The organism is Pseudomonas sp. PS01297 (genome assembly GCF_029959305.1).
GTDB lineage: Bacteria > Pseudomonadota > Gammaproteobacteria > Pseudomonadales > Pseudomonadaceae > Aquipseudomonas > Aquipseudomonas helleri.
In genome coordinates, this window is the sequence record NZ_JASCPQ010000007.1 from 53904 (window position 1) to 100728 (window position 46825).

General features: G+C 57.4%; 40 protein-coding genes (1 of these 40 running past the window's edge). 17 read left to right on the plus strand and 23 right to left on the minus strand.

Going from position 1 to position 46825, the window contains the following annotated elements:
- Positions 1 to 83 carry the end of a LuxR family transcriptional regulator gene (locus QMX84_RS04505; protein ID WP_282363287.1) on the plus strand. It extends 619 nt beyond the left edge of the window, so 83 of the gene's 702 nt are visible here — the last part of the coding sequence; its start codon lies beyond the left edge, outside the window; the stop codon is at positions 81 to 83.
- Positions 84 to 115: 32 nt separating this feature from the next.
- Here QMX84_RS04505 and QMX84_RS04510 read toward each other — a convergent pair whose 3' ends face one another.
- From QMX84_RS04510 to QMX84_RS04525, 4 genes are all read right to left on the minus strand, one after another.
- Complete coding sequence (locus QMX84_RS04510; RefSeq protein WP_262126528.1) at positions 116 to 322, minus strand: hypothetical protein; 207 nt, start codon at positions 320 to 322, stop codon at positions 116 to 118.
- Between the two features lie 308 nt (positions 323 to 630).
- Positions 631 to 1029, minus strand: coding sequence for a DUF3757 domain-containing protein (locus QMX84_RS04515; RefSeq protein WP_282363289.1), 399 nt, complete (start codon positions 1027 to 1029; stop codon positions 631 to 633).
- Between the two features lie 480 nt (positions 1030 to 1509).
- The gene (locus QMX84_RS04520) at positions 1510 to 2346 is read right to left on the minus strand and encodes a nitrilase family protein (protein ID WP_282363290.1); all 837 of its coding nucleotides are present in this window, start codon (positions 2344 to 2346) and stop codon (positions 1510 to 1512) included.
- Positions 2347 to 2365: 19 nt separating this feature from the next.
- Complete coding sequence (locus QMX84_RS04525; protein ID WP_273220567.1) at positions 2366 to 3868, minus strand: cytosine permease; 1503 nt, start codon at positions 3866 to 3868, stop codon at positions 2366 to 2368.
- A gap of 298 nt (positions 3869 to 4166) precedes the next feature.
- Between QMX84_RS04525 and QMX84_RS04530 the strand changes: the two genes are divergently transcribed.
- A complete protein-coding gene (locus QMX84_RS04530; protein ID WP_282363291.1) occupies positions 4167 to 5081 on the plus strand; it encodes a LysR family transcriptional regulator in 915 nt (304 codons plus the stop codon).
- 4 nt (positions 5082 to 5085) lie between these two features.
- Here QMX84_RS04530 and QMX84_RS04535 read toward each other — a convergent pair whose 3' ends face one another.
- Complete coding sequence (locus QMX84_RS04535) at positions 5086 to 5988, minus strand: LysR family transcriptional regulator (protein WP_282363292.1); 903 nt, start codon at positions 5986 to 5988, stop codon at positions 5086 to 5088.
- A gap of 437 nt (positions 5989 to 6425) precedes the next feature.
- On the opposite strand from QMX84_RS04535, the gene QMX84_RS04540 reads away from it, so the two are divergent.
- Positions 6426 to 7634, plus strand: a complete 1209-nt coding sequence (locus QMX84_RS04540) for a pyridoxal phosphate-dependent aminotransferase (RefSeq protein WP_282363293.1) — start codon at positions 6426 to 6428, stop codon at positions 7632 to 7634.
- A gap of 88 nt (positions 7635 to 7722) precedes the next feature.
- On the plus strand, positions 7723 to 9003 hold the full coding sequence (locus QMX84_RS04545) for a cation:dicarboxylase symporter family transporter (protein WP_282363294.1): 1281 nt from the start codon (positions 7723 to 7725) through the stop codon (positions 9001 to 9003).
- 241 nt (positions 9004 to 9244) lie between these two features.
- On the opposite strand, the gene QMX84_RS04550 is transcribed toward QMX84_RS04545, so the two are convergent.
- The 8 genes from QMX84_RS04550 to QMX84_RS04585 all read right to left on the minus strand — a co-directional run bounded on the left by QMX84_RS04550 (position 9245) and on the right by QMX84_RS04585 (position 16368).
- Complete coding sequence (locus QMX84_RS04550) at positions 9245 to 10015, minus strand: 5-oxoprolinase subunit PxpA (protein ID WP_088500396.1); 771 nt, start codon at positions 10013 to 10015, stop codon at positions 9245 to 9247.
- Positions 10016 to 10031: 16 nt separating this feature from the next.
- Positions 10032 to 11351, minus strand: a complete 1320-nt coding sequence (locus QMX84_RS04555) for an MFS transporter (RefSeq protein ID WP_262126536.1) — start codon at positions 11349 to 11351, stop codon at positions 10032 to 10034.
- A gap of 286 nt (positions 11352 to 11637) precedes the next feature.
- Positions 11638 to 12042 (minus strand): hypothetical protein, encoded by a 405-nt coding sequence (locus tag QMX84_RS04560; protein WP_282363295.1) that lies wholly within the window; start codon positions 12040 to 12042, stop codon positions 11638 to 11640.
- Positions 12039 to 13400: an acetyl-CoA carboxylase biotin carboxylase subunit gene (gene accC / locus QMX84_RS04565; protein WP_153330151.1), complete on the minus strand. Its 1362-nt coding sequence runs from the start codon at positions 13398 to 13400 to the stop codon at positions 12039 to 12041. The genes QMX84_RS04560 and accC overlap by 4 nt, the downstream gene beginning before the upstream one ends.
- Entirely contained in the window at positions 13393 to 13830 is a 438-nt protein-coding gene (locus QMX84_RS04570) for a biotin/lipoyl-containing protein (protein WP_262126538.1), read from the minus strand. The genes accC and QMX84_RS04570 overlap by 8 nt, the downstream gene beginning before the upstream one ends.
- A gap of 38 nt (positions 13831 to 13868) precedes the next feature.
- Complete coding sequence (locus tag QMX84_RS04575; protein ID WP_282363296.1) at positions 13869 to 14825, minus strand: biotin-dependent carboxyltransferase family protein; 957 nt, start codon at positions 14823 to 14825, stop codon at positions 13869 to 13871.
- Entirely contained in the window at positions 14822 to 15478 is a 657-nt protein-coding gene (gene pxpB, locus QMX84_RS04580) for a 5-oxoprolinase subunit PxpB (RefSeq protein ID WP_282363297.1), read from the minus strand. The genes QMX84_RS04575 and pxpB overlap by 4 nt, the downstream gene beginning before the upstream one ends.
- Before the next feature lie 356 nt (positions 15479 to 15834).
- The gene (locus QMX84_RS04585) at positions 15835 to 16368 is read right to left on the minus strand and encodes a winged helix DNA-binding protein (protein ID WP_048370499.1); all 534 of its coding nucleotides are present in this window, start codon (positions 16366 to 16368) and stop codon (positions 15835 to 15837) included.
- A gap of 351 nt (positions 16369 to 16719) precedes the next feature.
- Between QMX84_RS04585 and QMX84_RS04590 the strand changes: the two genes are divergently transcribed.
- The 4 genes from QMX84_RS04590 (at position 16720) to QMX84_RS04605 (ending at position 20475) form a co-directional block, all read left to right on the plus strand.
- Positions 16720 to 17388, plus strand: a complete 669-nt coding sequence (locus QMX84_RS04590; RefSeq protein WP_282363298.1) for an RraA family protein — start codon at positions 16720 to 16722, stop codon at positions 17386 to 17388.
- Positions 17385 to 18335: a D-2-hydroxyacid dehydrogenase gene (locus QMX84_RS04595; protein ID WP_153335476.1), complete on the plus strand. Its 951-nt coding sequence runs from the start codon at positions 17385 to 17387 to the stop codon at positions 18333 to 18335. Before QMX84_RS04590 ends, QMX84_RS04595 begins: the two co-directional genes overlap by 4 nt.
- 113 nt (positions 18336 to 18448) lie before the next feature.
- A complete protein-coding gene (locus tag QMX84_RS04600; RefSeq protein ID WP_048370493.1) occupies positions 18449 to 18841 on the plus strand; it encodes a VOC family protein in 393 nt (130 codons plus the stop codon).
- Positions 18842 to 19131: 290 nt separating this feature from the next.
- The gene (locus QMX84_RS04605) at positions 19132 to 20475 is read left to right on the plus strand and encodes an MFS transporter (RefSeq protein WP_282363299.1); all 1344 of its coding nucleotides are present in this window, start codon (positions 19132 to 19134) and stop codon (positions 20473 to 20475) included.
- A gap of 69 nt (positions 20476 to 20544) precedes the next feature.
- Here the strand turns inward: QMX84_RS04605 and QMX84_RS04610 are convergent, their stop codons facing one another.
- Positions 20545 to 21444 carry a LysR family transcriptional regulator gene (locus QMX84_RS04610; protein WP_262126544.1) on the minus strand — a complete coding sequence of 300 codons (900 nt, stop codon included), beginning with the start codon at positions 21442 to 21444 and terminating at the stop codon, positions 20545 to 20547.
- Positions 21445 to 21543: 99 nt separating this feature from the next.
- Here QMX84_RS04610 and QMX84_RS04615 point away from each other — a divergent pair, with 99 nt between their 5' ends.
- The 3 genes from QMX84_RS04615 (at position 21544) to QMX84_RS04625 (ending at position 30137) form a co-directional block, all read left to right on the plus strand.
- Positions 21544 to 22170, plus strand: a complete 627-nt coding sequence (locus QMX84_RS04615; RefSeq protein ID WP_048370487.1) for an RraA family protein — start codon at positions 21544 to 21546, stop codon at positions 22168 to 22170.
- Between the two features lie 15 nt (positions 22171 to 22185).
- Positions 22186 to 23058, plus strand: coding sequence for an NAD(P)-binding domain-containing protein (locus QMX84_RS04620; protein WP_282363300.1), 873 nt, complete (start codon positions 22186 to 22188; stop codon positions 23056 to 23058).
- A gap of 359 nt (positions 23059 to 23417) precedes the next feature.
- A complete protein-coding gene (locus QMX84_RS04625; RefSeq protein WP_282363301.1) occupies positions 23418 to 30137 on the plus strand; it encodes an NEL-type E3 ubiquitin ligase domain-containing protein in 6720 nt (2239 codons plus the stop codon).
- 81 nt (positions 30138 to 30218) lie between these two features.
- Here the strand turns inward: QMX84_RS04625 and QMX84_RS04630 are convergent, their stop codons facing one another.
- Positions 30219 to 31610, minus strand: coding sequence for an aldehyde dehydrogenase family protein (locus QMX84_RS04630; RefSeq protein WP_282363303.1), 1392 nt, complete (start codon positions 31608 to 31610; stop codon positions 30219 to 30221).
- A gap of 103 nt (positions 31611 to 31713) precedes the next feature.
- On the opposite strand from QMX84_RS04630, the gene QMX84_RS04635 reads away from it, so the two are divergent.
- Positions 31714 to 32601, plus strand: a complete 888-nt coding sequence (locus QMX84_RS04635) for a LysR family transcriptional regulator (RefSeq protein ID WP_282363308.1) — start codon at positions 31714 to 31716, stop codon at positions 32599 to 32601.
- On the opposite strand, the gene QMX84_RS04640 is transcribed toward QMX84_RS04635, so the two are convergent.
- From QMX84_RS04640 to QMX84_RS04650, 3 genes are all read right to left on the minus strand, one after another.
- Positions 32598 to 33290, minus strand: a complete 693-nt coding sequence (locus QMX84_RS04640) for an RES family NAD+ phosphorylase (protein WP_262126549.1) — start codon at positions 33288 to 33290, stop codon at positions 32598 to 32600. The genes QMX84_RS04635 and QMX84_RS04640 overlap by 4 nt on opposite strands.
- On the minus strand, positions 33284 to 33688 hold the full coding sequence (locus QMX84_RS04645; RefSeq protein ID WP_262126550.1) for an antitoxin Xre-like helix-turn-helix domain-containing protein: 405 nt from the start codon (positions 33686 to 33688) through the stop codon (positions 33284 to 33286). Before QMX84_RS04645 ends, QMX84_RS04640 begins: the two co-directional genes overlap by 7 nt.
- A gap of 113 nt (positions 33689 to 33801) precedes the next feature.
- Positions 33802 to 35130, minus strand: coding sequence for a hypothetical protein (locus tag QMX84_RS04650; protein ID WP_282363304.1), 1329 nt, complete (start codon positions 35128 to 35130; stop codon positions 33802 to 33804).
- Positions 35131 to 35332: 202 nt separating this feature from the next.
- Between QMX84_RS04650 and QMX84_RS04655 the strand changes: the two genes are divergently transcribed.
- The 3 genes from QMX84_RS04655 (at position 35333) to QMX84_RS04665 (ending at position 38402) form a co-directional block, all read left to right on the plus strand.
- The gene (locus tag QMX84_RS04655; protein WP_282363305.1) at positions 35333 to 36211 is read left to right on the plus strand and encodes a LysR family transcriptional regulator; all 879 of its coding nucleotides are present in this window, start codon (positions 35333 to 35335) and stop codon (positions 36209 to 36211) included.
- Positions 36212 to 36312: 101 nt separating this feature from the next.
- Positions 36313 to 37479 carry a pyridoxal phosphate-dependent aminotransferase gene (locus QMX84_RS04660; protein WP_262126553.1) on the plus strand — a complete coding sequence of 389 codons (1167 nt, stop codon included), beginning with the start codon at positions 36313 to 36315 and terminating at the stop codon, positions 37477 to 37479.
- A complete protein-coding gene (locus QMX84_RS04665; protein WP_262126554.1) occupies positions 37476 to 38402 on the plus strand; it encodes an AEC family transporter in 927 nt (308 codons plus the stop codon). Before QMX84_RS04660 ends, QMX84_RS04665 begins: the two co-directional genes overlap by 4 nt.
- 15 nt (positions 38403 to 38417) lie before the next feature.
- Here the strand turns inward: QMX84_RS04665 and QMX84_RS04670 are convergent, their stop codons facing one another.
- From QMX84_RS04670 to QMX84_RS04690, 5 genes are all read right to left on the minus strand, one after another.
- Positions 38418 to 39683, minus strand: coding sequence for a histidine-type phosphatase (locus QMX84_RS04670; RefSeq protein WP_262126555.1), 1266 nt, complete (start codon positions 39681 to 39683; stop codon positions 38418 to 38420).
- A 7-nt stretch (positions 39684 to 39690) separates the two neighbouring features.
- On the minus strand, positions 39691 to 41811 hold the full coding sequence (locus QMX84_RS04675) for a TonB-dependent siderophore receptor (RefSeq protein WP_282363306.1): 2121 nt from the start codon (positions 41809 to 41811) through the stop codon (positions 39691 to 39693).
- A 114-nt stretch (positions 41812 to 41925) separates the two neighbouring features.
- Positions 41926 to 42351 (minus strand): biopolymer transporter ExbD, encoded by a 426-nt coding sequence (locus tag QMX84_RS04680; protein WP_048370472.1) that lies wholly within the window; start codon positions 42349 to 42351, stop codon positions 41926 to 41928.
- Complete coding sequence (locus QMX84_RS04685) at positions 42351 to 43079, minus strand: MotA/TolQ/ExbB proton channel family protein (protein WP_262126557.1); 729 nt, start codon at positions 43077 to 43079, stop codon at positions 42351 to 42353. Before QMX84_RS04685 ends, QMX84_RS04680 begins: the two co-directional genes overlap by 1 nt.
- Before the next feature lie 70 nt (positions 43080 to 43149).
- Positions 43150 to 43908 carry an energy transducer TonB gene (locus QMX84_RS04690; RefSeq protein WP_282363307.1) on the minus strand — a complete coding sequence of 253 codons (759 nt, stop codon included), beginning with the start codon at positions 43906 to 43908 and terminating at the stop codon, positions 43150 to 43152.
- A gap of 286 nt (positions 43909 to 44194) precedes the next feature.
- On the opposite strand from QMX84_RS04690, the gene QMX84_RS04695 reads away from it, so the two are divergent.
- Both QMX84_RS04695 and QMX84_RS04700 read left to right on the plus strand, forming a co-directional pair.
- Positions 44195 to 45571 carry a pyridoxal-phosphate dependent enzyme gene (locus tag QMX84_RS04695; protein WP_262126565.1) on the plus strand — a complete coding sequence of 459 codons (1377 nt, stop codon included), beginning with the start codon at positions 44195 to 44197 and terminating at the stop codon, positions 45569 to 45571.
- Positions 45568 to 46743 carry a cystathionine gamma-synthase gene (locus tag QMX84_RS04700; RefSeq protein WP_262126566.1) on the plus strand — a complete coding sequence of 392 codons (1176 nt, stop codon included), beginning with the start codon at positions 45568 to 45570 and terminating at the stop codon, positions 46741 to 46743. The genes QMX84_RS04695 and QMX84_RS04700 overlap by 4 nt, the downstream gene beginning before the upstream one ends.
- The last annotated feature ends 82 nt before the right edge of the window (positions 46744 to 46825 follow it).

The following is a 46825-nucleotide window of genomic DNA, read 5'->3' on the forward strand; positions in this document are numbered from 1 at the left end:
ATCTGAACAATATCTACACAAAGCTAGGTGTTTCGAACAGTAAAGAGTCCCTCGTCCTTGCTGTTAAGTTTGGTCTTATCTAAAACGGCCGTTAACGGTTTGTCTCGCAATTGTACTAATGCAGTGTCACCACACTGCCGTCTTCGCACAATCTAATTCGGGACAACGATTTTTTTAGGCTTCTGAGGGAAGACTCAAGCGCTTGAGCTTTATCATCACGGCCTTCAACAGTCTGTTGAGTCGCGGTTTCTTCAATTTTTTTTGCGGCTTCGTTAATACGCTCGTGCACGAGAGTCAGCCTGGTTTTTATTTTTTTCTGCATGGTAAAGGTTCCGGAAAATTCACCCGTACTGACAAGCGCCCGATACAGGACGAGACATTCGTTGTTGAGTTACGGGTATAGAGAAATGCTGATGTGGAGTGTTAGATGGGATCGGCCGAGTTTGCGTGCGGCTACTGCGTAGCCCGCAAGATAAACATTGATAGGGGACGTGCTATAGCTATAAGAATTGCGCCGTGCTTTCAGTCTTGCTTTTCATGGGGATGTATTAAGCCCAATGAAAAGCAAGCTGTTGATGTAAAGCGGCTGACCAAGGCCAGGTCGGTTATCTAGCCTGGACAGAACACCAATTACTCGAAAGTGCAGAGTTCCTGGTTGTTCTCTTTACATTCATTGCCTTTCCATGCTGTACCAACAGGCTTGGCAGCAGGTTTAGTTGTAAGGGACATCCTCACGGCCTCGTCTTTTTTACCTTCATAGTCGCAGGCTACAAATGTTTTACTGGCATTAGTGCGGATTGCCGCCATTTTAAATGTGACGTTTTTTAGATCAGATTCATCAGCCATCGGGTTTCCACCTACCCACTGCTGCCCATTGGAAGCAGCTGCTGTATAGCTAAAACCGTTACCGTCAGCAGTCTGTTTAATATCACTGACTGCCGGGCATGCAGTGGTGGCCGCATAAGCGTTACCCATCAATGCCATCATAGTAATAATACCGGCGGACATTGTTGTCAGGCTTTTAGTCATGTTTATTGCTCCGAGTCTTATGGGATACGATTTTTAGTTGTTTTACGTCTGTGAAGGCAGTCGGAGTGAGGAGAAAAACAGTGCACTAAACATACTTAAACTCAGCACCCTCTGGTAAACCAATGTCATAAACATGTGGCGTCAAGTTAATGCTCGCCCGCTAGCGAACCAGCCGAACTATCGTCAGCGATACATGAGGGTTCAGTACCTTGTTTCCTCGCGCCGATATAAAGCGCTCTTCAAGTGTGGTTAATGCGTTACTTATTGAAGAGGTATTAGGTTAGGCGCTCGGATTGAGTGGCGTCTACTGTGATAAATAACAGGTCGTTAAAAATACTTAAGAGGATATTCAGCATTCTGAATGAGGGGGCTGCGGCCGTTCAAAGCATTTGGGGCAGTTAATCGTAGAGTAGGCCCCAGACCTGACACGGGTTGTGTCAGGTCCAATCGTAATTTAAGCAAGCAGTTGAATAGCCTGTATCACCCCACGCTCGCATAAAGCTGTGGCCGACGGTCGCCATGCAAGTCGTTAAGTTTGCTGATGTGTTTGTTGTGCGCTTCAGAGAGGTTCATCGTCGCCAGCAACAGTTGCTCGCCTGCCAGTTCCGTCGGCCCTGCCAGAGGGTAGCCGTCGGCGTCGACGATCACCGAGCCTTGCACCCAGCCAACCCCTCGCTCGTGGCCATGGCGATCGCACGCGGCGATGAACAGGCGGTTGACGGAGGCATTGGCCTGGATGCGGATGACTTCTGCCGGGCGTTCTCTTTCCGGTCGAGGGCCGTCGGGCCAATTGACCGGCGCGCAGAGCAGTTGCGCCCCGGCCAATGCGGGCAGGCGTACCCACTCCGGGAATTCCAGGTCGTAACAGATCATCATGCTGATGCGCCCAAAAGCGGTTTCTACCACCGGAGGCGGCGCATTGCCGGCGCTGAAAATCGCGTTTTCCTCGTCCCACAAGTGAGCCTTGCGGTACACCGCACGCAGGCCTTGAGCGTCAATCATTGCGGCGCTATTGGCCAACTGATCAGCCCCCAGCCGCTCGCAAAACCCTGCGACGATAAGGATGTTCAGCTCCTTTGCCAGTGCTTTCCATAAGTTGATGGCTGGCCCATCGGTGGGCTCGGAAAGTGACAGCGCTTCACTGCGGTCATGGAAGAGGTAGCCGCTCTGGACCAATTCGGGGAGCACCACAATCTGGGCGCCGGCCGAGGCTGCCTGGCGGATGACCCGCTCGGTGAGCGTTCGGTTGTAGGCAAGGTCACCGATCTTTGGTGCCACTTGGCAGCACGCAACGGTGACATTGTTGGCTCTGTTCATTTACCCGGTTTCCTGTTCTTTAAGGCTCAGACGGTGTCGACGTTTGGCTCATTGAGACGATGTCGCTTTCGCTAATGGCGTCGATCACCCGGCGTTCGTACGCAAGGTCAATCGAGCGGCTGAGCACGTAATAGACGAGCCCGGACACCAGCAGCCCGACCATCCAGGCAATGTCCACGCCGTTCAACAGGCGTGCCAGCGGGCCGACAAAAATCTCTTGGTTGGCGGTGGCATCGACGATGTAGAAAAACGGCACCATGGCTGCGAAACCCAGCAGGTAGGCAACGATCCCGCGAAATTGCCAGGCGCCATAAATGCCGTGGGGTGTGAAGAAGTGCGGGATCGCGTAACGGCCTTTGCGCACGAAGAAGTAATCCACCAGATTGACGGCAGTCCAGGGCACCAGGAAGTACAGCAACACGACCAGAAAGGTGTTCAACAGCGCGACACTGTCACCTTTTATCGACAGCACACAGGTCAACACAATGACGCTGATGGCAAAGATCGATACCACGCGGGCTTGCGGCGTCGGCGTGATTTTTTTGATGGAGTCGACCCCCGTCAGCAACGTCAACATGGCGCTGTAGGTATTGAGCGCAATGATTGGCAGAAAACCGACGACCGAGATCAGCACCAATACATTGCCTAACCCCGGGAAGACCGAAGAGCCCACCTGATTCAGTGCGACCAAGGCATCGGTGGCCTGCAACTGCTGTGAAAGCCAGGCACCGAGGCCGATCATCCACCCGCCGGATAAGGATGCACCGAGAAACACCGCTGCGATCAGTTTGGGCCTGCTGGTGTTTTTCGGAAGATAACGGGAATAGTCCGAGACATACGGCGCGTAAGAAATGTTGTAGCTGGCACCGATAGCAAACAGGGTGGCAAATGCGACCCAGTTAAAGCCAAGGTTGCTGGCTGGCGCCACGGCCTCGCTTTGGCCTGTGCCCAGCATCAAGGCGATGGTGACGAGTGTATAGAGAGGCAACGTGGCCAGCAGCGCCCACTTGAACGCTTTGTGCATCAGGTCGTGGCCATAGACAGAGAGCAATGCGCCGATGAGCACGACAGCGGTGGCCACAAGGGTCGGGTCAAAACCAAAGACATGTTTGAGGCCGTCGATGATCAGTGAAATATTCACCACGTTGAAGCCGACAAACACGAACATCGTCGCCACCAGGGCGAGGATCACCCCGCGGTAGCCAAACTGCGCCCGCGACTGGATCATTTGCGGCAGGCCCATCTCAGGCCCCTGGGAGCCATGGAAGGCCATAAAAATGGTGCCCAGCATGATCCCGAGCGTGCCCGCCAGCGCTGTCCACAGGGCCGAAAGCCCCAGGCTTGGGCCTACAAAGCCAATAGAAATGGTGAAAAAGTGGAAATTGCCCAAAAACCAGAAAGGGCCTTGGCTGCTGAGCTTGGCGTGCCGCTCGTTTTGCGGAATGTAATCGATCGAATGGCCTTCGATGGCCATCCCGTCGCTTGTTTTTAAGGTGCACGTGGGGCTCTTGGGGGCTGACATACGATTCTCCTTTTGCTGGAATCGACAGTGATCATTGTTTTTATAAAGTGAAGCTGTCAGTGCAGGCGGGCGGCTCCATCACCCTGTCTCTCAATCAGGTAGAACTCCAGAACACTGCGATGAGATCGCCAAAAAACGTTGTGGCACGTGCACCAAAAACCGACCTATCATCGCTCGCCATCAAGGCGATTGAGTGCCGGTCCTTGGCAATGTAGGGGTCAATTTCAAGCTGTTAAATATCAGAGGCCAACTGTTCACATAGGTGTTTTTCTATGTAAGCCGTTTGCCAGGAGCGCGCATGTTAGGAACGGTGTCGGAGCTGGATATACGCTTGATTCGGGTATTTCTGGCCGTTGTTGAAGCCGGCGGCATATCCGCAGCGCAAACGGCGCTCAATACGACGCAGCCCACGATCAGTGCGCAATTGGCCACCTTGGAAGCCAGGCTGGGGTTTCGCCTGTGTGAGCGCGGGCGCGCGGGGTTTTCTGTCACGCCCAAAGGCCAGCAGTTTCTCGATGCTGCGCGTCGCTTGATGGCTGCCACAGAAGGCTTTCGCATTGAGGTTCAGCACATCAATCGCAAAATTACCGGTAACGTCAATATCGGTTTGATGGGCCAGATCGATCCCGTAGCCAACAAAAAAATCGCGCTGGCCATCGCCCGTCTGCGATCCGAGCATGAAGGGCTCTACTTTCACTTTACTGAGCTGTCTTCCTCGCTTCTGGAAGAGAAGTTGATCAATGGGCATCTGGATCTGGCGATCGGCTACTTTTGGCGACGGTTGACCAATATCGACTATTTTTCGCTGTTTCAAGAGACACAAATTGCTTATTGCGGGCCGTCTCATGTGCTTTTTGATCAAGTTGGAGCGCTCAGCAGCGAGGATGTTCGCGAGCATGACTGGGTCTGGCCCAGCCACCCGTTACCGGAAATGCCAGTCCCTACCTCCATTGAGCGCTTGACCGCGCTCACCGACAGCATGGACGGGGCCGCCTTGTTGATTTTGTCGGGTCAGCATTTGGGCTTCCTGCCTCAGCATTACGCCGCCAAACATGAAGTGCTGGGGCAGTTGCATCCGCTTAACGCTGAGCAGTTACGTTACGAGGTCGGTTTTCATGCCGCCGTCCGACACTCAACGCGTCAGCATGATGTGGTGAGCGCCTTTCTGGCCGAGTTGACGGCTATTTTTGCGGCTGATTCGATCGTGGCGTGAGGCTTTACCCGGCGATCAAGAGCCTTGAAAAATCGCACAGTTTTTGCGCGATCACTCCAATATCCTGGCTGACGCCTATCCAGCGGCCAGGTCTGTAAAGGGCCACATAGTTAATGTTCGGTAATGGCGGCTCGCAGCGTATTTCGCTCAGGTCGCCTCTTTCCAGAAGATGCTGCAAACAACGTTTTGGTAAATAGGAAATACCCAGCCCGCACATGGTCAAACCGACTTGCGCGAGCAAGTTGCTCGCGGTCACGGTATTGGCGAAATAGACGCTCTGATCCGCAAACCATTTTTGATAGAACAAGCCGGTGCCTGAAGAAGTCCCTTGGGCCAATAATTTTTGCTGTGAAAGTTCAAGCACGCTCCATGTTTGTTCGGTGTCCAGCAATCTGGGCGAGCACATCCAGGCAAACCCTACTGTTTGCAAGGCTACCGTGATGGATCTGGCGTCCGAGAATATATCCGGCACAACAACAAGGTCTAACTGGTCCTGTTCAAACTTGCGAAAGAGTTCTGCGCCGACCTCGACCACCGGTTCCAATTGCAGGCGAGGGTAGACCTCGCTCACGGCCTCGACCAATGACGGGAGCCAGGTCATGGCGGTCAGTTCTGTCACCCCGATACGATACCGGCCCACCAGGATCGTCTTGTCGCTGACCTCACCCAGCATGTGGTCGCGCCGGTAGAGCAAGTCGGTGGCATGTTCCAGCAATAAAGAGCCTTTTGTGGTCAGTCGGGCCGTGCGCCGCGTGCGATCAAACATCGCCACGCTGAAGGTCTCTTCGAGTTCAACGATTCTTTTGGATATCGCTGATTGGGACATATTTAACTTGGTTGCCGCTGCTTCGAAACTGCCTAGCTGGGCAATCCAGTAAAGAGCCTCCAATTGCTTAAAAGTCACCATGTAGAGCAGCCTTGTTCAGGTGTTGCCGGGTGGAAGTTATGGCGAATGGCAGCCCGACAGTGTTGTTTAAACAGTGCTTTATTCGGTACCGGGGCCGCCTGAGACGAGACGATCCTTACATCGCCGGGCCGAACGTACAAGCGAGTTTTAAGCCTTAATAAACATCACTAAAAGCGATGAAAAATCATCATTTAATGTCGCTAAAAGTATTCTTGCGGGCAGCCTAAGATCGACCCCACGGTGATGATTGTCCATCGCTAAGGGTTCAGTTTCGTCTTCAGGTTGGTCCCCCCACTGTCCCTCTACGCAGCAAGCTGAACCTCAGCGTTGGCGGCATGACCGTAAGACACGTCAAGGCTGCGATCGACAGGGATCTGCTGATCCCTGTCGATCAACTCCGCTTTGGCTGACATCAGTTTGCGGCGAGAAAAAATAAAATGAAAAACGCGTTTTTGTCCGAGCGGGTCCTGAGTATTGCCCCGTCCCCGAGTGTGGCTGCCAACGCCCTGGTGGCGCAGTTGCGGGCACAAGGTCAGGACATTGTGAACTTCACCGTGGGTGAGCCTGATCTCAACACGCCGGCGCATATCGTTGCGGCGGCGCGCGAGGCCATGGCGTCTGGCGATACTCATTACACCAGCACCCTTGGGACACCTTTGCTGCGCCATGCCATCGTGACCAAGCTGGCGCGTGACAACGCCCTGGAGTACAGCCTCAAAGAGGTGGTGGCCGGGTCGGGCGGCAAGCAAATTATTTTTGAAGCGCTGGCGGCCACCCTCAACCCTGACGACGAGGTCATCGTCCACACGCCTTACTGGGTTTCTTACCCCGACATCACTCGCCTCAATGGCGGCACGCCGGTCGTTATCCATGGCCACGAAAGCAACGGTTTCAAGCTGACCCCGGCTGAACTTGAAGACGCCATAACGCCACGGACCAAGTGGGTCATTCTGAACAGCCCGAACAATCCCAGCGGCGCTGTGTACAGCGTTGCCGAGCTGCAAGCACTGGCTCAAGTGCTTCGTGATCACCCCCATGTGCTGATCATGGCTGACGAAATCTACGAGCACTTTGTGTATGGCGATGAGCCTTATGTCTCATTCCCGGCCGCCGCTCCCGATCTGAAGGAACGCACCCTGATTGTTAACGGGGCGTCAAAAGGCTACGCGATGACGGGTTGGCGTCTGGGCTTTGGCGCGGGCCCGAAATGGCTGATTGCTGCGATTGGCAAGTTGCTGTCCCAGAGCACTACCTGCCCAAGCTCGATCAGCCAGGCGGCGGCGGTTGCGGCGTTCAGCGGAGATCAAGGTCCGGTCCAGGCAATGTCGACGCTCTACAAGGGCCGCCGCGACATCATGCTGCTTGCACTTGAAGGCGTGCCAGGCCTGACCTGGACCGTCCCGGACGGCGCTTTCTACGTATTCGTCAACGTCAAAGGACTCCTGGGCAAGACCACCCCGCGTGGGCAGGTGCTGAACACCGACGGCGATGTCGTCAAGTACTGGCTGGAGGAGGCGGGCGTTGCCACGGTCGTGGGCGAGGCCTATGGCATCAGCCCCTACGTGCGGTTGTCCTTTGCCAGTGGCGAAGCGGTGATCCAGGACGGTTGTGCGCGAATCCGCCGCGCCTGTGAAGCGTTGCGCTGATCATGACCGCCTTGCTGAAAGGCACGGGGGCGTAAGCCCCCTTTTTTATAAAACAAGATCCTGCCACTAATTAACGTGTGAGACGGACATGCATAAGCCACGTATTCCACTGGTCGCTCAGATTCTGATCGGCCTGATAACCGGCATTGCTGTGGGTGCCATTCTTAATTACTACCCTGATGCGCGCCCTTGGTTAATTACCAACGTGCTGCAACCCGCGGGGGATCTTTTCATCAAGATGATGAAGATGATTGTGATCCCCATTGTTTTTTGTTGCATGGTTGTTGGCGTTGCAGGCCAGGGCGATACCAAAGCGTTAGGCCGCTTGGGGGCCAAAACGCTCATCTACTTCTTTTGCGTCACCACGGTTGCGATTATCTGTGGTCTGGTCATGGGCAATGTGCTCAAACCCGGCACAGGCACCAACCTTAATGCCTTGCACGCAGTAGCGGTGAGCGTGCCCACGGGAGGGCACCAGGGTGTGGCCGGGTTGATTCTGGGGATTGTTCCGGAGAACGTCGTCGAGGCCATGGCCAAAGGCAGTTTGCTCCCGGTCCTGTTCTTTGCGGTTATGTTCGGCTTGGGCCTTTCAAGCTTGCCCCGGGAGCGCAAGGAGCCGGTGCTGAATGTGTTTAGAGGTGTCAGCGATGCCATGTTCCGGGTGACGTCCATGGTGATGGCTTACTCGCCCATTGGCGTTTTCGGGATGATCTCGGTCACGGTGGCCAACTTCGGTTTTTCGTCATTGCTGCCGTTGGCCAAGCTGGTCATTGTTGCCTACGTGTCGATGTTCCTGTTTGGCGCAGTGGTATTGGGGGCTGTTGCAAGGTGTGCGGGTATTTCCTTGTTGGCGCTGGTCCGCCATATCAAGGATGAACTGGTGCTTGCCTTCTCCACGGCCAGTTCTGCAGCGGTCATGCCTCAGTTGATGGTCAAACTGGAACGGTACGGTGCCCCGCGTGAACTGGTGAGTTTTGTGGTACCGATCGGTTATTCCTTCAACCTTGATGGTGCGGCGATATTCCTCGGAATCGGCACACTTTTCGTGGCGCAGTTGTACGGCATTGAACTGACGATGGCGCAACAGGCGATGCTGGTGGTCACGATGGTGTTGACGTCGAAAGGCGCTGCGGGTGTCCCTGGATTCATGATCGTTATCTTGTCGGCGACCCTTGCCAGTGCGGGGCTTCCGCTGGAAGGCATTGCGTTCATCGCCGGTATTTACCGGATCATAGACATGGCAACAACCACTCTGAATGTCCTGGGTAATGCGCTGGCGCCGCTGGTCATTGCTAAATGGCATGGGAATATGGCCCCATTACCTTCAACTGAAGGTTCATTCCAGGAATCAGCCCACCACGCCAGATAGTCTCTTCCCTCTTGATGTTCTGAATAATTGAGTTATGTACGTTAATTAATGCTGCAACAGTTATTGTTATGGGCGGGTGCGCGTGGAGTTGTGGTGGTCAGTATCAACTTTACGTGTGTGCGTGCTATTCAGCAGTATTGAACTTTGGCAGTGCATAAGGCTGTTGTTTAAATAACTATGTGTTAAATGTCAAAAACAAAACGCCCAACACGAAGTTGGGCGTTTTGCTTGGGGCGGTTAATTACTCAGGTTGGCAATAGGGCTTCACCGCGATGCCTGCTTGCTCAAGGGAGGCCCGCACTTTTTTCGCCATCTGCAGCGCGCCGTCGGTATCCCCATGGACGCAGATGGTGTCGATGGACACCGGAATACGCTTGCCCGACTGGGTGATAATTGCGCTTTCTTCGATCATCTGCATCACCCGTGCTGCCGCCTGGTCGGCGTCATGAATCACCGCACCTGGCTGCGTTCTTGGCACAAGGCGGCCGGAATCAAGGTAAGCGCGGTCGGCATAGATCTCGGTAACGTACGCCACCCCGGCACTCTCGGCGAGGCGTTCGAGGGTGACGCCGGCCATGGTCGACAGAATGAGCGTGTCGTCGACTTTCTGGATCGTCTCAATTAACGCCTGAGCTGCCATTTCATTGTCTGCAACCAAATGCCCCAAGGCACCATGGGCTTTTACATGGGTCAAGCGGTGGCCGACCGACCTGGCCATCGCCCATGCCGCGCCAATCTGATAGGCCAACAGTTGGCGGAGTTCGTCCTGGGAGAATTCCTGATGCCGACGACCAAAGGCCCACAGATCGGGGTAACCCGGATGAGCGCCAACCGCGACGCCTTTTTGCTTAGCCTTTGCGCAAATATCGGCCATGATCTTGAAGTCGCCCGCATGAAAGCCACAGGCAAGGTTGGACGTGGTAACAACATCCAGCATTTCGTCATCCTGACCAATGGTGTAAGGACCAAAGCCCTCACCCATATCGCAGTTAATATCGACAGACTTAAGCACGGTGACACTCCTTTAGTTAGTTGGTGAGTTCTTGTCCGGTGACATCTTTCATCTTGCTCAGGGCAATAATGGAAATCATGGCGGCCAAGCTTGTCCAAATGGCCGGTGACATTGAGTTGCCGGTATTTTCGACCAGCCAAGTGCAGATAAACGGCGTGCTGGCGCCGCCAAAAATAGCGCCCACGTTAAAACTCATGGCCATGCCGGTGTAACGCACACGGGTTGGAAATAACTCGCCGTAAACGGTGTAACCCTGGGCCTGAACAATGGCAAACGGCAAAAAGGCGAGCAGGGCGGCGAAGCTGGCCAGTGGGAAACTGCCAAGTGACATCAAGTACATTGAAATGGGGATAACAACGATATAGCTGGCATAACCAATGATCATTAATGTTTTACGACCCACCCGGTCAGATATTTGACCGAACAGGGGCATTGCCAAGGCCGCGGCCAAGGTGCTGGCCGCCATCAGCCAAAAGACTTTGCCTGTTTCATAGCCCAGGGTTCGGGTCATATGCAGGTTTAAATAAACAATGCCCAAGTAGGCGGTGCAGTTCTGCGCAAAGGCAATGGATACCGCCAGATACAGCGATTTTCTATGGAGCGTGAATACTTCGCGAACCGGGGCTTTAACCACTTCATTTGATTCCACCAGGCTTTTGAATTTGGGGGAATCCTCCAGCTTCATCCGTGCCCATAAGGTGAGGCCGATAAAGGGAATGCAGATCAAAAATGGAATACGCCAGCCCCACGCCACCATTTCTTGCGGGGTGATCATGAAACTGACCGCGCCCGCCATGCCCGCGGCGGTGGCAATACCAATGGCAACACCCGCCGGGTTGAAGGCACCGAAGAACCCGCGTTTGTTGGCGGGAGCACACTCGGATATGTACGTGGCGGCACCGCTGGCTTCGCCTCCCGCGAAAAACCCCTGCGCCAGTCTGCAGGCCACCAGCATCACAGGGGCAAGCACTCCCGCTTGATCGTAGGTCGGTAGTATCCCGACGATGCCGCTGACAATACCGATGCCGATGACCGTCGCAACCAATGTGTACGAACGGCCCCGACGGTCACCCAGGCGACCGAAAAAGATGCCCCCCAATGGGCGCATGATGAAAGCACTGGCGAAAACGGCAAGTGCAGAAAGAAGGGCCTCAAATGAATTCATGGCCGGAAAGAATACTTTCGCCAACGTGCTGGCCAATAAGCCATATATCGCAAAGTCATAGTACTCAACGGCTGAACCCATGCCTGCAACAATAGAGGCTTTCCAGGGGGATTGAGGTTCGGATGAAGTTTCATCGAATGAATAATGCAGAACTGCAGTATCTTTTATCATAGGTGTTTATCTCGCCGGAGGAATCCGAGAACTTTTGAGATGTAACCACTAGACAGTAGGGAAAGAGCAGGTGCCGAAGCATTAACCCGTAGTAGCTAGTAATTGTTATTGTATTTGTTTGCTGTAAGCCACTTGCAACATACACCACCGCTTATCATGGCTATAGCGATTTATTGGTATGGAATATCATCGCTTTTTCTCATCTATAGAGAAATTCAGAGCGTGAGAAGTCGCGCCACTAAACCGGTGGTGATGTTGCTTGTCAGGTTAAACGTCAGGCTGGGCGTTATATAAGTATTGCGACGATATCTCCGTAGCCCACAACGTGAGCATTACTGACTGAATAACTTTTCAATGTTCCGCTGGTGCTGGGGTATACCGGTACGATTGTTGTTTCAACGACGACATAACCAATGATCATGTCAGGTGTCACCTGTTGTCCGCAGAGGTCAGTCGTGGCCCCGGTAAAGGGATGCTGATGATAAAAAACACCCATCTCGGGTGATTCAATCACTGTGCCCTGTTCTAGAGTCTTGGCAGGCGCTGCCAGCGCGGGTTCTGCAACGCTCACGGTTGTCGTTGCGCTGCCAAACTCAAGGCTTAAAGAATAACGTTCATCTTCAACGGTTAATGAGCGGATGCTCGACCCTTGCAGTCGATGGATCAATAATTCAATTTCATCAATGGTCATGACTGCTGGCTCCCTTCTCGCTGGTCAAGATAATGCTCCAGGTAATGAATGTTCGCCCCGCCTTGAGCAAACTGCTGTGTGCCCAATATCTCCAGTTGCAAGGGGATATTTGAATCAACACCGGCGATCACCAGTTCACTGAGCGCCACTTTCATTCGCTCGATGGCTTGCTCTCGCGTTGAGCCATGGGCAATAACCTTGGCGATAAGGGAGTCGTAGTGGCTGGTGATTTTGAACCCGGGTTTGAGGTGTGACTCGACCCGAATACCCGGACCACCTGGTGGCAACCAGTCACTTACCGTGCCGGCTGACGGTGCAAAAGACCATGGGTCTTCTGCGTTGATACGGCACTCGATGGCGTGGCCTGAAAATACAATCTGATCCTGGCTGATCGACAGTGGCAGGCCCATGGCCACTCGAATTTGCTCGGCGACGATGTCGACGCCGGTGACCATCTCGGTGACCGGGTGCTCGACTTGAACACGGGTGTTCATTTCGATGAAAAAGAACTCGCCGTTTTCGTAGAGAAACTCGAAGGTCCCGGCACCGACATAGCCAATCGCCAGGCACGCTTTCACGCACAACTGGCCAATCTCCTGGATCAAATCCCGGCCGACGCCCGGCGCAGGGGATTCTTCAATCAATTTTTGGTGTCGGCGTTGCGTGGAACAGTCTCGCTCACCCAGCCACAGCGCATTGCCATGCTGATCGGCCAGCACCTGAATCTCGACGTGACGCGGTGTCTGAAGGAATCGCTCCATGTAGACCACCGGGTTGCCAAAGGCAGCGTTGGCCTCTTCGCGCGTCAGGCTGACCGAGCGCAGCAGCTCCGATTGCGCATTGACCACTCGCATACCACGGCCACCCCCGCCACCGGCCGCTTTGATAATCAGCGGGTAGCCGACTTTTGTGCCGCACTCGAGGATCTCTGCATCGCTATCAGGCACCGCGCCATCTGAGCCCGGTACACACGGAATACCGGCTGCAATCATCGCCTGCTTGGCGCGCACCTTGTCGCCCATGCACGCAATGGCCTCGGATGACGGGCCTATGAATGTCAGGCCTGCGTCCTCAACCGCTTTGACGAACCCGGCGTTCTCGGACAGAAAACCATACCCCGGATGAATGGCCTGCGCCCCCGTGAGTTTTGCCGCCAGCAGGATTTTTTGCTGCAACAGATAGCTTTTGGAAGCCGAAGCCGGGCCGATGCAAATGGAGGTGTCTGCCAGCTTTACATGGCGCAAGTCGCGGTCGGCTTTTGAATACACCGCCACGGTTTGCAGGCCCAGTGATTTACAGGCACGCCAGATACGCAACGCGACTTCACCCCGGTTTGCGATCAATACCTTGTCAAACATGGTTAACCTTCCTGGCTCGATAAATGGGGGTGCCGCGCTCAACGTCTTCACCATCCGCCACCAGGATCTCGACGATCTCGCAGGCAAACTCGGCCTCCAGCGGGTTGAATAATTTCATCGCTTCAATCACCGCGAGGGTGTCGCCTTCACTGACCTGGCTGCCGACGCTGGTGAAGTCAGGCTTTGCCGGGGAGGGGCGCAGGTACACGATGCCTGCCATCGGGGCGGCGATCAGGTGCTCATCCAGTGGTGCGGCGGGTGCTGGCACAACCACAGTGGCTGCGGGCTTGAGAGGTGTATCGGTTGTACTGACAGGCGTTTGTTGTCGGCGACCGAGATGGACTTTGGTGTTCCCTTGGGTGTACTTCAACTCAAGGAGAGTCGAGCGCTCGAAGCTATCAATCAATCGTTCAAGATCTTTGCTGTGCATTTTTCCTCTTCCACTTTTTTCAGATCAACTACAAACACTTACCGCCACTGCGTCGCGGTCGTTTCAAACAAGGAATGCCGCTGGGCGCCTGCGCTGAGGGCGGCGTCGATGTCGGTAAGCTCGAACCTAAGGGTGCGCCCCGGCATCAGTTGGCCCAGTTTCCAGAGGTCGGCTTCAATCACGTTCACCAGCTTGGGGTAGCCGCCGCAGGTATTGGCGTCGACCAGTTGAATGATCGGCTCGCCGCTGGTGGGTATCTGCACCGTTCCGGGGACGATTCCGTGGGAGAGCAACTCACGGTTGACGGTGCGCTTCAGCACGGCGCCAGACAGTCTGTAACCTTGCCTGTTGGAACTGCGCCCGACGGTGTAATGGGTGTTGAAGAAACGCTCTTTGCTCTCGTCCGAGAACTCTTGCCACTCGGCCGAGGGCAAGACGCGAACCGTGGTTCCCGCTTCACTCAGCGCCCGCCAGTACGCTTGCAGTGCCGGGTCGAAGAGACTCGATGGGGCGGCCGATGCAGCGCTGTTGCGGGGCGAGCTGCGAAGCCTGCCGCCTTTCGCCAGGGCTTTACCTTCGTGGCCTCCGAACGCGGCTTTAAGGTCGGTGGCGCAAGAGTTGAGCACCCGTTGCACCTCAATGCCGCCCTCGATTGCCAGGTAAACACAGCGGCCTTCTTGAGGCGCTTCGATGACCAGTGTTTCACCCGCATTGACCTTTAACCGTGACCACGGCGCGTGTCGTTTTTGCCCGATTCGGCTAGTGCTTAGCGCGCCGGTAATGGCAACACAGCACGCTTCGCTCATGCGCACCTTGAACGGGAAGTTGTTGATCTCAATGCTGGCAGCCTCGCGTGAATTGCCCAGCATCGCGTTGCCGAGCTCGTAGCTCAGGCTGTCAATGGCGCCGCTGCGGCTGACACCGCTGGCCAGGAACCCGATACGACCGCGATCGACAATGATGTTGAGAGGACCGTTAGAGAGGATTTCCATCATTTCAATTGCGCCTTTGGACGAAATACCAGGGTGTCACCGGGGCTCAACAGCGCAGGCGGCATTGCCTGGTTGTCAAAGCCATCAAAGTCGGCGTGGCCGATGACGTGCCAGCCGCACGGTCCTGGGCACGGGAAGACAGACGCCTGCTCACCGGCGATTACCACGCTGCCTTTTGGGATCAAGGTGCGCGGGATTTGACGGCGAGGGACTTCAAGCGCCGGGGGCAACCCCACGAGATAGGGAAAGCCCGGCATCGACCCAAGCGCGGCCACGGTGTAAGTGACCGAGCTGTGCAGGGCAATGACGTCACGCTGGGTGAGCCCCGTTTGTTCGGCGACGTAGTCCAGGTCCATCCCGTGTTCGCCGCCGTAGATCATGTCGATAACGAAGTGCTTGCCATTGATGGGCGTGGGGCTGGAACTGATCCACAGGTCGGACAACACCTGCGCCGCTGCATCTGGCGGGATCTTGCGGGGGTCGTAGATGACCAGCAGGTTGTTAACCCCTGGCACGGTTTCGACTAACCCTGGAAAACTTTGCGGATCACGCAGGGTGTTGTTCAACGCCCAAAGCCGTTGTTGCAGCGCCTTGTCATAAGGGCCGCAGGACACATCCAGAAGCAGGCCGTTGGTACCTGCTAGCGAAATTCGCACAGCGGTATCAACGGCCCTTGACGTTGCTAATGTGGGTTCAAAAAGAATCATGGCTATTCCAAATGCAGGTGCTCACCGAACGACAGATGCCGTGCGGGAGGCGTTGCATGGAGCACGCCAACGTTTACGATTCGAATGTGTTTTGTCTTCGTTTAGTCTTTAAAGTGCTTTTTAATGGATATAACTAATTGAAAGTTAAGCTAAAAGTTAGATTTTGTTTTTTGCGATTTTTTGCCGAGAATTCGGCGGGGAAAGGATTTTTCAGCTCGCGACGCTATTTTGGCAATGCTACCTAAGGGAGCAAAGTCGCTACAAAAGGTAACATCGCGTCGAGTAATTGCGTAAAGCTTGTGGGGTCAAACCAGTGAAGAAGCTGCCCTCGCTGCCTGGTCATACGTGCCAGACATTTCTCTCAACGTCCGGGCCGTTGAACTGAGTTTTTCGACCAGGTTTTGATCGATGCTCGGCACCAGGCATTTGGTGCGTACCGTCACATACCGCTCTACCAGCGCCAGGCCCTTTTTGGTCGGGCTGTAGAACACTTCCTTGCCAATCTTTTTGGAACTGATCAGCAAGCTCCCCGACAGCTTGCGCAGGGAGTAAGAGACGATGTGGGTGTCTGCAAAATTCAAGGTAAAGCAGATATCGGCGAGCTTCTTCTGTTTGCCACGGTGGCAAATATGGTTCAGCACCATGATGTCGACCATGCCCAGATCCGGTGCTCCGGCCGCGCTCATGCAGGAGGTGGCCCACCTTGAAAAAGCGTTCCACGTCAGGATCATGCCGAACTCAAACTCCGACGCCGGCACTTGGCCTTCTACCACCAGGTGGGCAGACGCGACCAAGGGGCCGTTAAGGTCGGATTCAAGCTGAGAAAGCGTGTCGGACATATATCCTCCGTAATGACAAAGATCCCAAGTGAGAGCCATTGGTTTACGCGGCAATCTACCATAGCTGCCAGCACACAGGGGGCGCGGGGCGGCACCTGCGGGCAATGGCGGGGGCAGTTTGGGCCGCTGCGAAATGCCCTTTTAGTGGTCTGACGAGCCACTGACTCATCACTTTTTTCGAACATTTTTGCCTTCTTTAATTCGCTTTTTACAGGCGAAACCTTCTCCTAAAGTGGCGTCAACCCGCAGGTGATGCCAGCTGGGCCCCTGGCTTGAAGGCGGCTGGCATCCACACCTGTACCCCGGCTGGCACATTGCCGACCGCCCACTCCGTCAAGATGGAAAACAACAATGATCGGACTTCGAATCCTCCCTCGTACACGCCAAGTCAGCGCCGCACTGGTCGACAGTTTTCGCGCAGTCCCGGTTGCCAACGTCAGTGACTGCATGGGGCGAATGACTGCTGGCGGTACTCAGTTGCGTCCGTATCACAAAGGCGGTGTGTTGGCGGGGCCTGCCTTCACGGTCAAAGCTCGTCCGGGTGACAACCTGATGATCCACAAGGCTTTGCATCTGGCACAACCCGGTGACGTGATTGTGGTGGACGGCGGCGGCGACCTGACGAACGCGCTGATGGGCGAGCTGATGGTGGCAACGGCTAACAAGCGCGGCCTTGGCGGCATCGTGCTCAATGGGGCGATTCGCGACATCGATGCGATCCAGGCCGGTGACTTTCCGGTGTATGCCGCCGGGATCACCCACCGTGGCCCGTACAAGGACGGGCCTGGCGAAATCAACGTGCCAATCGCCATCAGCGGCATGGTGATCAACCCCGGTGACCTGATACTCGGTGATGCTGACGGCTTGCTGTGCGTGCCGTTTGAAGCCGCCGAGCAGATCCTCGATGCCGCGCTGGGCAAGTGCGCAGCAGAGAAAGTGACGGTTAAAGAAATCGAAGAAGACCGCCTGGATATCACCTGGATTGATGCCCAGTTGGCACGCCTGGGTTATAAAGCATGAAGATCGTCATTCTTGACCGGGACACGCTGTCGCCACAGACCGTGCTGCGGGCGCCGTCCTTTGCGCATGAGATCCAGTCCTGGGGGCGCACCGCTCCCGAGCAAGTGGCTGAGCGGATCGCCGATGCCGACATCGTTGTGCTCAACAAGGTAAAGCTCAGCGGTGAAGTAATCGCTGCGGCGAAAAATCTTCGCCTGGTGGCCATTGCCGCTACGGGCACCGATAACGTCGACATTGCGGCGTGCAAGGCGCGCGGCATCGTGGTCAGCAATATCCGCAACTACGCCGTTAACACGGTGCCAGAGCATACCTTTGCCCTGATCTTTGCCTTGCGCCGGAGCATTTGTGCGTACCGTGACGCGGTGAGGGCAGGGCGCTGGCAAGAGGCGCAACAGTTCTGCTTCTTCGATTACCCGATCAAGGACCTGGCCGGCTCCACCCTTGGCATCATCGGTGATGGGGTGCTGGGGCAGGCGGTCGCCAATATGGCACGCGGGCTCGGCATGCGGGTGATTTTCGCCGGGTACAAAGGCCACTCCGGGCTCGGCTCGTTGTATGTGCCGTTTGAGCAGACGTTGGCTGAAGCCGACATCCTGACCCTGCACTGCCCGTTGCTACCCGAAACCCGCAACATGATTGGCGCCGCAGAGTTTGCACTGATGCGCCGCAAGCCTTTACTGATCAATACCGCACGCGGTGGGTTGGTGGACGAAAGTGCTGTCGGCCCGGCCCTGGAAGCAGGGCAGATCTCTGGCGCGGGTTTTGATGTGGTGATGGCCGAGCCGCCTGCGCCGGATCATCCGTTCATGACGCTGGTGGATCGCCCCAACTTTATTCTCACCCCCCATGTTGCGTGGGCGAGTGATGAGGCCGTACAAGGTTTGGCCGATCAATTGGTCGACAACATTGAAGCGTTTGTACGTGGCGAGCCAAGAAACGTCGTTTAACCCACACGCGTTAAATGCCCGACCTTATGTGACGCTGAGAACGGGCATTTAATGTTAGAACCGCTATCAACCTTGAATAAGCAGGTTGTGTTCGAAACTCTGGAGGGCGCCCCATGATTAAACACCTTGATCACCTAGTTCTGACCACCGTTGATGTGCAGGCGTGCAAAGACTTCTACATGCGTGTGCTCGGCATGCAATTTGTGCCTTCGCCGGGAGGGCGGATGGCGTTCCATTTTGGCCAGCAGAAGATCAACGTTCACGTGCGCGGGTTTGAGTTCGAACCCAAAGCTCATTTGCCCGTCTCGGGGGCGCTCGACCTTTGTTTCATCGCCACCGTCACCCTGGATGAGGTCATCGCCCACCTGGAAGCCGAGAACTGGCCGATTCTGCTCGGTCCCGTGCAGCGCACGGGGGCAACCGGCCCTATTCGCTCTGTTTATCTTCGCGACCCTGATCTGAACCTGATCGAGATTTCCGAACTGCTGCCCACTGAGCAGGCGTAAACACGTCACGATTGTTTGATTCGCTCCGCTGAGCGTTCGGCACGCGCTTGAGCCCAAGGTGTTGAAGTCTCCTGTTTCCCTTTGCACTGCACGTGGCAAAGGGGAGTGATGAGAACACCCGGCCAAGTGTCGTGCCTTTTTTTTGCGCTAACACCTGCCGTTACACCCCTGAATAGCGGCGCTTAATGATTCGAAAAAGGAATGAATAAGGTTTCTTATTTATCGCTTTTATCGACATCGCTGAATGCAGAACATGGCGGCTCCAATAAGCATAAAAAAAAGGAATGTTCATGACCGCAATCGCCGCCACCGACGTTGCCGCTCAGGCGAGGTCAAAGTATCGCTGGGTTGTTCTGTCCGTCATCGTCGTTGTTTACATGCTGGCCGCCGCCGATCGGGCCAACATCGGTATCGCCTTGCCCTACATCCAGAAAGAGTTCGGGGCGACCAATGCCCAGGCGGGATTGCTGGTCAGCGCGTTCTTTCTGTTTTATTCCCTGGGGCAAATTCCAGCAGGCTTTTTGCTCAGCAAAGTGGGCGTGCGTGTTGTTGCGCCGGTCTCCATTGGCTTGACCTCCATCGTCACCCTGCTGATTGGCACCGCGCATAATTTCGGGTTGCTGAAAATCTATCGCTCAGCCCTGGGCATTGCCGAAGCGGCCCTGCCGTTGTCGATGCTGAGTACGATCAATCGCTGGTTCCCGGCACGTGAAAAAGGCCTCGCCACCGGGGCTTTTCTGTCGGCGGCGAAGATGGGTGCAGTGATCGCTCCGCCCATTGGCGCAGCGCTGATCATGCTCGATGGATGGCGGACGATGTTCTTTGCTTTCGCCATCCCCGGCGTCGTGCTGGCGCTGATCTGGTGGTGGCTGGTGCCCAACGATCCACGCGCGGGTCGCCGGGTCAATGACGCAGAAGCCACCTACATCGAAGACCAGCAGACCAGCAAAACCGACAGTGTGCGCACTCACAAAAGCTTCGGTGCGCTGGACACCCTGCTGCGTTACAAACTAACACCGCGACTGGCCAGCTCACGCTCTGTGTTTGCGTCCTGGAACATATGGGGCTGCGGTCTGGGCTATTTGTTGATGACCGGCGTGGTCAACGTGCTGCTCGCCTGGCTGCCCAAGTACCTGGGGGAAGTGAAGCATTTTGAACTGATGCAGATCGGCTTCGTGGCGGCCTTGCCTTTTGCTGGCGGCGTGCTGGGCAATATCGTCGGGGGCTGGTTGTCTGACACCGTGCTGGACCGTCGCAGAAAGCCAACGATGATGATCAGCGCTGTGGCCACGTGCCTGATGATGGTTGCCTTGGTGTATGCGCCCAATGACCTGCTCTCGGTCAGCCTGCTGTTGTTTGGCACGGGCTTTCTGTTGAACATCGGCTACTCGTCATTTTCCGTGTACTCCATGGGCCTGACCACGCGCACCACTTATCCGGTGGCGGCCTCTGTGGTCAACAGCGCAGGCCAGGCCGGCGGGGCGATGGCTCCGCTGATCACCGGCTTGCTCCTGGATAGCTACAGCTGGACGGCGGTGTTCATCTTCCTGGGCGTGTGTTCATTGGCAGCGCTGGTTTTTGTACTGTCGATCAACGAGCCGGCCAACAACGACGAGTCGCTGGCGAGTGCGTAACCGGGTTGCCCATTAACGGGCTTCGGTTCACGCCGGGAAGGTGCGTTGACGCCCGTCATCTGCACCTTTTCAGCTTTGCAGTTGCCGCGAAAAATCACATTGCTCGACGGCCCGAACCGCCACTTCGCTCACGAACGCCGAGGGCCGGTCATTTCGGTACATCGCCATGTAGGGCACAGGTGGCAAGGGCGGGTCTGTTTGTATGATCGTCAATTTGCCCTCATCCACCAGCGGGCGAAAGCACTCCAGCGGCAGGTACGTGACACCCAGCCCGGCGGCGGTCAGCCCGAGCATGGCTGTCAGGCTGTCCGAGGACAACATCTTGGGCAGCTCAATACCCATAGTCCCCAGCCACTTGTTGACAAATAAACCCGACCCCGACTTTTTGCCTTGTACCAGCAGCGGGTACTTGGCCAGTTCGGCCAGCCCGACCACCCCCGAATGCTCGACGACGCCGGGCGCTGCCATCCAGGCGTTTTCAACGATGCCCAGCGGCACCGCAGTGATCTCGGGTGCTGTGAAGGTGTCGGGGATGATAATCATGTCCACCAGATCATCCACGAGCTTTTCATGGAGGTTGCGGCTCATATCGACTTCAGCCTCAACCGTTAGCCCCGGAAAATCCTCTACCAGTTTGGCAATCAGCCGGGGCAGCCATGTCAGCGCCGTCAGCTCGGTCACGCCCAGCCTGAGCCGTCGGGTCACCACGTGGGTGCCGTCCTTGAGTGAGGTGATGCGTTCTGCAAGGGTGAGCATTTCCCGGGCGATCACCAGCATTTCTTCGCCGATGGCCGTGAGCCGTGCACCACGTTGCGAGCGGTCGAACAGTTGCAGCCCCGTGGAGGCCTCCAGTTCCTGTATGCGCTTGGAGATGGCTGACTGCGTGGTATTGAGGTGCTCGGCCGCACGCTCGAAAGTGCCGAGGCGTTCGATCCAGTGCAGCGCAAGGAGTTGCCGGAGGTTGATCATTAACATTCCTGTTGGGCATGTTTGGGCATACGATAATATCGCTTTTTCTATTTTTCAGGGTCTTTATCCTCAAAGCCATACGCCACCTGAGGAACACCCATGAACGCTATCGCCTCAACGTCAGACTTGCATGCGCTGCTGGCCGCTTATGCCCGCACCTCGACGTCCATTATCAGTGATTGCCTGGACCGCCTGCCTGGCGCGCCACTCACGCCATTCCACCGTATCGAAGGCACCATGGTCGGCACCGCCCTGACCGTGAAAGTCCCGTGCGGTGACAATCGTGCGATCCATCAGGCGCTGGAAATCCTGAGCCCCGGACAAGTGCTGGTCGTGGATGGCGGAGGTGATATCAGCCGGGCCTTGATGGGCGACATCATGACCGCCATCGCGCAAAAACGCGGCGCCGCAGGCATTGTGGTAGACGGCGCCATTCGTGATCTGGCGACGATTGGCAAGGGCAGCTTCCCGGTGTTTGCCCGGGCCGCCTACCATCGCGGCCCGTATAAAAACGGGCCGGGGGAGATCAACGTACCGGTCAGCATTGGCGGCATGATCGTCTCGCCGGGCGACATCGTTGTCGGTGATCACGATGGCATCGTGGCGTTCCCGGCCGAGCAGGCAGAAGAACTGTTGCAACGGTGCCTGGGGACCGAACAAAAAGAAGCAGAGATGATGGCGCAAATCGCGTCCGGAACTTACAAGGGCGCCTACGGGGCCAAATAATCGGAAACCCTAACAATGAAAATCGCAATTGTCGGAGCGGGCGAAGTCGGCCTCACTTATGCGCGGCCGTGGGCAGCGGCAGGGCATGACATCCTTTTGTGCGACCTGAAACCCTCAGCCACCGCCCAGGCGTTTGCCGCCGAGCTGGGCCTGGATATCGCCACGTCAGTCGGCGCTATCGCTGCAGACTGCGACGTTGTCGTGTCGTGCGTATTCGGCACCGTGTCGCTGGTTGTGGCCGAGCAGGCGCTGGCCCACATGCGCAAGGGCGCGCTGTACATCGACATGACGACAGCAGACCCGGCGCAGATCAGAATCGCTGCCGAACAGGCGGCGCAATCGGGCATCGTGTACGTCGACGTGGCAATTCTCGGCGCCATCGCGCTGACCCATGAGAAGACCAACTTGCTGGGCGCAGGTCCCGGCATTGAGCCTGCGCAGCGCCTGTACGCGGCCATCGGCGCACCGCTCAAGGCGGTTGAAGGTGGCGCGGCGGGCGATGCGGCAGCGCTCAAAATTCTGCGCAGCGTGTTTACCAAAGGGCTGGAGGCGCTGACCATCGAGTGCTTTATGGCCGCAGAAAAACAGGGCGTGACCGACAAACTGCACGACGCCTTGAGCGACATTGATCAAGCCAGCCTGCGCGATTTCCTCGGCGCTTTGATCCGCACGCACGTGCTGCATGCGCCACGTCGTCTCAAAGAGGTTGAAGAGGCTGAGCGCCAATTGCGCGCCGCCGATATGCCGGTGGCCGTGCTGCCGGGGGTCAAAGACCTGTTCCAGCGCACCGCCGAACAGATCAGCGCGAATCCATTGCAGACGCCGGCACCCACACTGGAGCAAGCGTTTGAATGGCTCTTCAAAGCCAATGGGGTCAGCCGCTCATAAATTCCGCCGATGAGAATGGGCCAGTAACGTGACCAAGCACTGGCCCGTGCGGTAAATAGTTACCACCTGAGCAGGGCGCAGGCGAGGTTTTCTGATGACTTATTGAATGAGTTATCAGGAGAGACTCAATGACGGGAACACCCGTGATACAGGTTGCAGGACCCCATGGCGCATTTATCAAGGACAAAATGCCCAGTTGGATCAAACACAGCCACCCCTCACATATCCAACGCTTGAGAGCGGGCTTGTTTGCAGGGCATGTAAACGAAGACCAGTTGCCCGAGTGGTTCACCCATGCCGCACCCTGGCTGCGTGAGGCATTGTTGGTGAGCCAGGCGCGAAGCCGTCAGGCGCATGCCATGCTGGCCATTAAACTCCAGGGGTTTAAAGGCATCGCCGAGTTTGCGGAGCCACTGCTGGTGGAGGCCATGAAGGGGCTCGATTCGTCGGCTATCGATGTCAATAAAAACAGCCTCTATTACCTGCGTCGTGATCAACCGGTACACGAGCAAAGCCTGCTGCAGGCGGCCTTGCTCAACTTTTCGGGTAAAGAAGACTTCTCGGTGGTGGTCGGGGGAGCATCCAGTGTGATCGCCCCGGCGGGTGCGTTGGTGACCGAAAAAGCTGGCTTGACCGCACAAGGATCATCAGGCTTTTCGGGGGCCGAGGGGGCTGATTTAATCTGGCGTGAACAAACTCGGCCCGATTCGATCGAGGGCAACCGTTATCGTTTTAAAGAGCAGCACGCCGTAGCACCTCAGGCTTTCTCGCAGTTATGCCGCCAGCTTGATTTGGGCAAGCAGTATCAGGAGCACTTGAACAGTGTTTTTGATGATCGGGCAACACGCGCCGGATTGCGACATCAGATGATCATTGCCCTGAAAGAGCAAATGGCTGTGCGGCTTCATACCGGCCTGATGGTAGGCGATGTCAAGGTGGCGGGTTACGAGATGGTCCGAGGATTGCTCGACGGTGCCCCAAACCCGAGGACGGGGCCGCTGGTCTTCAGCGGGCTTGAGCTATTGGGCTTCAACATTGGCCATGCAGTGATCATCGAGTCTGCTCGCTCGTACCCCATTCGAGGCTGGGTGGAGGAGCACACAGGCATTACTTTGCCGGCAGTCCGGTTTGATGAGCCCGGCCCTGATCCTGTCATGGTGTATATCCCGGGAGCCCCTATCAGCCCTCTCAAGGAGTATTCCTCACTGGGTGAATTCACTCAGGACCTGGTCGCGAACTTATGCTCCGCCAATTACCAGCAGTTTTTTGCAAGCTTGGTACCGCAAGGCAAACAGAAGGACTTTCTGACGCGCCTGAACCATCAGTTGATCGAGAAACACCCCACGCCTGGCACTCAGGAGGAGCCTGTTTATTTTGCCGCATCGAGCGTCAACTTGAGAGTGAGCCAGCAAACGTTGCAATCGATCTCTGGCGATATCTTCGACACGCTCTATTTCAGGCAAATAGAAAGGATAAAAGAGGATGCGCTTGCGATCGCCATACCCACTGCTGTGGTGGATTGGGAGCAGACCGTCGAGACCCTGGAGTACTGGGCGTCGGTGGGAATGAATGTGCTTAACGTCGCTGCCTTTTTTGTTCCCGGGCTGGGAGAAGCGATGATGGTGGTCATGGCTCTGCAGTTGGCCAAAGAGGTCTACGACGGCTTTGAAAGCTGGAGTGTGGGTGACATGGAAGGGGCATGGTCGCACCTGGAATCAGTAGCTATGAATGTGGCATTCATCGGCGTGATGGGCGCCGCCGGGTATGCCTTTAGCAAGATACCGGCGGGCACTATTCCCCGAATTCTTAAAGAGGTGAGGCAGGCCGTGCTGCCCACGGGGGAGATTCGGCTGTGCAAGCCAGAGGTTCATGCTTATCAGGTTCCCGAGCAGGTGCTGGACAACAGTGAGCCCAATGCTCTGGGGCAGTACCACGTCAATGGCAAGACGTATGTTCGAGTGGGTGAACACGTCTATGAGCAAACGTTTGATCAGTCCATCAACAAATGGAAGCTCAAACACCCCTCTGCCCAGAACGTATTCGAGCCCACGCTTGAGCACAATAACGCGGGGGCATGGCGCCATGCTCATGAACAGCCGCTGGAGTGGAATCGGGCCACCTTACTGCGTCGCCTTGGGCATGAGACCCGTCTGTTTGACGATGCCACCCTCGGTCAGATGGGGGACATAAGCGGGGTGTCTGATGCGGCACTGCGTCAAGTTCATATGGAGGGTTTGCCCGCACCTGCGGTGTTACTCGACACGTTTGAGCTGTTCAGGGTTGATCGTGAACTGGAAGCGTTGATTGAGCAGATCGCCAGTAGCAAAGGCTTTACCCACTATCAGGACGAGGTCTTGCGCGTGCTGGTTGAAATGCCAGGTTGGCCCCGAGGGCAAGAGCTTGAAGTGTTTGATGGCGACCAGATGTGGGGCCCGTCAACGCGTTATGGGAAGGTGCTGGTTGAGCGCGACCCTCGGCCGATTATCAGAATCACCCGTGCCGATGTTGCTCAGGGAACGTTAGCTGAACGGGTTCTCTCCTCATTAAGTGATGAGCAGGCAGCACAACTGCTGGGTCAGGCAGAGGGCGCCTTATCGCCCACCCGGCGTTTCAACCAGACGCTTGCCGATGCCCTGGGCCGACACAAACACCACCTGCTCAAGCGCCTGCTAAGTGCGGTCAAGAGCACTTCCTCACCTATTGAAGTAGAACTGTTGCGCAACAGGTTCCCTTCGTTGTCCGAGCGTGCTGCTAAAGAAGTACTGGATACCGCCAGCAACAGCGAGTTGGCAGACCTGCGTGATCACGCAATAGTTTCCCGGCGCATCGACGACAGGGCGCGCGTTTACATCCAGCAAGGACGAATGAATCGTGCAATCGCGGGGTTGTGTAAGCCGAGTTTGTCATCCCTGGACAGTGAACGTCTGGCGCTGCGGGGTCTGGAACATTTGCCCGGATGGTCAAATGACATACACCTGCAAATCAGGGCCAATAGCAGTCAGGGACGGTTGCTCGATAGCATTGGCCTTGAACAGGACCCCATCCATAGAACCCTGATCAAATCCGGTGATCACTTCTCTGTAGTGCAAGCGGCAGGTGTGCCCATGAGCGCTGACCTGAACCTTTATGAAGCAATTGTGCAGGTGTTGCCCGAACTGACCCGTGAAGCCATGGGCTATTTAGACATCAGTCAGGCTAATGACTTGCGGGGAGCATTGGCGCAGCATGCATTATCGAATCGTTCAGAAGTGGCGCAAATATTGCATCAGCGCATTCCGGGTGCGGAGCCTGTACTTGGCCGTATCAATAACAAGGTCGGTTATACGCTGTCTGGCACTGGAAAAGGTCTTGGCGTCAGAGACCTGCAAGTCGTGAGGCTGCGGGATGTTTATCCACGCATGAGTGATGAACAAGCGCTTGGCTACATTGAGGCGCGGTTGAGCCAAGGTGTTACGGATCAACAGATATTTGACGCGTTAGAGCACCAGCTTAATGAACTGCAGGGGTTGCGTAGCGTCCTGCAAGCCTGGAGTGCCGAGCGCAGCGGACGGTCTGGGATTGTGAGCAGAGTCATTGAGTGCTGGCGCTCAGGTCTGCCCTATAACCAGGACGCCAATATTGCCCTCGATTTGGGAAGCGTCAGCCAATTACCGGCATGGGAGGCTGACTTCTCGCATGTCAGGGCCTTGAGTATGGACGCCGGCTTATTAGTCAGTGAGCCGGGCGCCGGACTTCTCCAGCGTTTTCCTAATGCACGACGTCTGGAGTTGTTCGTAGGCAAAGAACAGATCGGGCCGATTGCGCAGGCACTGCCCGCATTGGACGGGATTACTGAGCTTTCGCTGACGTTGAACGTCGGAGCAGACTCAAGTGCACCGCTTGTTGATGTGCTGTCGAGACTCTCACAGCTCGAGCAGTTATCTCTAAGCGGCGACATCAATGCGCTGGATGTCACGCAGTTGTCCGAGCTTCGAGGGTTGAGCCTGTTCGGCAACGTGAGTCAATGGCCAACAGGGCTTTTCGGGCTCGAACATCTTGAGTTGCTGGACCTGCGTAATACCTCGATTGTGACGCTGCCAGACGCGTTTTTTGAGAGCCGTCTGCATCCGTTTTCAACGCTGCGTCTGAACTGGTCAGGCATGGATATGGACACTATCGTGAGGGCCTATGATTTCCTGTCCTCTATCCCTGCCTATGCCGCTGAAGCGTCCGATCTGGCCTCCAGTTATGTGAGAGAAGGGCTAAGAACCCTAATCATTGGGACCCGGGTGCCTGCGCTGACGGAGTCTGTGATTCAGCGCGCCTTGTACAAGTTGCCAGCCGGGGTGTTGATCGGACGGGTCGGTGAAGTAACTGAAGAGTACCGAACTCTGATTGCGCGTCTGAATCACTGGAAAAGCCAGGTTTCTTCTGGCGCTTACACTCACTTACGGCAAACGGTTTGCGATCGGATTACAGGTTGCTGGCGCAGCGGGTTGGCCGAACGGCTGGGTCTGGAAGGCGATGATCTGGGCGTTGCCTGGAAACAACCGGAGGAGGGCGGCATTCTTGACCTGGAAGTGGGCGCTTTTGACGACTTGCCAAAGCTTGAAGCCCATTCTTTTACCCATGTCACGCGCTTGAGAATACCTGCGCTTAACTTGCCTGTAGACGAGTTGAACACGTTCCTGGGTGCCTTCAAAAATGTACAAGTAGTGGATCTTTCGCGAAGCCAATTACTGGATTTTCCATCCGCTCTGGCAGACCTGCCGCAGCTAAGCAGTTTAGACCTCGGATTCAATGAGTTGAGGGTCACGCCGCAGATGCAGGAGAGCCTTAATTCAATGGTCGGGCTTAAGCGGTTGGACCTGAGTGGTAACTGGGTGGAGGAGCTGGATGTCAGTTCACTCGATGAGCTGCAAGAACTCAACTTGAGTAGCACTTCAATAAAGCACTGGCCGGCAGGCATTGAACGGTGTCGTTCGTTAAGGTTCCTGAATTTAAGTTTCAGCGCGTTAACCGAGATTCCACCTGAGGTCGTAAATCATCCAACCGTGTTAAGCAAAACGCTGCTGCAAGGGTGCCGGTTAACCCGTAAAAGCTGTGATGACTTATTGAATTATGGGCTCAAACATAAACGTAACCGGGTAGGAGGCATTGGCCTGGACAGGCTGGCCGAGGGCGTGACGGACGGCAAGCCTGAATCCTTCCCGATTCAGGTCGCAGACAACCCGGACTTGCTACTGCCTGAGCCGTTAACGACCGCCCCCGATGATTCCCCTCTGACTCGCTTGCAGCGACTGACCCCCGATCTGACGCCCGAGCAGGCGCAAGCACGCCTGGAGCAGATTCAAACAGGTGAAGTCTCCATTGAAGTCAGGCTTGAGGAGTGGGAACAGGAACTCGGCGCACTCACGAGTCGCCTCAATGACTGGGTCGCGAGCCGCAATTACCGAATAGAAGGGGGCAGCCGCTGGGTGAACTCGGCAGACCGCAAGACTGCCGCGGACCGCATTCTCCAAGCTTGGCGATACAGCGTGGCCCGTTCAGGCGTCGAACAGCAAGCGCTCGACTTGTCTGGTTTATGCATCGGTGACATGCCTCAATTACCGGGCGCGCTTAATGACATAACCGCTTTGAACGTGAGTGGCACGGGGTTAACGCAAGCGGGGGCGCAAACATGTATCCGATCGTTCAGCCAGTTACGAACGTTGCAACTGAACAATGCAGGCTTGACCGAATTACCCGAGTCCATTGGGGCGCTCCAGCATTTGAATAGCCTGGAAGCGGCTGGCAACCATTTGAGTTCAGTTGATTTAGAACCCCTGCGTGGGCTGAAATCGCTGGATCTCAGTCGAAACATGCTGAGCGAAGTCGACGTCCAGGGCATGGATAACTTGCAGACACTGATACTCAGTGGCAATCGATTGAGTGAATGGCCTGAGGGCGTACTGGATCTTACGCAATTGCGTGTTTTAAAACTCGATGCCAATCAGATCGAGGCGATTCCCTTTCGCGCTCTGCAAGGTCATCACGACCTGCTGATGGCCGGGACTGACCTGTCCAATAATTATCTACCCAACAGTGAACTAAGGTCGTTGTACGACTACCGTGATTTCACAGGCAATGACTTGGGGTATTCATTGGAAGAATTGCAGGTCGACAGTTCTGAAGCCGGTTCGGATGAAGATTCTGATGGGCAGAGCGATGTAGAGACCGATGAGGAAATAACTGATGAGTTACCGGATGTGCAGGCCTTGGGAGATGAGAAAGAACCATGGTTTCAGGACGTGCCTGCTGATTCAGCAAAACACGAAATGTGGAACGTGCTTAGAGAAGCCCCCGGCTCCCAGTACTTTTTTCGCCTGCTTGAGTTACTTCAAGGGAGTCAGGATTTTGCCCTCGTCAGGGCTGAGTTGAACCAGCGAGTATGGGAGGTACTGGAGGCAGCTTACAAAGATGAGACGTTGCGTGATGAGCTTTTCAGCCTGGCCCGCTCGCGCGGTACCTGCCCTGATGGAAGGATGTTGGTATTTAACGACATTGAATTAAGGGTTTATGAATTCGCCGAGTTTGGCACGGGGGCCGCGAGTAAAAGCGGTCAAGAGCTGTTTACCTTTTACAAGCGGATGTTTCGTCTCGGTAAAGTGGAAAGCATTGCTCAGGCGACGGCCAATGCCTCAGGAACTATTGAAGTCGTAGAAGTACGTTTGGCTTATCGCACTGCCCTGGCCAACAGGCTGGACTTGCCAAAGCAGGCTGCCGACATGTTGTATAGAGCTAGTGCGCCCGAAGTCACGCCTGCAGCCATAGAAGAGGCTTATGAGAAGGTCATTCTGGCTGAAAAAGGCAGTGAGTTTCTAGAGCATCTAACGACCCAGGAGCACTGGCTCACTTATCTGAAAACGCAATACCCTCAAGAGTTCGAGGCGCTGCAAGCTTATAGCGATGAGCTGATTAATGCGCTGGATCAGCAATACGACAGCCCTGCCAGTGAGGGGTATGAAATAGCGGCAGATATCGCGCGTATAGAGGTGTCTGTCAAAGAGCATGACCTCTTGCTGCGACTCTGCGGTCTTCAGCGTGCGTTACTGGACTAGAAGCGTCATTGACAGGGCCAGCACGGGAACGATGATCCCGTGCTGGCCCCTGTTGCCTCTTTTTCAGTGGCGTGCGTCCACTCAGTGGCGATCCAGCCACACGGTTTGCACATTGCAAAATTCCCGCACGCCGAAGTGCGACAGTTCACGGCCGAAACCGCTTTTCTTCACGCCGCCGAAAGCCACGCGGGGGTCGCTGGCCGAGTAACCGTTGATGAATACGCCGCCGGTTTCCAGTTCGCCGGTCAGTTGCTGGGCCAGTTCGACATTGGCGGTGTAAATGGTCGCTGTCAGGCCGAAGTCGCTGTCGTTAGCGAGCGCCACGGCATGGGCGCTGTCTTGTGCGGTAATGATCGACGCCACCGGGCCGAACAGTTCCTGTTTGAACGAGGTCATGCGGTCGGTCACGTTGGCCAGAATCGTAGGCTCATAGAAGTTGCCAGCCCCGTCGGCCTTGCCGCCGCCGAGCAACAGGGTCGCGCCTTCTTCCAGGGTGTCGCGCACTTGTTGGTCCAGTTCATCACGCAGGTCATAGCGCGCCATCGGGCCGATGTAGGTGTCGCTGGACAGCGGGTTGCCCACCACCAGTTTGCGGGTGGCCTCGACGAATTTTTCAGTGAATGCCTCAACCACGCCTTTTTCAATAATCAGGCGCTTGGCGGCAGCACAGACTTGCCCCGAGTTCTGGTAACGACCTACAACGGCGGCCTGCACAGCGGCGTCGAGATCGGCGTCGTTGAGCACGATGAACGGGTCGGAGCCGCCCAGCTCCAGCACGCATTTCTTCAGGGCTGCGCCAGCCTGTGCGCCGATGGCGGTACCGGCGCGAACGCTGCCGGTGAGGGTCACGGCGCTGATGCGCGGGTCGGCAATGGCGCGCGACACACCGTCCGGGGTGACGTTGACCACTTCAAACACGCCCTCGGCAAAACCGGCGCGCACAAAGGCGTCGCGAATCAGGTAGGCGCTGCCCATCACATTCGGTGCGTGCTTGAGCACGTAGGTGTTGCCTGCCAGCAAGGCGGGCACCGCGCCGCGCAGCACTTGCCAGACCGGGAAGTTCCACGGCATCACCGCCAGAATCGGACCCAGCGGACGGTATTCGATGCGTGCCTTGCCGCCTTCGACCTGGGTCGGTTCAGCGGCCAGCATGGCTGGGCCGTGTTCGGCGTACCACTCGCAGAGCTTGGCGCATTTTTCTATTTCGCCACGGGCCTGGGTGATCGGCTTGCCCATTTCCTCGGTGATCATGGTTGCCATGGCGTCAGCGTTGTCGCGCAGCGCCCGGGCCAGCGCGACCATGGCGGCAGAGCGCGCTTGCAGCGGTGTGCGCTTCCAGCGGCTGAAGCCCGACGCGGCGCGGGTGAGGGCAGCGTCCAGAGCCTCGGCGGACTCATACGCGTAGTGGCCAATCTGCTCGCCCGTGGTCGGGTTGATCGAAAGGGCGTGGGTCTGGCTGGAAATCGGGCTCATGGCATGGTCCTGCTGAGTGAGTAGATGGGCACAGAGTAGGGTGGCTAAAGATTTCTTGAAACTGAATAATAGAGATCGTTTCTTTCACGATTGGAGAATGGCTGTGGATCTGGTGCAACTGGAAATCTTCAAGGCGGTGGTGGACCACGGCAGCATCAGCGCTGCGGCGGCCCACATCCATCGTGTGCCCTCCAACCTGACGACGCGGATCAAACAGCTCGAAGAGGATTTGGGGGTCGATCTTTTTATCCGCGAGAAAAGCCGTTTGCGCCTGTCACCGGCGGGCTGGAGTTTCCTTGACTACGCGCGGCGCATTCTCGACCTGGTGCAAGAGGCGCGGGCGACGGTGGCGGGCGAAGACCCCCAGGGGGCATTCCCGTTGGGTTCGCTGGAAAGCACCGCCGCGGTGCGGATCCCCGCCTTGCTGGCGGCCTACAACCAACAACACCCCAAAGTCGACCTGGACCTCTCGACGGGGCCGTCCGGGGCCATGATTGAAGGCGTATTGTCGGGTCGACTAGTGGCCGCGTTCGTCGACGGCCCGGTGCTGCACCCGGCGCTGGAAGGTGTGCCAGTGTTCGAAGAAGAGATGGTCATAATCGCGCCGCTTCATCACGCGCCGATCCGCTGCGCGACCGACGTCAACGGCGAGAGCATCTACGCCTTCCGGGCCAATTGTTCTTACCGCCATCACTTTGAAAAGTGGTTCAACACCGACGCCGCCGTGCCCGGCAAAATCTTCGAAATGGAGTCTTACCACGGCATGCTCGCCTGCGTCAGCGCCGGTGCCGGGCTGGCGCTGATGCCCCGCAGCATGCTGCAGAGCATGCCGGGGTGCGCAACGGTCAGTATCTGGCCGCTGGCCGCCGAGTTCCGCTACCTGACCACCTGGCTGGTCTGGCGGCGTGGGGCCGTGTCGCGAAACCTCAGCAGCTTTGTGCAGTTGTTGGAGGAGCAAGGGTTGAGCGCTACGCCTGCTCTTGGCAATTAAGCTTCGCTGATTTTATTGACGCTGGTAATACGCCCATTCCAGATCATCTCGTAGTGGGCTGATTGAACCATCGATGAGATGGCGATTGGAGTCATAAGTGCCCAGCAGTGGTTACCGTGCAAGCGCACAGAGTTGTACCGCAGCCCTGGGCATCGGGCGTCTTTAACGGCCTTGCCCAACGCATGCGAGTGCATGTAAGTGTCGGGGTCGTAGATTGCATCGCTCATGGGCAGCGACGTTGCGTCTTTCATCGCCGCGTCCGTGAAAGAGCAGGACAACCCGCGGAACACAAAACGCTCGTAATTGAGCCCGTGAATATTTGCCCAGTATTTGTCCTGGTGATAATGGACCTCCGCCAGCGCCGTCTCCAGGTTGGCAGCCAGGTACAACACGCCGAAACGGCCGTTGCTGAAGCGCGAACCCTCGGGGTTGACGTGGGTGAACGGCGCGGTCGCATAAGAGCAACCCGGGATGCCAAACGGAATCTCTGCTCGCGGTATCAACTCAAGGCGGCCGACTTCATTTTGCAGCCGGGGATTGGTCAGCGCCTGGATCTGGTACAGCGCTTCAAAGGTGGCTGCATCGGCTACGTCATCAAACAGGGCAATGGGCGGGAATTTTGAATTGACCAGTCGATAGGCCTGCAGCGACTCGCCGGGCAGATCTGCCAACTGGCTCAACGTCACCATTGCGATCCCCGCAACACATCAATGCGTTTATAGGTCTCGTACAAAGAAATCATGTCCCCTTGTGACATGACCTCCAGCGGCGTGCGGCCGTTAAAAAAATCGTTGTCGTTGGCCATGGTCACAAAGCCATAAACGTTCTCGGGGTTATCGAACACCAGGCGCAACGCTGCATGAATGTTCAGCACGAAACTGATGCGTTGCATTTGGTCTGAGTCCAGCCCGACAGACCACTCAGCCTCCCGCTGTTTGGCGCGGGTATAAGTGCTGCGCGAGATTCGTAAAATACGGCAGGCCTGCTCGCCCGATGCCTGCCATTTTTCGAGAATGTTCACCGCCACCCGAAGACCGGCCACGCACTGATTTTTGGTGAGGGCTGGTGCTGGGTGGGTTAATGTCATTTTTGCTGCCTTACTTTTAATCTGTAGACTCGAATATAAGTTTTCTGAGTCTGTAGATCAATTGCTTGTAAGCCATCCCCGCGCTTTGCGTATGGCTTTACCCGTGAGTTACCTCAGGTGTGCACAGATGCGAAAGGCTCCCAGCTTTCAGTCACCCGCCCTGTTTGAGTCCATAGGTTGTCGACTTTCACAACCCTCAGTGCAAATGCTGCTGCTACACGTCGCACAAACTCAACTGCCGTTAATTCACCTCCCGTCAATTGTCTTTGCAATGGGCTGGTTAACTCGTCGGAGCGCGCTGCGTTGGCAATCAATTGCGCTTCAAGTACCGACCTTGAAGATGTCCGCTCATAACTCAATAATGCCCCTTCAGGTGCAGAAAAGTAGGCGTGAGTCTCTGGGGTCGCTTGCATCATCAGAAAATCAATCCAGACATTGTCCGGAGACATGAAATCGTTCAGCACCCTGGACTCTGCTGCAGGTGCGGCAGGCCGATGGACATCCGCTGAGTGATACACGGCAAACATTCGGTACCCTTCAGGCAATTGTGGCAGGCCAGCGCTGTTTCGGGGAAAGACATCAGGACGGTCAAAAGACTCGTAAACCGTAGACTGTGGTCGCGTGCAAATAAATGAATCGGTCTGCAAGTGCTTGAGAATAAAGCCTGCTTGTTGAACATAAGGGCGTTGCCTGATTAGTTCATCTGCAAACAAGGCAGCAGCATCAGCAGTTAGCAGTACAGGGCCACAAATAGGGGGGACGCTGGCTTGCCAAACATAGGCTGCCTGCCATTCTCGCCAGCCTGCAGAAATTCTGCCGCGTCTGGTCCAAAATGCTCCCGGCTGAAGGACTGTCAGCGCCCCGCCACTGTAAACCAGTGTGAGCAAGTGACTGGGCAGAAAAATACTGTTCGTAGACTGTTGTTCAAGGTGACCCGGTGTGCCCGGATGTACCAGCCTTAATAACGGTTCCAAAGCTTGTTCGGTGGGTGAGCCGCTGGCTATATAACAAATCAGGCTTTTGTCTGCGTTGGATAAATAAAAGCGTGCATAGTTGTGACGAAACGAAATGGCCGTTCGCAAGTCCATCAATGAGAAAAAATTATCTTGTAACTCATTCTCGGGATCCCTTGTTGCGTCTGCGCGCTGGAACGCGGCATGAGAGTGATACAACCCTTCAATCACATACCCTGCGGGTGGCAGCATGTCACCCTCTGGTGATCGTTCAAGCACATCAGAGGGGCGGAACAAGCTCCCCTCGCTGGACATGGGAAGCGTCGCATAGTGGTAATTATCCTTGCTCAATATGAAACCACCGTATTCCTTGTCGCGGCGGCTGCCGATCAGATCGTGGGCATAGACAGCGGCATCATCGGGGGTTATGAAGGCAGGGCTTAATGCCGGTGATACCTGTGTTTCGGTGGAACCTGCTCTAGTGTTCATAGAGGCTCCAGGTGCAAGCAAAAAATCGGTTTAGGGTCCATTTCAAGGCTCTTTGTATAAAACTGGAGCCTTTATGTTCAGAGAAATACTTAATTCAGGTGCACTAGATAAGTACATACCTGCGCATTGGCTGTTACAGCCCGTCTTTACACCTACACCACCCCATCAATTGGATACTGCCTGAACAGCCACAGAGATCACCATGTCACTACGCGCCCTTCACACCTTGATCGCCATTGCTCAGTACGGTTCGTTTGTGCGCGCTGCGGAGGCTGTACATCTCACGCAGTCTGCGGTGAGCCTGCACATAAAGTCCCTTGAAGAGACGTTCAATGCGACGTTGTTCGACCGCTCGCGGCGTTTGCCGGTGCTCACCGAGGCGGGACATGTAGCGGTGGAGCGGGCCCGTGAGATCGTGGCGCTGTATGACGGCATTGCGGCTGAAATTGGCGGGGATAACGAGTTGCGCGGCAGGTTGAGGATCGGTGCCATTCACACGGCACTCGCCAGCACGTTGCCTGCGGCCCTGGCCGCGTTGGCGGCTGAGCACCCGCATGTGCGTATCAACGTGGCTTCTGGTATGTCGGCGGAACTGGCCGTGCGCGTTGAGGCGGGCGAACTGGACGTTGCAATCACCACCGAACCTGTGCGCCCGCACCCTTATGGCCTGGTCAGTACCACGCTCTATGAAGAGGGCTTCTGGATAATTGCGCCGGGTTCGTTGGCGGGGCAGGATTTTCGGCAGTTACTGCAACAGCAACCGTTCATTCGTTTTGATCGCCGGGCCTGGGCCGGACGCACCATCGAGCAGGAGCTACGGCGGATGCGCCTGCGCGTGCACACCAGCATGGAGTTGGACAGCCAGGAGGCGATCATCCAGATGGTCAGCAGCGGGCTTGGGGTGGCGGTGATTCCGCTGTCCAGTCACAACCTCGCGCAGTTGGGCCATCTCGACATCCAGCCCTTCGGCTCGCCACAAAAAACCCGCCGCGTGGTCTTGCTAGAGCGCGAAGACCGCCCGTTGGCCAGATTGGCCGTCGCCCTCGCGCAGGCTGTTCAACGCCATGCTCCGGCCAGATGACTTATGAGCAAAACTTGTTGATGGCTGAATTTTAAGTCGATTTTATTTTAGGTCGCGAGTTCTTATCGTGGTGCTCATCCAACCGTTGCCCGGAGAGCTCCATGTCACTTGCCGCTGCCCCAAACCGTGCCTTGCAATCGCCCATTCTGATGATGGCCAAACGTGCTGCCGCGCTGCGCGCTGAAGGCCGGGACGTGATTGACCTGACCTTGGGCGAGCCGGATTTCAATGCCCCCGAGCATGTGTTGGACGCCGCGCGGCAGGCCCTGGGTAGTCGCCTCGCGTACTCACCTTCCAATGGCATTGAACCCCTGCGCAGGGCGATTCGCATGCGGCTCAAAAAAGACCGTGGATTAGATGTCGACGATGATCAAGTCACCGTTGGCTGTGGCGCCAAGCAGATCATTTTCAACGCGCTGCAGGCCACGTTAAAACCGGGTGATGAGGTGATTGTTCCAGCCCCTTACTGGGCCAGCTATCCGGCAATGATCAGCCTGTGTGGCGCGCAACCACTGATTCTTCCGACCTGCGCCGCCGAAGGCTTTCGCTTGACGGCCGAGCACCTGGCGGCGGGTTTGCGCTTGGCAAAATCACCCAAGTGGGTGGTGCTCAATGCCCCCGGTAATCCTTCTGGATCACTCTATTCAGAGCACGACTTGCAGGCATTGGCAGAAGTGCTGCGCCAGTACCCCGAGGTTTGGGTGTTGTCCGACGATATCTACGCAGAAATCCGCTACAGCGCAAAACCTTATCTCACCCTGGCTTCAGTGGCCCCCGATCTGGCAGAGCGCATCCTGTTGGTTGACGGTGTGTCTAAAGCCTATGCCATGACGGGCTGGCGCGTTGGCTGGGGCTGCGGACCGGCGTCGCTGATATCGGCAATGACGACTGTGCAGTCGCAAAACTGCACGCAGACCAGCACCTTGAGCCAACTGGCAGCAGTGGCCGCGCTGGAGGGCCCGCAAGAGTTTCTGGCAGAGCGCAATGCGATTTACAGGCAGCGTCGCGATGCCGCCCTGCGGGTCCTCCGGGCCTGCGACAAAATTAACGTGTCGTGCCCCGAGGGGGCGTTTTATTTGCTACCGCAGATCAAGCCGAAGATTGACGATCAGGCCCTGGCGTTGGAACTGCTGGACGCCGGGGTCGCAACCGTGCCCGGCAGTGCCTTTGGCATGCCTGGGTACCTTCGGCTTTCATTTGCGACAGACGAAGCCTCCCTGGTGGAAGGTTGCACGCGGTTGGTTCGCGCCCTTGGGGCACGGTCATGACCCTCGCGCTGCTACTCGCCCTGGCGCCCATCGCGTTGCTTATCGCCCTCGGCGCCTGGCTCAATCACAGTCGTTTTTTGGCTGACAGTTTTTGGGCGCAGGCAGAGCGTTTGGGGTATTACGTTCTGCTGCCGGCGCTGTTTTTACATGGCTTGGCCACGGCCAGCCTGGACAACGTGCCCGTGAAGGGCATGGCTCTGGTGCTGGTGCTTTCGACCTGTGCAGTCACTGTGGCGCTGGTCGCCAGCCGCGCGTTGCTCAAGGGCAGTGATGCGGCGTTTACCTCGGTTTTTCAGGGCGGCATACGCTTTAACAACTATGTCGGCGTGTCGATCGTCGCGGGCTTGTTCGGCGCACAAGGCATTGCCCTGGCGGCGGTCGCCAACGCGGCCATTGTGCCGACGGTAAATATTCTGTGTGTGCTGGTGTTCGCACGGTACGGCACCGGGGCCAAGATGACGGCGGGCAAGGTGGCCCGGCAATTGGCGCTTAATCCGCTGGTGCTGGCCTGCTTCGGCGGAATAGCGCTTCAGGTGCTGGGGCTGGGACTGCCGGTGGTTATTGAACCGGTGCTCAAGGCGTTGGGGCAGGCGTCGTTGCCCCTCGGTTTGCTCTGCGTCGGGGCGGCCCTGGAGCTGGGGTCGGTGCGCAGTTGGGTGCGACCGGTTGCGTACTCATCACTGGCCAAGTTTGTGATCATGCCGCTGGCGACGGTAGGCGCGTGCCATGTGTTTGGCCTGGACGGCAAAGCGGCGATTGCAGCAGTCCTTTTCCAGGCACTGCCCACCGCATCGTCGTCCTACATCATGGCGCGGCAACTGGGGGGTGACGCCCCCCTGATGGCCGGCATCGTGGCGAGCCAAACCCTGCTCGCGGCGGTGACGCTGCCCCTTGCCGCGATTGTGTTGATTCCCTGGATCTGATCGCTGCAGAGCGACTTACTGGCCCAGGTAATGCTGCACTTCGGTCGCCGAAGGGTCGATGCGTTTTTCCATTTCAGCGACAAATCCTTTCAATGGCATCAAGGCTTTGCCCGCATAACCAGGGTATTGCACTTGGTACGGCGGTGCGTCGGACAAGCTGCGCAATTGGTCCATGCTCTGCGCCACATAGGCCACGCTGACAAACTGCGCGCCGCTGTGGTCATCGACCCAGCGTTCAAACAGAAGGGTGCCGCCCGGTGCGGCATCGTTCTCAGGGTACTCAGCGATTTTCCAGTCAAAGCCCAGCAGTGTGCGCAACTGCGCGATGTTGGTGTCGTGGCCCACGAAAGCCAGCCATTGGGTGCCGGGCGGGCTGCCCGCTGTGGTCGGTTGCAGGGCCAACAGGATTTGCCCAAGCAATTGCGATGCACCGCGCTGTGCGATGTACGGAACGTGGTTGCTGAGGGCGTATTTAGCCGAACGCAATGCCATCAGGCGCGATACCTCTTCAGCGCTGCGGCCTTGACCAAACGCGACCTGATCCAGCGGCAAACCTTCGGCATATTGCATGCGAAAGGTTTCGCTCATGCCCGCGCCCACGCCCAATGGGCTGCTGAGTTTGACCACGCCGTTTTTCTCTTTCAGCGCCCAGGGTTGCTCGCTCAGGGCGCAGTTTTTTTGCTCGCAGGTGGTTGGCACGCCGACCACTTGCTGCATGGCCAGCACCGGTGCGTCATAGCGTTCACGGGCAGCGTCGAGGCTGCCGCCCATGGCGTGCAGTAATGCCGCTTTGGTCTGCGCCGGGTCCAAGGGGGCCAGGCCATTTTCGGTCGCGTGGAACAGCCGGTCCTGACTTTTCTGCGCATGGTGTACAGGGACGTTGCAGCCCGGGAACATCCCTTGTACCAACGCCGCGCTGGTGGCTTGCGTGCGTGCGACCGGGCTCGACCACACGTAGGCCGCCTGCGCCGGCGGGCATTGCCCGGCCTTGAACAGGCCGAGCGAATCGAGCAGGCCGCGTTGCCATTGACCGAGCAGCACGATGGCTGCGCGGCCATGGTCGGTCAACTGGCCGTCGGCCACGTCAAACGCTGGCCATGGCTTGGCTGACCAGCTTTGCAGTGCGGCGGTGTCGGTTGCCGGTCGGATGCCGTGGCGCATCACCAGCACGACTTTGTCCAGGCGCAGCCCGCCGGTATCCAGTGGTGCGGCCACAGAGGGCAATGCCAGGCAGATGCCCAGCGCCAGAACCGTGTACTTCAAGAACGTTGTTTTTATCATTGCGGGCCTAGAAGTCATAACGCGTGTTGAAGGTTAACGTACGGGGCGAACCCGGCTGCAGGTAGTTTTCCTGATAGAAGGTCCAGTACTTTTTGTTGGCCAGGTTGCTGACGTTGGCGCCAAAGGTCAGTGCATGCCCGCCGCTTAAATGCAGACGGTAACCGCCGCCAGCATCGAACAGGTTGTAAGCCGGCAGGGTGTGCACGTTGCCTGAGTCCACCGCCATTTCGCCGATACGCTGGGCGCCGGTGTGCAGGAACATGCCGGGCACTTGTGGGACACGGTACGTGACTTGTGTTGCAGCTTGATAATGCGCTGCCCCGGCGGCGCGGTTGCCATCAACGCCGTCGCCTGCGTCATGGTAGGCCGAGTCCAGTGACATGACGCTGCCGTCCACGGTCAGGTTGGGGGTGGCATCGACGCTGGCGTTCAACTCCAGGCCTTGATAGCGGATGGTGCCGCTTTGCACGAAGACGTTGGCATCGTTGGTGTACTCGGCGCCCCGATCGATGCGAAACGCTGCCGCCGTCGCGCTCCAGTTACGCTGCTGGGCTTTTACGCCCACTTCGTATTGCTTGCTGCGCAGCGGGCCCAGGGTCTGTTCGGAGTTGACTGCCGTGGTGGGCGCGGTGCCGCCGTTTTCCAGGGATTCGACGTAACTGGCATACAGGGTCACGTCTTTGTTGGGTTTGTACATCAACGCCACTGTTGGCGTGGCGGGTCGGGCCTTGTACTGGACAGCAGGGGCGGTCGAGGAGGCGTGAGTCTCCTCGCGGAAGTCTTCGTTGCGAAGGCCCGCCAGCAACGACCAGTGTTCACCCAGGCCGATGGTATCGCTGGCGAATACGGCGCTTTCCTTGATGTTGTCATCGCCGTAGGTGCCGCCGCTGTAATCGATGTTGTACACCGAGAAGATCGTCGGGTCGTACAGGTTGCCCTTGCCCACGGTGCCTTTGGGGCTGACCACGGATTTTTCGGAGTTCAGTTGCGAGTAACTGCTGCCCAGCACCAGGTCATGGCTGAACCAGCCGGTGGTGAACTTACCTTCCAGGGTGCCCATGGCGTCGTTGTAGTCATAGCCGTGGTACTCGGCCGACGCTTTGTCGGAATAGCCGCCCGCATCGCTGGAAATGATGTACTGGTCTTTCAAATAACGGCGTGTCGAATCGCTGTAGCGGTAGGCCAGCTTGCCGGTCCAGTCAGGCGAGAATTTGTACGTCGCACTGAGCGTCGACAGGCTGTAATCCACATCGGTGAAGGAGCCATTGCTGTACAGGCGTTTGCTGCCATCAATGGGTTTGGGCAAGGCATTTTTAGCGTTGACGATGATGTCGGTGCCGCCGCTGGTATCACGCGTCTGGTACAGGGTGTCGAAGTCCAGGCTCAGGTCATCGCTGAGTTGCGCGTTGAGGGCCACGCCGACGGCTGTGCGGTTGACCTTGGCGTCACCTGAAACGGCATCGCCTTCTTCGTGCACCAGGTTGACCCGGTAGCCGAAGCGCGGGTCATCCAGACGGCCGCCGACGTCCAGGTGTTCTTTGTACAGGTTGTTGGACTCGTAACCGGCGTCGACGCTGAAGGTGGTCTTGTCAGTTGGCCTTTTGGTCACGTAGTTGACGATCCCGCCGGGGCTGCCGAAGCCATACATGAAGCCCGACAGGCCTTTGAGCACATCGATGCGGTCAAACATCTCAAGGGGCATTTCAACGCCACGGTTGATGTTGGCCATGCCATCCACCTTGTAGCCGTTCAGGTCATCCAGCGGCAGGCCGCGCACCGCGAGGGTGGCCGGGTGCGTGCCGTAGCTGGAACTGATGGAGGTGACCGACGCGTCGTACTTGACCGCCTCAGACAAAATCCCCGCCTGGCGGTCCTGGATTTCCCTGCTGCCGACGCTCTTGAACGAAAACGGTGTATCGATCACCGCACGGCTGCCCAGGGCACCGCTGTTGGTCTGCTGGTGCAGCGCCGGTTTGCGCTTGGCGGCTTTGACCGTGACTTGCGGCAAGGTGGCCAAGGCACTGTCGTCGATGGCCGCTGCAGCATCGGCGGCAAAAGACGGCGTGGCCATGGCAAGCGCTGCGAAACCGAGACCTGCACGCACATACAACGGGGATTTGCGAAACATGACTGCACCTTCGAAAACGGCCATTCACGGCCTGGTTGATTTCTGTGGCGCGCACTTCGCCGTGGTCGGCTATAAAGGCCGACCCAACGGGTGGGGCGAAGGGCGACGCCGTGGTTAAGGGGTAACGGCCTGGGTCACAAAACCGATCTTGTCCAGACCACCGGACTGCGCTGCCGCCATCACCTGCACGACCTTTTCATAGGGCGTGTTGCGCTCGGCGCGCAGGTGCAATTCCGGGACTGGCTGGCGCGCGGCGGCCTCGGCGATCAGCGCGGGCAAGTCGCTGTCGCTGATGTCGTGGTCCTCCCAATGCAGGTGGCCATCGTTGTCCAGCGCCAGGTCTACCGAGGGCGGCGGTTTGTTGTCTTGCTGCGCGGCGGCCTTGGGCAGGTCGATCTTCACCGAGTGCTGAATGGCCGGGACGGTGATGATGAAAATCACCAACAGCACCAGCATCACGTCCACCAGCGGCGTGGTATTGATCTCGGGGTTAAAGCCGTCTTCTTCCAGGTCGTCCCCGCCCGACAGTCCACCGGCCATCAGACGTACTCCGCTTGCGCATTGAAGGTGCTGTGGGCAGGCAGCCCGTTGCGTGGGGTGGCGCGGGCGCCGATCACCAGCAGATCGTGCAGCTCGAAGGCAAACTTGCTCAGCTCTGCCAGGGTCTGCTTGTTGCTGCGCACCAGCAGGTTGTAGCCCAGGGTGGCGGGGATGGCTACGGCCAGGCCCAGGGCCGTCATGATCAGGGTTTCGCCAACGGGGCCGGCGACTTTGTCGATGCTGGCGTCACCGGACAAACCGATCTTCATCAAGGCGTGATAAATGCCCCACACGGTGCCGAGCAAACCGACAAAGGGCGCGCTGGAACCCACGGTGGCCAGAATCGCCATACCGCCTTGTAACTTGCCGCTAATGGTCACTGTGGACTGGCGCAAGGCGCGGGTCAGCCATTCGCTGAACGGCGGCGGGTTCATGTCGCCATCCAGCGCATCACGGTGCTGGCGCGCGGCGCTGATACCGGCGTGGGTCACTTCAGCCCAGGCGCTGCTTTGGCCCAATTGCTGCACACCCTCCTTGAGCGTCGGCGCACCCCAGAACGCCGCCAAAAGTTTGCCCGAGCGCAACCGAAACAGCGCCAGACGCAGCAGTTTGTCGAGCATCACGTACCAGGACGCCACTGACATCACCAGCAGCATCAAGGCCACGCCTCGGGTGACCACGTCGGCCTGTTGCCACAAAACATTCAAACCCAGTGTTCCGGTTTCCATGTGTTTTCCTTTCTTTGGGGTGAGCGCTGCCCTGACCGGCAGGCCCGTCAATAAAAAATAGGGGTGAGTGCTAGCTGTCGAGCTGAAAGCGCAGCGGCACGATCACGTACACCGACACTGCATGCCCATCGTCCAGATAAGGCTTGAACAGCGCGCCGCGCACTGCCGTCTTGCCTGCTTCATCGAGGCTGCCGAAACCCGAGGAACGCACGATGTCCACGGCGCCGGGCTTACCGTGGGTATCCACCAGCACGCGCAAAATCACGGTGCCTTCGTTGCCCTCTTCACGGGCACTGTCGGGGTATTCGGGTTCGGGCTCATGCACGTACTCCACGCCTCGGGTGATCGTCTTGGGCTGAGGCGGCGGAGCGGGCGTGGGCGCAACCACGGGAGCGGCCGCCGCAGGTGTGGCGGGTGCGGGATCTGACTTGACCACGGGCGTTACCGGGCGCTGCACGGCATGCGGCTTGGCCACCGGCTTGGGCCGGGCGACCGGGTGAACAGCCTCTGGCGCGGGGATGGGCGGGGCCACGGGAGGAGGGGGCTCAGAGGGCGGTGTCGGTGCAGCAGGGGCGGCAGGTGCAGGCGCAGGTTGATGAATGACCGAGGCATAAATAGTCCGCGTCACGGCTGGCGTCACCGTGACCGGCGAAGACCTGTTCACCAGGCTCAGCACCAACAGATGCAGCGCTACCACCAGCACCACCGCGCCGCCACGGCGCAGCAATCGCGAAGTACTGCCCGCAGGCAATGGCTCAAGGTGCGGCAAGGGTGTCAGCGTTGCATCCACAATAAATTCCTCCCCGGGCCAGACTGCCGGGCACAGCATGCGCACTCCTTGCGAACGTTGAGTCCAAGGCCCGATACAGGCCGTTCGTAACTTGTGACGTAGGAATATAGGAATGGAAAATGACGGGGCCGTGACATGAATAATTGTTCATGAGGTGGGTGCCACGCCGTCAGGAGGCTTGGCTTAAACGCTCTGGAGTAATCACCCGCCAAGTTGCGGGCAACCCCATCCCGGCCTAAGGTCCTAGAAGGTTTCCGGTGATTGGCGCGACATACCTCGTTGCCAGTCGCTGTCCATCCAGTGCAAAAACACGGGAAGTGACTTCATGCCAAACAACCCTCAACCTGCCGTTCTGGAATTGATCGGCAACACGCCGCTGGTGCGTGTCAGCCGGTTCGATACCGGGCCTTGTACGCTGTTTCTCAAGCTTGAATCGCAAAACCCCGGAGGCTCGATCAAGGACCGGGTCGGCCTGGCCATGATTGATGCCGCCGAGCGCGACGGGCGTTTGCGCCCCGGCGGCACCATTGTTGAAGCAACGGCCGGTAACACTGGTCTGGGGCTGGCGCTGGTCGGCCGGGCCAAAGGCTACCGGGTGGTGCTGGTGGTGCCGGACAAGATGTCCACCGAGAAGGTGTTGCACCTCAAGGCCATGGGCGCTGAGGTGCATATCACCCGATCTGACGTCGGCAAGGGCCATCCGGAGTATTACCAGGACGTGGCCGCGCGCTTGGCCGCCGACATTCCCGATGCTTTTTTCGCCGATCAATTCAATAACCCGGCCAACCCGCTGGCCCACGAGTGCAGCACCGCGCCAGAAATATGGTCGCAAACCCAGCACGATCTGGATGCGATTGTGGTAGGTGTCGGGTCTGCCGGTACGTTGACCGGCTTGACGCGTTTTTTTAAGCGCGTGCAACCAGATCTGGAAATGGTTCTGGCCGACCCGGTAGGTTCGGTGATGGCCGAATACAGCCGCAGCGGCGTGATCGGCAAAGCCGGTTCCTGGGCGGTGGAGGGCATTGGCGAAGACTTCATCCCGTCGATCAGCGACCTGTCCAGCGTGCGTCATGCCTACTCGATCAGCGATGAAGAAAGCTTCGATCACGCCCGCCAATTGCTGCGGGCTGAAGGCATTTTGGGCGGTTCTTCAACCGGCACCTTGCTGGCCGCCGCGTTGCGCTATTGCCGCGAGCAAACCGAACCCAAGCGTGTGGTCAGCTTTGTGTGTGACACCGGGACGCGTTATTTGTCCAAGGTCTATAACGACCAGTGGATGAAGGACCAAGGCCTGCTGCAGTTCAAGCATTACGGCGATTTGCGTGACCTGATTGCCCGGCGTTTTGAGGATGGCCGGGTGATCAGCGCCAGCCCGGACGACACCTTGCTCACCGCTTTCCAGCGCATGCGTCTGGCCGATGTGTCGCAACTGCCGGTATTGGTGGACGGCAAGCGACTGGTCGGGGTGATCGATGAGTCCGATATTTTGCTGGGCCTGCATGCCGACGCGTCGCACTTTAGCCGAACGGTCGCGAGCGCCATGACGGACACGTTGCACACCTTGGCGCCGCAGGCCAGTCTGGCTGAGCTACAGGCCGAACTCGACCGCGGGCTGGTGGCGATTATTGCTGACGCTTCGGGCTTTCATGGCCTGATCACACGCGTCGACCTGCTCAATCACTTACGGAGATCCCTTGCATGAGTCAGCACGATGAAAACGGCGCACACCGCGCCTTTGCCACCCGCGTCATCCACGCCGGGCAGGTGCCGGACCCTTCCACCGGGGCCTTGATGCCGCCGATTTATGCCAACTCCACCTATTTGCAAGAAAGCCCCGGCGTGCACAAAGGCCTGGACTACGGGCGCTCGCACAACCCGACGCGGTTTGCCCTGGAGCGCTGCGTCGCGGACCTCGAGGGCGGCACAGATGCCTTCGCTTTTGCTTCCGGGCTTGCGGCCATTTCGACGGTGCTGGAGTTATTGGACGCCGGTTCGCACATCGTCTCGGGCAACGACTTGTACGGCGGCACGTTCCGCCTGTTCGACAAAGTCCGCCAGCGCAGTGCCGGGCACAGCTTCAGCTTCGTCGACCTGACAGACCTCAGCGCTTTTGAAGCGTCGTTGCAGGACAACACGCGGATGGTTTGGGTCGAAACTCCGAGCAACCCGCTGCTCAGCCTGACTGACCTGGCGGCCGTGGCGAGCATCTGCCGGGCACGCGGCATCATTTGCGTGGCCGATAACACCTTCGCCAGCCCTTGGGTGCAGCGTCCGCTGGAGTTGGGTTTTGATGTGGTGGTGCATTCGACCACCAAGTACCTGAACGGCCACTCGGATGTGATCGGCGGCATCGCCATCGTCAAGCACCTTGAACTGGCCGAGCGCCTGCGCTTCTTGCAAAACGCGGTGGGCGCGATTGCCGGGCCGTTTGATGCTTTTCTCACCCTGCGCGGCGTGAAAACTCTGGCCCTGCGCATGGAGCGTCACTGCAGCAACGCGCTGGAGCTGGCGCAATGGCTGGAGCGCCAGCCTCAGGTAGCGCGTGTGCACTACCCGGGGCTGGCATCGCACCCGCAGCATGACTTGGCGCGTCGGCAGATGCGCGGCTTCGGCGGGATGATTTCCATCGACTTGAACACCGACCTGGCAGGCGCCCGGCGCTTCCTGGAAAGCGTGCAGATTTTTGCCCTGGCCGAGAGCCTGGGCGGGGTTGAAAGCCTGATCGAACACCCGGCCATCATGACCCACGCCACCATCCCCGCCCAAACCCGTGCACAGTTGGGTATCGGCGATGGTCTGGTGCGGCTGTCGGTGGGGGTTGAGGATGTCGAAGACTTGCGCGCTGACCTGGCGCAGGCGCTGGCGCGGATTTGAATCTGTGGGAGCGGGCTTGCTCGCGATGCAGGCAACGCGGTGCGCGACTTTGACACCTTGTCGTATCCATCGCGAGCAAGCC

Excerpts from the sequence above, each read along its gene's own strand:
- QMX84_RS04510 (WP_262126528.1), bottom strand. The coding sequence starts at position 322 with ATGCAGAAAAAAATAAAAACCAGGCTGACTCTCGTGCACGAGCGTATT.
- QMX84_RS04515 (WP_282363289.1), bottom strand. The coding sequence starts at position 1,029 with ATGACTAAAAGCCTGACAACAATGTCCGCCGGTATTATTACTATGATG.
- QMX84_RS04520 (WP_282363290.1), bottom strand. The coding sequence starts at position 2,346 with ATGAACAGAGCCAACAATGTCACCGTTGCGTGCTGCCAAGTGGCACCA.
- QMX84_RS04525 (WP_273220567.1), bottom strand. The coding sequence starts at position 3,868 with ATGTCAGCCCCCAAGAGCCCCACGTGCACCTTAAAAACAAGCGACGGG.
- QMX84_RS04530 (WP_282363291.1), top strand. The coding sequence starts at position 4,167 with ATGTTAGGAACGGTGTCGGAGCTGGATATACGCTTGATTCGGGTATTT.
- QMX84_RS04535 (WP_282363292.1), bottom strand. The coding sequence starts at position 5,988 with ATGGTGACTTTTAAGCAATTGGAGGCTCTTTACTGGATTGCCCAGCTA.
- QMX84_RS04540 (WP_282363293.1), top strand. The coding sequence starts at position 6,426 with ATGAAAAACGCGTTTTTGTCCGAGCGGGTCCTGAGTATTGCCCCGTCC.
- QMX84_RS04545 (WP_282363294.1), top strand. The coding sequence starts at position 7,723 with ATGCATAAGCCACGTATTCCACTGGTCGCTCAGATTCTGATCGGCCTG.
- QMX84_RS04555 (WP_262126536.1), bottom strand. The coding sequence starts at position 11,351 with ATGATAAAAGATACTGCAGTTCTGCATTATTCATTCGATGAAACTTCA.
- QMX84_RS04560 (WP_282363295.1), bottom strand. The coding sequence starts at position 12,042 with ATGACCATTGATGAAATTGAATTATTGATCCATCGACTGCAAGGGTCG.
- accC (WP_153330151.1), bottom strand. The coding sequence starts at position 13,400 with ATGTTTGACAAGGTATTGATCGCAAACCGGGGTGAAGTCGCGTTGCGT.
- QMX84_RS04570 (WP_262126538.1), bottom strand. The coding sequence starts at position 13,830 with ATGCACAGCAAAGATCTTGAACGATTGATTGATAGCTTCGAGCGCTCG.
- QMX84_RS04575 (WP_282363296.1), bottom strand. The coding sequence starts at position 14,825 with ATGATGGAAATCCTCTCTAACGGTCCTCTCAACATCATTGTCGATCGC.
- QMX84_RS04585 (WP_048370499.1), bottom strand. The coding sequence starts at position 16,368 with ATGTCCGACACGCTTTCTCAGCTTGAATCCGACCTTAACGGCCCCTTG.
- QMX84_RS04590 (WP_282363298.1), top strand. The coding sequence starts at position 16,720 with ATGATCGGACTTCGAATCCTCCCTCGTACACGCCAAGTCAGCGCCGCA.
- QMX84_RS04595 (WP_153335476.1), top strand. The coding sequence starts at position 17,385 with ATGAAGATCGTCATTCTTGACCGGGACACGCTGTCGCCACAGACCGTG.
- QMX84_RS04600 (WP_048370493.1), top strand. The coding sequence starts at position 18,449 with ATGATTAAACACCTTGATCACCTAGTTCTGACCACCGTTGATGTGCAG.
- QMX84_RS04605 (WP_282363299.1), top strand. The coding sequence starts at position 19,132 with ATGACCGCAATCGCCGCCACCGACGTTGCCGCTCAGGCGAGGTCAAAG.
- QMX84_RS04610 (WP_262126544.1), bottom strand. The coding sequence starts at position 21,444 with ATGATCAACCTCCGGCAACTCCTTGCGCTGCACTGGATCGAACGCCTC.
- QMX84_RS04615 (WP_048370487.1), top strand. The coding sequence starts at position 21,544 with ATGAACGCTATCGCCTCAACGTCAGACTTGCATGCGCTGCTGGCCGCT.
- QMX84_RS04620 (WP_282363300.1), top strand. The coding sequence starts at position 22,186 with ATGAAAATCGCAATTGTCGGAGCGGGCGAAGTCGGCCTCACTTATGCG.
- QMX84_RS04625 (WP_282363301.1), top strand. The coding sequence starts at position 23,418 with ATGCTGGCCATTAAACTCCAGGGGTTTAAAGGCATCGCCGAGTTTGCG.
- QMX84_RS04630 (WP_282363303.1), bottom strand. The coding sequence starts at position 31,610 with ATGAGCCCGATTTCCAGCCAGACCCACGCCCTTTCGATCAACCCGACC.
- QMX84_RS04640 (WP_262126549.1), bottom strand. The coding sequence starts at position 33,290 with ATGGTGACGTTGAGCCAGTTGGCAGATCTGCCCGGCGAGTCGCTGCAG.
- QMX84_RS04645 (WP_262126550.1), bottom strand. The coding sequence starts at position 33,688 with ATGACATTAACCCACCCAGCACCAGCCCTCACCAAAAATCAGTGCGTG.
- QMX84_RS04650 (WP_282363304.1), bottom strand. The coding sequence starts at position 35,130 with ATGAACACTAGAGCAGGTTCCACCGAAACACAGGTATCACCGGCATTA.
- QMX84_RS04655 (WP_282363305.1), top strand. The coding sequence starts at position 35,333 with ATGTCACTACGCGCCCTTCACACCTTGATCGCCATTGCTCAGTACGGT.
- QMX84_RS04660 (WP_262126553.1), top strand. The coding sequence starts at position 36,313 with ATGTCACTTGCCGCTGCCCCAAACCGTGCCTTGCAATCGCCCATTCTG.
- QMX84_RS04665 (WP_262126554.1), top strand. The coding sequence starts at position 37,476 with ATGACCCTCGCGCTGCTACTCGCCCTGGCGCCCATCGCGTTGCTTATC.
- QMX84_RS04670 (WP_262126555.1), bottom strand. The coding sequence starts at position 39,683 with ATGATAAAAACAACGTTCTTGAAGTACACGGTTCTGGCGCTGGGCATC.
- QMX84_RS04675 (WP_282363306.1), bottom strand. The coding sequence starts at position 41,811 with ATGTTTCGCAAATCCCCGTTGTATGTGCGTGCAGGTCTCGGTTTCGCA.
- QMX84_RS04680 (WP_048370472.1), bottom strand. The coding sequence starts at position 42,351 with ATGGCCGGTGGACTGTCGGGCGGGGACGACCTGGAAGAAGACGGCTTT.
- QMX84_RS04685 (WP_262126557.1), bottom strand. The coding sequence starts at position 43,079 with ATGGAAACCGGAACACTGGGTTTGAATGTTTTGTGGCAACAGGCCGAC.
- QMX84_RS04690 (WP_282363307.1), bottom strand. The coding sequence starts at position 43,908 with ATGCTGTGCCCGGCAGTCTGGCCCGGGGAGGAATTTATTGTGGATGCA.
- QMX84_RS04695 (WP_262126565.1), top strand. The coding sequence starts at position 44,195 with ATGCCAAACAACCCTCAACCTGCCGTTCTGGAATTGATCGGCAACACG.
- QMX84_RS04700 (WP_262126566.1), top strand. The coding sequence starts at position 45,568 with ATGAGTCAGCACGATGAAAACGGCGCACACCGCGCCTTTGCCACCCGC.